Source organism: Nonomuraea sp. NPDC059023 (genome assembly GCF_042740095.1).
Lineage (GTDB): Bacteria > Actinomycetota > Actinomycetes > Streptosporangiales > Streptosporangiaceae > Nonomuraea.
In genome coordinates this window covers 1-56,455 of the sequence record NZ_JBHYIO010000001.1, presented here as the reverse complement: position 1 = coordinate 56,455, position 56,455 = coordinate 1, and the positions used below count along the sequence as shown (strand labels likewise).

51 protein-coding genes and 2 pseudogenes (1 of these 53 cut by a window edge) are annotated in these 56,455 nt (G+C 69.0%); 23 read left to right on the top strand and 30 right to left on the bottom strand.

Annotated elements, in window-relative coordinates; all coding sequences use genetic code 11:
- A protein-coding gene (locus ACFWYW_RS00265; RefSeq protein ID WP_379620092.1) for an RNA polymerase sigma-70 factor crosses the window boundary here: on the top strand, positions 1-803 show its 3' portion. Its footprint begins 76 nt before the window's first position; 803 of the gene's 879 nt are visible here — the last part of the coding sequence; its start codon lies off the left edge, out of view; it ends in the stop codon at positions 801-803.
- A gap of 102 nt (positions 804-905) precedes the next feature.
- A complete protein-coding gene (locus tag ACFWYW_RS00260; protein ID WP_379620090.1) occupies positions 906-2,228 on the top strand; it encodes an FAD-binding oxidoreductase in 1,323 nt (440 codons plus the stop codon).
- A 3-nt stretch (positions 2,229-2,231) separates the two neighbouring features.
- Here ACFWYW_RS00260 and ACFWYW_RS00255 read toward each other — a convergent pair whose 3' ends face one another.
- Positions 2,232-2,777, bottom strand: coding sequence for a YciI family protein (locus ACFWYW_RS00255; RefSeq protein WP_379620088.1), 546 nt, complete (start codon positions 2,775-2,777; stop codon positions 2,232-2,234).
- A gap of 89 nt (positions 2,778-2,866) precedes the next feature.
- Here ACFWYW_RS00255 and ACFWYW_RS00250 point away from each other — a divergent pair, with 89 nt between their 5' ends.
- The 3 genes from ACFWYW_RS00250 to ACFWYW_RS00240 are packed head-to-tail and all read left to right on the top strand — an operon-like array spanning position 2,867 to position 6,029.
- Positions 2,867-3,943 (top strand): TetR/AcrR family transcriptional regulator, encoded by a 1,077-nt coding sequence (locus ACFWYW_RS00250; RefSeq protein ID WP_379620086.1) that lies wholly within the window; start codon positions 2,867-2,869, stop codon positions 3,941-3,943.
- A complete protein-coding gene (locus ACFWYW_RS00245) occupies positions 3,940-4,539 on the top strand; it encodes a transcriptional regulator (RefSeq protein ID WP_379620084.1) in 600 nt (199 codons plus the stop codon). Before ACFWYW_RS00250 ends, ACFWYW_RS00245 begins: the two co-directional genes overlap by 4 nt.
- Positions 4,536-6,029 carry a pyruvate, phosphate dikinase gene (locus tag ACFWYW_RS00240; RefSeq protein ID WP_379620082.1) on the top strand — a complete coding sequence of 498 codons (1,494 nt, stop codon included), beginning with the start codon at positions 4,536-4,538 and terminating at the stop codon, positions 6,027-6,029. The genes ACFWYW_RS00245 and ACFWYW_RS00240 overlap by 4 nt, the downstream gene beginning before the upstream one ends.
- A gap of 3 nt (positions 6,030-6,032) precedes the next feature.
- Here ACFWYW_RS00240 and ACFWYW_RS00235 read toward each other — a convergent pair whose 3' ends face one another.
- Genes ACFWYW_RS00235 through ACFWYW_RS00225 form a run of 3 tightly spaced genes read right to left on the bottom strand, consistent with a single transcriptional unit; the run spans position 6,033 to position 9,358 of the window.
- Positions 6,033-6,620 (bottom strand): histidine phosphatase family protein, encoded by a 588-nt coding sequence (locus ACFWYW_RS00235; protein WP_379620080.1) that lies wholly within the window; start codon positions 6,618-6,620, stop codon positions 6,033-6,035.
- A gap of 48 nt (positions 6,621-6,668) precedes the next feature.
- Positions 6,669-7,796: a MalY/PatB family protein gene (locus ACFWYW_RS00230; protein WP_379620078.1), complete on the bottom strand. Its 1,128-nt coding sequence runs from the start codon at positions 7,794-7,796 to the stop codon at positions 6,669-6,671.
- Complete coding sequence (locus ACFWYW_RS00225) at positions 7,793-9,358, bottom strand: APC family permease (RefSeq protein ID WP_379620076.1); 1,566 nt, start codon at positions 9,356-9,358, stop codon at positions 7,793-7,795. Before ACFWYW_RS00225 ends, ACFWYW_RS00230 begins: the two co-directional genes overlap by 4 nt.
- A 74-nt stretch (positions 9,359-9,432) precedes the next feature.
- On the opposite strand from ACFWYW_RS00225, the gene ACFWYW_RS00220 reads away from it, so the two are divergent.
- Positions 9,433-10,353 (top strand): LysR family transcriptional regulator, encoded by a 921-nt coding sequence (locus tag ACFWYW_RS00220; RefSeq protein WP_379620074.1) that lies wholly within the window; start codon positions 9,433-9,435, stop codon positions 10,351-10,353.
- A gap of 9 nt (positions 10,354-10,362) precedes the next feature.
- Here the strand turns inward: ACFWYW_RS00220 and ACFWYW_RS00215 are convergent, their stop codons facing one another.
- The 3 genes from ACFWYW_RS00215 to ACFWYW_RS00205 form a co-directional block, all read right to left on the bottom strand.
- Complete coding sequence (locus ACFWYW_RS00215) at positions 10,363-11,358, bottom strand: CU044_5270 family protein (protein ID WP_379620072.1); 996 nt, start codon at positions 11,356-11,358, stop codon at positions 10,363-10,365.
- Complete coding sequence (locus ACFWYW_RS00210) at positions 11,355-11,939, bottom strand: RNA polymerase sigma factor (protein ID WP_379620070.1); 585 nt, start codon at positions 11,937-11,939, stop codon at positions 11,355-11,357. Before ACFWYW_RS00210 ends, ACFWYW_RS00215 begins: the two co-directional genes overlap by 4 nt.
- Before the next feature lie 80 nt (positions 11,940-12,019).
- The gene (locus tag ACFWYW_RS00205; protein ID WP_379620068.1) at positions 12,020-13,225 is read right to left on the bottom strand and encodes a cytochrome P450; all 1,206 of its coding nucleotides are present in this window, start codon (positions 13,223-13,225) and stop codon (positions 12,020-12,022) included.
- Between the two features lie 198 nt (positions 13,226-13,423).
- Here ACFWYW_RS00205 and ACFWYW_RS00200 point away from each other — a divergent pair, with 198 nt between their 5' ends.
- Complete coding sequence (locus ACFWYW_RS00200; protein ID WP_379620066.1) at positions 13,424-14,107, top strand: helix-turn-helix domain-containing protein; 684 nt, start codon at positions 13,424-13,426, stop codon at positions 14,105-14,107.
- 7 nt (positions 14,108-14,114) lie between these two features.
- Here ACFWYW_RS00200 and ACFWYW_RS00195 read toward each other — a convergent pair whose 3' ends face one another.
- The 3 genes from ACFWYW_RS00195 to ACFWYW_RS00185 form a co-directional block, all read right to left on the bottom strand.
- On the bottom strand, positions 14,115-15,077 hold the full coding sequence (locus ACFWYW_RS00195; protein ID WP_379620064.1) for a cupin-like domain-containing protein: 963 nt from the start codon (positions 15,075-15,077) through the stop codon (positions 14,115-14,117).
- 111 nt (positions 15,078-15,188) lie between these two features.
- A complete protein-coding gene (locus ACFWYW_RS00190; protein ID WP_379620062.1) occupies positions 15,189-15,845 on the bottom strand; it encodes a response regulator in 657 nt (218 codons plus the stop codon).
- Positions 15,846-15,853: 8 nt separating this feature from the next.
- A complete protein-coding gene (locus ACFWYW_RS00185; protein ID WP_379620060.1) occupies positions 15,854-17,038 on the bottom strand; it encodes a sensor histidine kinase in 1,185 nt (394 codons plus the stop codon).
- Between the two features lie 208 nt (positions 17,039-17,246).
- Here ACFWYW_RS00185 and ACFWYW_RS00180 point away from each other — a divergent pair, with 208 nt between their 5' ends.
- The 3 genes from ACFWYW_RS00180 to ACFWYW_RS00170 are packed head-to-tail and all read left to right on the top strand — an operon-like array spanning position 17,247 to position 21,776.
- Complete coding sequence (locus ACFWYW_RS00180) at positions 17,247-19,442, top strand: MMPL family transporter (protein WP_379620058.1); 2,196 nt, start codon at positions 17,247-17,249, stop codon at positions 19,440-19,442.
- The gene (locus tag ACFWYW_RS00175) at positions 19,439-20,563 is read left to right on the top strand and encodes a serine hydrolase domain-containing protein (protein WP_379620056.1); all 1,125 of its coding nucleotides are present in this window, start codon (positions 19,439-19,441) and stop codon (positions 20,561-20,563) included. Before ACFWYW_RS00180 ends, ACFWYW_RS00175 begins: the two co-directional genes overlap by 4 nt.
- A gap of 22 nt (positions 20,564-20,585) precedes the next feature.
- Positions 20,586-21,776 carry a winged helix DNA-binding domain-containing protein gene (locus tag ACFWYW_RS00170; RefSeq protein WP_379620054.1) on the top strand — a complete coding sequence of 397 codons (1,191 nt, stop codon included), beginning with the start codon at positions 20,586-20,588 and terminating at the stop codon, positions 21,774-21,776.
- On the opposite strand, the gene ACFWYW_RS00165 is transcribed toward ACFWYW_RS00170, so the two are convergent.
- The 3 genes from ACFWYW_RS00165 to ACFWYW_RS00155 form a co-directional block, all read right to left on the bottom strand.
- A complete protein-coding gene (locus ACFWYW_RS00165) occupies positions 21,770-22,261 on the bottom strand; it encodes a GNAT family N-acetyltransferase (protein ID WP_379620052.1) in 492 nt (163 codons plus the stop codon). The two genes, ACFWYW_RS00170 and ACFWYW_RS00165, sit on opposite strands and share 7 nt — an antisense overlap.
- Positions 22,262-22,414: 153 nt before the next feature.
- Positions 22,415-22,828, bottom strand: a complete 414-nt coding sequence (locus ACFWYW_RS00160) for a hypothetical protein (RefSeq protein ID WP_379620050.1) — start codon at positions 22,826-22,828, stop codon at positions 22,415-22,417.
- Positions 22,829-22,953: 125 nt separating this feature from the next.
- Complete coding sequence (locus tag ACFWYW_RS00155) at positions 22,954-24,180, bottom strand: serine hydrolase domain-containing protein (RefSeq protein ID WP_379620048.1); 1,227 nt, start codon at positions 24,178-24,180, stop codon at positions 22,954-22,956.
- Between the two features lie 112 nt (positions 24,181-24,292).
- On the opposite strand from ACFWYW_RS00155, the gene ACFWYW_RS00150 reads away from it, so the two are divergent.
- From ACFWYW_RS00150 to ACFWYW_RS00130, 5 genes are all read left to right on the top strand, one after another.
- Positions 24,293-24,679 (top strand): PadR family transcriptional regulator, encoded by a 387-nt coding sequence (locus tag ACFWYW_RS00150; RefSeq protein ID WP_379620046.1) that lies wholly within the window; start codon positions 24,293-24,295, stop codon positions 24,677-24,679.
- A complete protein-coding gene (locus ACFWYW_RS00145) occupies positions 24,676-25,386 on the top strand; it encodes an RDD family protein (RefSeq protein ID WP_379620044.1) in 711 nt (236 codons plus the stop codon). The genes ACFWYW_RS00150 and ACFWYW_RS00145 overlap by 4 nt, the downstream gene beginning before the upstream one ends.
- A gap of 199 nt (positions 25,387-25,585) precedes the next feature.
- On the top strand, positions 25,586-26,374 hold the full coding sequence (locus ACFWYW_RS00140; RefSeq protein WP_379620042.1) for a class I SAM-dependent methyltransferase: 789 nt from the start codon (positions 25,586-25,588) through the stop codon (positions 26,372-26,374).
- 77 nt (positions 26,375-26,451) lie between these two features.
- Positions 26,452-26,895 carry a hypothetical protein gene (locus ACFWYW_RS00135; protein WP_379620040.1) on the top strand — a complete coding sequence of 148 codons (444 nt, stop codon included), beginning with the start codon at positions 26,452-26,454 and terminating at the stop codon, positions 26,893-26,895.
- Between the two features lie 13 nt (positions 26,896-26,908).
- Positions 26,909-27,946, top strand: a complete 1,038-nt coding sequence (locus tag ACFWYW_RS00130) for a hypothetical protein (RefSeq protein ID WP_379620038.1) — start codon at positions 26,909-26,911, stop codon at positions 27,944-27,946.
- Here ACFWYW_RS00130 and ACFWYW_RS00125 read toward each other — a convergent pair.
- The 4 genes from ACFWYW_RS00125 to ACFWYW_RS00110 form a co-directional block, all read right to left on the bottom strand.
- Positions 27,895-30,198 carry a sensor histidine kinase gene (locus ACFWYW_RS00125; RefSeq protein ID WP_379620036.1) on the bottom strand — a complete coding sequence of 768 codons (2,304 nt, stop codon included), beginning with the start codon at positions 30,196-30,198 and terminating at the stop codon, positions 27,895-27,897. The two genes, ACFWYW_RS00130 and ACFWYW_RS00125, sit on opposite strands and share 52 nt — an antisense overlap.
- A 48-nt stretch (positions 30,199-30,246) precedes the next feature.
- Positions 30,247-31,671, bottom strand: a complete 1,425-nt coding sequence (locus tag ACFWYW_RS00120; protein WP_379620034.1) for an aldehyde dehydrogenase — start codon at positions 31,669-31,671, stop codon at positions 30,247-30,249.
- Between the two features lie 441 nt (positions 31,672-32,112).
- Entirely contained in the window at positions 32,113-32,508 is a 396-nt protein-coding gene (locus tag ACFWYW_RS00115) for a hypothetical protein (protein WP_379620032.1), read from the bottom strand.
- Between the two features lie 383 nt (positions 32,509-32,891).
- Positions 32,892-33,668, bottom strand: coding sequence for a transposase family protein (locus ACFWYW_RS00110; RefSeq protein WP_379620257.1), 777 nt, complete (start codon positions 33,666-33,668; stop codon positions 32,892-32,894).
- A 1,140-nt stretch (positions 33,669-34,808) separates the two neighbouring features.
- On the opposite strand from ACFWYW_RS00110, the gene ACFWYW_RS00105 reads away from it, so the two are divergent.
- The 6 genes and pseudogenes from ACFWYW_RS00105 to ACFWYW_RS00080 all read left to right on the top strand — a co-directional run bounded on the left by ACFWYW_RS00105 (position 34,809) and on the right by ACFWYW_RS00080 (position 41,600).
- Positions 34,809-35,597 (top strand): hypothetical protein, encoded by a 789-nt coding sequence (locus ACFWYW_RS00105; RefSeq protein ID WP_379620030.1) that lies wholly within the window; start codon positions 34,809-34,811, stop codon positions 35,595-35,597.
- Between the two features lie 51 nt (positions 35,598-35,648).
- Positions 35,649-36,617: a hypothetical protein gene (locus tag ACFWYW_RS00100; protein ID WP_379620028.1), complete on the top strand. Its 969-nt coding sequence runs from the start codon at positions 35,649-35,651 to the stop codon at positions 36,615-36,617.
- A 1,688-nt stretch (positions 36,618-38,305) separates the two neighbouring features.
- A pseudogene (locus ACFWYW_RS00095) lies at positions 38,306-39,810 on the top strand (ISL3 family transposase).
- Between the two features lie 152 nt (positions 39,811-39,962).
- Positions 39,963-40,463, top strand: a complete 501-nt coding sequence (locus tag ACFWYW_RS00090) for a nuclear transport factor 2 family protein (RefSeq protein WP_379627137.1) — start codon at positions 39,963-39,965, stop codon at positions 40,461-40,463.
- Positions 40,464-40,596: 133 nt separating this feature from the next.
- Complete coding sequence (locus tag ACFWYW_RS00085) at positions 40,597-41,097, top strand: hypothetical protein (protein ID WP_379640882.1); 501 nt, start codon at positions 40,597-40,599, stop codon at positions 41,095-41,097.
- 197 nt (positions 41,098-41,294) lie between these two features.
- Positions 41,295-41,600, top strand: coding sequence for a hypothetical protein (locus ACFWYW_RS00080; protein ID WP_379627141.1), 306 nt, complete (start codon positions 41,295-41,297; stop codon positions 41,598-41,600).
- Positions 41,601-42,065: 465 nt separating this feature from the next.
- Here ACFWYW_RS00080 and ACFWYW_RS00075 read toward each other — a convergent pair whose 3' ends face one another.
- The 3 genes from ACFWYW_RS00075 to ACFWYW_RS00065 all read right to left on the bottom strand — a co-directional run bounded on the left by ACFWYW_RS00075 (position 42,066) and on the right by ACFWYW_RS00065 (position 44,127).
- Positions 42,066-43,103 (bottom strand): aldo/keto reductase, encoded by a 1,038-nt coding sequence (locus ACFWYW_RS00075; RefSeq protein WP_379627143.1) that lies wholly within the window; start codon positions 43,101-43,103, stop codon positions 42,066-42,068.
- Between the two features lie 84 nt (positions 43,104-43,187).
- Positions 43,188-43,649 carry a VOC family protein gene (locus tag ACFWYW_RS00070; RefSeq protein ID WP_379627145.1) on the bottom strand — a complete coding sequence of 154 codons (462 nt, stop codon included), beginning with the start codon at positions 43,647-43,649 and terminating at the stop codon, positions 43,188-43,190.
- A 61-nt stretch (positions 43,650-43,710) separates the two neighbouring features.
- On the bottom strand, positions 43,711-44,127 hold the full coding sequence (locus tag ACFWYW_RS00065; protein WP_379627147.1) for a DUF1761 domain-containing protein: 417 nt from the start codon (positions 44,125-44,127) through the stop codon (positions 43,711-43,713).
- A 121-nt stretch (positions 44,128-44,248) separates the two neighbouring features.
- Between ACFWYW_RS00065 and ACFWYW_RS00060 the strand changes: the two genes are divergently transcribed.
- On the top strand, positions 44,249-45,244 hold the full coding sequence (locus ACFWYW_RS00060; protein WP_379627149.1) for a helix-turn-helix transcriptional regulator: 996 nt from the start codon (positions 44,249-44,251) through the stop codon (positions 45,242-45,244).
- Positions 45,245-45,504: 260 nt separating this feature from the next.
- Here the strand turns inward: ACFWYW_RS00060 and ACFWYW_RS00055 are convergent, their stop codons facing one another.
- The 9 genes and pseudogenes from ACFWYW_RS00055 to ACFWYW_RS00015 form a co-directional block, all read right to left on the bottom strand.
- Positions 45,505-46,320 (bottom strand): hypothetical protein, encoded by an 816-nt coding sequence (locus ACFWYW_RS00055; RefSeq protein WP_379627151.1) that lies wholly within the window; start codon positions 46,318-46,320, stop codon positions 45,505-45,507.
- 572 nt (positions 46,321-46,892) lie between these two features.
- Positions 46,893-47,101: pseudogene (locus tag ACFWYW_RS00050) on the bottom strand (ArsR/SmtB family transcription factor); the annotation flags it as partial.
- Between the two features lie 137 nt (positions 47,102-47,238).
- Positions 47,239-48,570 carry an FAD-dependent monooxygenase gene (locus ACFWYW_RS00045; RefSeq protein ID WP_379627153.1) on the bottom strand — a complete coding sequence of 444 codons (1,332 nt, stop codon included), beginning with the start codon at positions 48,568-48,570 and terminating at the stop codon, positions 47,239-47,241.
- Positions 48,571-48,572: 2 nt separating this feature from the next.
- On the bottom strand, positions 48,573-49,052 hold the full coding sequence (locus ACFWYW_RS00040; protein ID WP_379627155.1) for a TetR/AcrR family transcriptional regulator: 480 nt from the start codon (positions 49,050-49,052) through the stop codon (positions 48,573-48,575).
- A 350-nt stretch (positions 49,053-49,402) separates the two neighbouring features.
- On the bottom strand, positions 49,403-49,531 hold the full coding sequence (locus ACFWYW_RS00035) for a hypothetical protein (protein ID WP_379627157.1): 129 nt from the start codon (positions 49,529-49,531) through the stop codon (positions 49,403-49,405).
- 290 nt (positions 49,532-49,821) lie between these two features.
- On the bottom strand, positions 49,822-50,898 hold the full coding sequence (locus ACFWYW_RS00030) for an integrase core domain-containing protein (RefSeq protein WP_379627159.1): 1,077 nt from the start codon (positions 50,896-50,898) through the stop codon (positions 49,822-49,824).
- 130 nt (positions 50,899-51,028) lie between these two features.
- The gene (locus ACFWYW_RS00025; protein WP_379627161.1) at positions 51,029-52,696 is read right to left on the bottom strand and encodes a CocE/NonD family hydrolase; all 1,668 of its coding nucleotides are present in this window, start codon (positions 52,694-52,696) and stop codon (positions 51,029-51,031) included.
- A gap of 52 nt (positions 52,697-52,748) precedes the next feature.
- Positions 52,749-54,077: a M14 family zinc carboxypeptidase gene (locus ACFWYW_RS00020; RefSeq protein ID WP_379627163.1), complete on the bottom strand. Its 1,329-nt coding sequence runs from the start codon at positions 54,075-54,077 to the stop codon at positions 52,749-52,751.
- A gap of 67 nt (positions 54,078-54,144) precedes the next feature.
- A complete protein-coding gene (locus tag ACFWYW_RS00015) occupies positions 54,145-54,369 on the bottom strand; it encodes an FAD-dependent oxidoreductase (protein WP_379627165.1) in 225 nt (74 codons plus the stop codon).
- A gap of 290 nt (positions 54,370-54,659) precedes the next feature.
- On the opposite strand from ACFWYW_RS00015, the gene ACFWYW_RS00010 reads away from it, so the two are divergent.
- Complete coding sequence (locus ACFWYW_RS00010; RefSeq protein ID WP_379627167.1) at positions 54,660-55,352, top strand: GntR family transcriptional regulator; 693 nt, start codon at positions 54,660-54,662, stop codon at positions 55,350-55,352.
- 144 nt (positions 55,353-55,496) lie between these two features.
- Here the strand turns inward: ACFWYW_RS00010 and ACFWYW_RS00005 are convergent, their stop codons facing one another.
- The gene (locus ACFWYW_RS00005; protein WP_379627169.1) at positions 55,497-56,306 is read right to left on the bottom strand and encodes an alpha/beta fold hydrolase; all 810 of its coding nucleotides are present in this window, start codon (positions 56,304-56,306) and stop codon (positions 55,497-55,499) included.
- Positions 56,307-56,455 lie beyond the last annotated feature (149 nt).

Genomic DNA, 56,455 nt, shown 5'->3' with positions numbered 1-56,455 from the left:
CCGCCGCCGACGCCGAGGACGTGCTGCAGGAGACCTGGCTCAAGTGGGCGGGGGTCGACCTTGAGGAGGTCCGGGACCGGCGGGCGTACCTGGTGCGGATCACCACGCGGCAGGCGCTCACCCGGCTGCGCGCGCTCGGCCGGCGCAAGGAGTCCTACGTCGGGCAGTGGCTGCCGGAGCCGCTGCTGACCGCGCCCGACGTGGCCGAGGACGTCGAGCTGGCCGACAGCGTGTCGATGGCGATGCTGCTGGTACTGGAGACGCTCACGCCGACCGAGCGCGCGGTGTTCGTGCTGCGCGAGGTGTTCGACCTGGACTACGACGAGATCGCCGAGGCCGTCGACAAGACGCAGGTGGCGGTCCGCCAGATCGCCCACCGGGCGCGGGCCCACGTGGCGGCCCGCCGGCCGCGGGGACGGGTTTCCCCGGCCGAGACCCAGGACGCGCTCAAGGCGTTCCAGCGGGCGGTCGCGACCGGCGATCTGCAGCGCCTGCTCGACATCCTCGCGCCGGACGTCGTGCTGCTGGGCGACGGCGGCGGAGTCGTCCAGGCCGTGCTCGAACCGGTCGTGGGCGCCGAGAACGTGGCTTCCCTGCTCGCCGGGGCGAGCCGGTTCGGCGATGTCGCGGCGTTGCGGCCGTCGCAGGTCAACGGCCACCCGGCGCTCATCTTCCGGCTCAACGGCGAGATCGACACCGTCCTCGCGCTCCGCATCGACGACGGCCTCATCACCGGCCTGTACGCCGTGCGCAACCCGGAGAAGCTCTCCCACCTGGACCAGGAGACCACCCTGCGCCGCTAAGCCCGTATGGCCTATGTCACACGGCCATGCCGTCACAGAACCCGAAGTAGCGGCATCTTTTGGTCATACAGTGCCTAACCCACCCAAAACCTGGAGAAAGTCATGAGTTCAGTGCTGGATTTCGGCGGCGACATCATCGAGCCGGGCGCACCGGAGTACGAATCGGCGAGCCGCTCGCTGCTGGCCGCGGGCAGTCCGGCGTACGTGCTGCGGCCCAAGAGCGTCGCGGACGTACAGGCGGGTGTGCGGTTCGCCGCCGCGCAGGGCCTGTCCCTGTCCGTACGCGGCGGCGGCCACAGCTTCGCGGGCTTCGGCACCAACGACGGCGGCGTCGTGATCGACCTCAGCCTGCTGGCGAACGTGGAGATCATCGACCCGGCCCGCCACCTCGTGCGGATCGGCGGCGGCACCACCTGGGGCCAGGCCGCGGCCGCGCTGGCCCCGCACCACCTGGCGATCTCGTCGGGCGACACCAAGAGCGTCGGCGTCGGCGGGCTGACGCTGACCGGCGGCATCGGCTGGAAGGTCAGGAAGTACGGCCTGGCCCTGGACAACCTGGTCGCCGCCGAGCTGGTCACCGCCGGCGGCGAGATCGTCCGGGCCAGCGAGCGGGAGAACCCGGAGCTGTTCTGGGCGCTGCGCGGCGGCGGCGGCAACTTCGGGATCGTGACCGCTTTCGAGTTCGCGGCGCACCGGACGACGGAGGTGTTCTTCGGCGCGATCACCTTCCCCGCCGCGGAGACCGCCGCCGTGCTGCAGGGCTGGGCGGACCATGTCCGTGACGCGCCCGAGGAGCTCACCTCCCTCGTGATGGTCGCCAATCCGGGCGCCGGGGGCCACGAGGCGCCGGTCGAGGTCTTCGTCGCCTTCGACGGCGACGACCCGGACCTCGCCGCGGCGGCGATCGACCCGATCCGGCGGCTCGGCACGGTGATCGGCGACACCGTCGCGCTGATGCCGTACGCGGACGTCCTGGTGGACGGCGGGACCCCGCCGCCCGGCATCCAGCTCGTCACCCGCAGCGCGTTCGTCGGGAAGGAGTCGGTGCCCGCGGCCCTGCGGATCCTCGCCGAGGTCGGGACGTCGCAGGGCTCGCCGCTCATCGTCGTGCGAAGCGTCGGCGGCGCGGTGGCGCGCGTGGCCGGCGACGCCACCGCCTACGCGCACCGCCGGGCGGAGCTGATGGTCGTGATGGTCACCGGCGGTCCCAAGCCGGTCCTCGACGCCGGCCGTCCCGCCTGGGAGGCGATCTGGGAGCGGCTCGCACCGCACGTCAACGGCGCGTACGCCAACTTCCTCGCCTCCGCCGCCGAGGAGGACGTGGCCGCGATCTACCCGAAGGAGACGTACGAGCGGCTGGCGGCGGTCAAGCGGGACTACGACCCGGGCAACCTGTTCGCGGGCAACCACAACGTGCGCCCGTAACCGCTACCGCCGGCCGCCGAACTCCCAGTCGTGGACCTCGATGTCGGTGTAGCGATCCTGGGTCAGTACGGCGCGTGCCGCATCCGGGTCCGATGCCCGGATCAGCAGCGCCGTACCCACCCAGGCGCCGCCGTCGTCGGACAGCAGCGGCCCGTACGCGATCAGCTCGTCCCGGCCCGAGGGGTCCAGGTCGGCGGGCTCCCCGGAGCCGAGACCCAGCACCAGGTACCGGTTGCCGCCCTCCCGGCCGCCGGGGAAGTCCCACATGGTGCGCCCCAGCACGTTGCGCCATCGGCGCACCATCACGTCCCGGTACACGCCGGCCTGGTAGTTGGGCTCGTCGAAGGCGAACGCCCGCACGGCCGCGGCGTCGGGCAGGTCGACGATGTGGACGCTGCCGCTGGCCGTCTCGGTGCCGCGGACGAAGGTCGGGCCACGGGCGATCAGTTCCTTCGCGTACCCGTCCATGTAGGACCAGTGCGCTTCCAGCAGTTCGTCGCGCAGCGCGTCAGAGTCTGACCGATCCCGGTGATAGCAGAAGAACTCCATGCCGACAGTACCTATCACACCAAATTCAGATGGCGACATCATCCGGATTTTGTGAGTATCCTGACTGCATCACGAAAGAGGGAGCGGTGATGGTACGGCTGACGCGGGTCCAGCAGCAGGCGCGTACGCGGGCTTCGGTGCTGGCGGCGGCGAGGCAGGAGTTCATCGAGCAGGGCTACGTCCTGGCCAACGTCGACCGGATCGCCGAGCGGGCGGAGCTGACCCGGGGCGCGGTGTACTCGAACTTCCCCAGCAAACGAGCCCTGTATCTGGCCGTGCTCGTCGAGATGGTGGACAAGACCGAGACGGCGGAGCCCGCCGGACCGCCGGGGTCGCCCGCCGAGGCGCTGGGCACGTTCGCCAGGACCTGGCTGGAACGGCTGCCGCTGGTCGACGACACCGCGTCGGGCGGGCGGCTGCAACTGCGCTCGCTGGCGGGCATCGTCGAGGACGAGCAGGGCCGTACCGTGCTGGCGCAGGTCGCCCAGCTGGAGGCGTTGCTGCTGGCCATGGGGCTGGAGACCTGCTCCTCTCACCGGCAGGTACGGCTGGCCGAGCTCGTGCTGACGTTGCTGGGCGGCGCCGGCTTCCTGGCCGAGATGGCCCCGGGCTTCGGCGACCCCTTCGACCGGGCGCGGGCCTGCGAGCATCTGGCCGGGCTCGACCTGAACGACACCTGGGCGCCGCCGCATCTGTCCTTCGTGACGCCGGCCGTACCGTGTCAGGACGTCTGGATCCCGCCCGCGGGCCTGCCGGATCTGATCACCGGTGAGCGCGTCGACCTCGGCGCCGACGGTGTGGTGGCGGTGCTGGGGGCGCACCGCGTGTCCGCGGCCGAGGAGGCCGTCCGGGCTGCGGGGCCGGGCGAGCGGGTCACGGTGGTCGTCGTCCCCGGCGACCTCGCCGAGACCGGCGCTCTCGTGCGGCTCAGGATCAGCGACCTCGCCGGTTGCCTGCGGCGCGTCTTCCCGTCCGACGCCTGGGCGCGCCTGCGGGTGGTCGTCGACGACGGAACGGTCGCGGCCGCCGCCGGCCTGACCGAGGCCGGCCATGAGACCGAAGCCGCCGTCCGCGTCCGGGACGGCATGATCGTCGCCCGCGCCGGTGGGCGGGGCGCCGCCCACGCGGCCGCGGACCACCCCAAGTCGCGAAAGGCCACGACATGACCCGCACCGACCTGCTGGTGCTGCACACCCTGCGCTGCGGCGGACATTCCGGGCTCGCCCGGGTGTCAGCGGCCACCGGCCTGGACGAGTCCGCGGTCGAGTCCGAGCTGATCGACCTCGCGGTCGCCGGTCTCGTCACGCACCAGATGGGCGCGTGGGGCCTGACGGAGGCCGGCCGGGCCACCGACGCCGAGTGGATCACCGAGGAACTGGAGTCCGGCGGCGCCCGCCCCGCTGTCACCGCCGCCTTCGAGCGCTTTCTGGTGCTCAATCCGGAGCTGCTCGACCTCTGTACGGCCTGGCAGATGCGCCCCGTCGACGGCGTCCTGACCGTCAACGACCACCGCGACCGGTCCTACGACGATCGCGTCCTGGACCGGTTCTCCGACCTGGACCAGCGCGCCGCGGCCGTCTGCGCCGAGCTGTCCGCTGCGCTGCCGCGCTTCGGCCGCTACCGCGTGCGGCTCAGGGAGACCCTCGGCCGGGCCAGGGCGGGCGAGCTGGAGTACCTCGCCGACCACACCACGTCGTACCACACCGTCTGGGCCGAACTGCACGAGGACCTGCTCGCGACGCTCGGGATCACCCGGTGGTGAGGTGGGTCAGGCCGCTGTCCGCGCGGTCCGAGGAGAGCGCGCAGGCCGTGGGGGCCAAGGCGAGCGGTCTCGTGGTGCTGCACCGGCTGGGCCTGCCGGTGCCCGCCGGGTTCGTCGTCACCACCGAGGCCTGCCGGGCCTATCTTCGCGAAGGCCGCCTTCCTGACGGGCTGGCCGGGGAGCTCAAGCTCGCCATGACCGGGCTGGAGGCCGTGACGGGGCGCCGCTTCGGCGGAGCGCGGGCGCCGCTGGCCGTGTCGGTGCGCTCCGGGGCGAGCGTGTCGATGCCCGGCATGATGACCACGATCCTGAACCTCGGCCTCACGACCGAGGCCACGGCGGGCCTGGCGGCCGAGACCGGCGACGCCCGGTTCGCGCGGGACTCACGGGAGCGGTTCCTGTCCGGCTTCGCCGCCGCGCGGGACGTCCCCGACGACGCGGCGCGGCAGCTGGAGCTGGCGGTCGAGACCGTCTTCTCCTCGTGGGAGACGCCGCGCGCACGCACATACCGTGAACTGCACGACATCCCCCACGATCTCGGGACGGCCGTGATCGTCCAGGCGATGGTGTACGGCAACCGCGACGCCCGCAGCGGCACCGGAGTCGCCTTCAGCCGCGACCCCAACACCGGGGAGAACGTCCCGTTCGGCGATGTCCTGTTCGGGCACCAGGGCGAGGACGTCGTCTCCGGCCGGTCGCTGACCCGGCCGCTGCGCGAGCTCGCCGACCGCGAACCGGCCGTCTGGGCGGCGCTGGCCGAGGCTCTGCGCCGGGTGGAGGGGCACTATCGCGACGCGTGCTACGTCGAGTTCACCTTCCAGGCCGGTGAGCTCTGGTTGTTGCAGGTCCGGCCGGGCCGGTTCGTGGGCGGCGCCGCCGTTCGGGTCGCGACGGAGCTGGCCGACGCGCGGCTGATCACGCGCCGCGAGGCTCTGCTGCGGGTCTCGCCCCAGCATCTCCGGCACGTACGCACCCCGCGCATCGCCGCACCGGCGCAGGCCGACATCCTGGCCCGGGGCGTGGGAGCCTGCCCCGGAGTCGCGGCCGGCAAGGTGGCGACCACGACCGACGCGGCGGTACGCATGGCCGCCGACGGCCCGGTCATCCTGGTCCGTCCGGAGACGTCCCCGAACGACATGCGCGGCCTGGCCGCCGCCGCGGGCATCGTCACCGCGCGCGGCGGTCCGGCCAGCCATGCCGCGGTCGTCGCGCGGGCGATGGGCAAGCCCGCCGTCGTCGGCATCGCCGACCTGGTCGTCGACGGCCACTCACTGACCGCCGGTGGGCGCACCGTGGACGAAGGCGCGCTGGTCACCATCGACGGGACCAGCGGCGAGGTGGCCCTCGGCAGCCCGCGCATCGCCACGGACACGGCCGACGCCCACCTGCGGCGGCTGCTGGCGTGGGCGGACGACGTCTCAGGCGAGCGTTCCGAGCGCGATGAGGCCCAGCGCCTCATCGCCGCCCACACCGCTCTGCGTGACCCCTAGATCTCAGGGGCGGACGCCGGGCCCGAACCCCGTCCAGCGAAGGTCGTCCGGGAGGTGGCCCATGTCGTTGTACAACAGCACCGACGGGCCCACGCCGTCGCGATACTCGATCGCGGTGAGCGCCGTGTTCCCGCAGGTCAGGCCCAGCCACCGCACGGGCGGCGCGCCGAGGGCGTCCCGCACCAGCCAGGCCACCTGGTAGGCGTGGGTGACCAGGACCTCATGGGTCTCGGCCGCGGTGGGGCGGGCGAACCGGCCGGTCAGGGCGTCGGCGAGCCGCGCGCCCTCGGCCGCCTCCTTGGCGTCGTATCCGTCGAAGAACCCCCTCCACGCGGGCGGCATCTCGGCCGGGACGTGGGGGACGTGGTCCACCAGTTCCGCCGCCTCCCCCACCGCGACCCCCGGCAGGCGCGCACCGATGATCTCCGCCGAGCTCACCGCCCTGGACAGGGGCGAATGCCAGACGGCGTCGATGGGCAGGCGGGCCAGCCGGTCGGCCAGCAGTTCCGTCTGCCGCCTGCCGACGTCGGTCAGGGCGCCGAAGGGGTCGGCCGCGCCGTGCCGTACCGCGTAGATGTGCCGCGTCGCCATCTCGGATCCCTTCTCGGATGTTCATAAAATCCCGATGTTATAGGCATCCTAAAGCAGGCAGGCGATGATGCGGGCGAGGGCGTCGGCGAGTACGTCGGGCGGGGTGGCGAAGTTGAGGCGGACGAAACCGTTCCCCGCCGATCCGTGGTCGGCGCCGGAGGCGGTGGCGACGCCGGTCCGCCGCAGCAGGTGGTCGGCGGGGTCGGCGAGGCCGAATCGGCGCAGGTCGATCCAGGCGAGGTAGCCCGCCTGCGGCTGGACGTATCCGACGTCGAGAGCGGCGAGCGCGTCGGTGACCAGCTTGCGGTTGCCGTCCAGGAACCGGACGGCCTCGCGCAGCCACGGCCGCCCTTCGCGGAACGCGGCGACGGTGGCCGTCATGCCGAGCGGGCTCATGCCGCCGACCGCCGCCCTCGGCAGCCCGGCCCAGACGCGCGCGTCGGCCGGATCGCCGAAAACGATCAGCCCGCAGCGCAGGCCGGGGAAGTTCCACGCCTTGGTGGCGCTGATCAGGGTGATGGCGTTGTCGTCGAGCGAGCCGTACGGGATGAAACCGGGTTCATAGCGCAACGGCGCGTGGATCTCGTCGCTGATCACCTTCGCGCCGTACCGCGCGGCGAGCGCGGCCAGCGCGCGCAACGGCCCGCCGTCGAGGACGCGGCCGGTCGGGTTGCCGGGGTGGCAGAGCAGCACGCTGCCCGCGCCCGCGCGCAGGGCCCGCTCGATGCCGTCGAGGTCGAGCTCGTAGCCGCGCTCTCCGACGGACATCGGCACCTGTACGGCCGCGCGCCCGGCGACCCGGATGGCGTCGAAGAACCGGCCGTAGACCGGCGTCGGCACGACCACCGGCGAATCCGCCCTGGTCAGATGCGTGATCGACATGATGATGCCGCGCATCAGCTCCGGCAGCAGCCGTACCCGGCCGGGAGCGGCGGTGAGCCCGTGCTCCTCGGCGAGCCACTCACTGGCCGCCTGGGGGACGTCGCTCAGCTCGTCGGCGAGCGGGTAGCCGAAGGCCTGCCGCCGCACGTCGTCCTGGACCGCGGCGAGGATGGGCGCGGCGACGGGCAGGTCCATCTCCGCGACGGTGAGATCGATGACGTCCCGGTCGTACTGCGACCAGCGCTTGTTCCGTCGCGCGCGGGATCGCTCAAGGTCCCAGTCGAGGTCGGTCACGCCATGCTCCTAGCGTCTTGCGGGGTCAGGGATCGCTGGTGGCGCAGGCCCGATCGGTGCGCGAGCCACCAGATTCCCGCGCTGAGCACCCCCACGAGCACCGAGTCGTACGGCGCGGCGACGACGCCGGCCCCGCCGAAGGAGCCGAGCGCGGACAGGAGGCCGAGCATGACCAGGAAGCCCACCAGCCAGCCGCCCACCGCTCGCAGCTTGGCGGTCCGCACCAGGTAGATGAGGAACCCGATCAGCAGCAACGGCACCGCCACCCGGATCTTCTCCCAGGTCGACCAGTAGAGGATGAGCCCGGACAGCACGAACGAGGCGAAGCCCACCGGGATCGCCCACCTGCGCAGCCAGCCCTTCTCCAGCGGAGTCGACGCGGCCAGGACGGTCACCGCGACCGAGACGGCCGCGTAGCTGAGCCCGTAGTAGAAGCTGAGCGAACTGGCGATGGACTTCCAGTTCCCGAACGTGAGCACGATGACCGAGCCGATGCCGACGTTGAGCAGCAGCGCGCGCCGGGGGATGCCGAACCGCGCGTCCACCTTGGCCAGGGCGGCGGGCAGCAGCCCGTTCTGCGCGGCGCCGTAGGTGTAGCGGCCCTTGACGCCGATGCCGATCAGCAGGCTGCCCGAGGGCGAGAAGATCGCGTCGGCGAGCAGGACGGTGGCGAACCACGACAGGCCGAGCAGGGTCGCGAGCGAGGCGAGCGGCGAGTTGAGGTTGATCCCGTGCCAGCCGCTGCCGAGCAGGCCGTTGGGCAGCGAGAAGATCATCACGGCCTGCAGGCCCATGTAGAGCACGATCGTCCCGAAGAGCACGATCAGCGTGGCCCTCGGCACGGTACGGCGCGGGTCCTTCGCCTCGCCGGACATGACCGCGGCGGCGTTGATGCCGGTGAAGGAGTAGACCAGGCCGCCGCCGACCACGGCGGTGAGCGCCGCGGAGACGCCGTAGGGCGCGACCCCGCCGCCAGTCGCCACGTTGGTGGTGTCGAAGCCGCTGGCCAGTAAGAGGATCACGGTCAGCGCGGGGATCACCACTTTGATGGTGGCGACGACGTTGTTGACCCGGGCTAGCATTTTGATGCCGAACAGGTTGAGCGCGCAGAAGAACACGAGCAGCCCGGCGGCGATCAGCCGTCCCGGCCAGCTCAGCGACTCGCCGGACATCACCCACGGCAGCCACTTGGCGGCGTACTGCACGACCGCCGTCGACTCGCTCGGCCCGGCGCTGACGGCCTGCAGGAACACCGCCCAGCCGACCACGGCGCCGACCAGCGGGCCCGAGGCCAGTTGCGGCCACCGGACGTTGCCGCCGGACATCGGATGGCGGAAGGCGAGGTCGATGAAGGCCAGCGACACGAGCGCGGTGGCGACCGAGGCGATCGTCCAGGACAGGAAGGCAGCGGGTCCGGCCGCCTTGGCCGCCGTGTACGGCGCGAGCAGCCAGCCGGAACCGATGACGCTGGAGAAGGTGATCAGGGCGAGGGACGTGGTTCCGAGGCCGCGCCGCAGGCGCAGATCCTCGTCCGGCGAAACGGCCGACAGCGTCTCAGACATGTCCTGAACTATTGACGATGACCCAATTGCATAGGTAGACCGGAAATGTCGAGGTCCAGGGTTAGTCTGTGCCTATGTCCCTCCCCGGCTTCGACGGCACAGGACACAAGGTCGAGACGATGGATCTCGTCGTGTTCACCACGGTGGTCCGCACCGGAAGCCTCGGCGCCGCCGCCACCGAACTCCGGCTGTCGATGCCGTCGGTCAGCGTCCGGATCGCCGCCCTGGAACGTAAGCTCGGCGCCCCGCTGCTCGTGCGCGGCGCCCGTGGAAGCACGACCACCCCGGCCGGCGAGCGCCTGAACGACTACGCCCAGCGCTGCCTCGACCTCCTCGACGAGGCCGCCATCGCGGTGACGGCACACGAGACCCAGCGGCTCGTGCTCGCCGCGCCCGCGAGCCTCGGCGACCTCGTCTTCCCCGCCGCGCTCGGGGCGGTCGCCGGCAAGCCGATCACCGTGCACTGCCGGGTCGCGCACAGCGGCGAGGTCGTCGGCCGCCTGGCCGACGGCAGCGTGCACGCCGGATTCGTGATGCCGAAGGTGCCGCTGCGCGCGCTGCGGTCCGAGCCGATCTGCCGCTCCCCGCTGGTCGCGGTCTGCCGGCCCGGCCACCCCCTCGCCGGTCGCCGGCGCCTGCGGATCGACGACCTCGCCAGGACCGGCGTCATCGTCTACCGCTGGGGCCGCGACGCCCAGGAACTCGCCGCCTCACTCGAACATCCCGAGCGCGGCCTCGACGCCCCCATCCACACGACCGGGCTGCCGTCGGCCGCGCTCCGGATGGCGCTCGACGCGGGGTTCGTCGCGGTGGTGCCCCGGTTCGTCGCGGCGCGATCGGTGCGCGACGGTGGCACGGCGCTCCTGCCGCTGGGGTTCGGCGGGTGGCGGGTCGACGTGCAGTTCGTGTACGCCTCGGCCACGGCCGACCGGCTGGGTGTGCGGACCCTGCTGGACCACCTGCCCGCCATCCGGGCCACGTTCGACCAGGACTGACCTCGGTCGTCAGCAGGCCCTCGCCTCCGGGGCAGATGGCATCGTGTCGACGATCTTGGCCTCCAGCATCGCGACGGCGCCGCGCAGCACCTCCGCGCCGTCCGGCCCCTCGGACAGGTTTCGCCAGCCGAGGAAACGATAGGTGGCGGGCTCGAAGATCAATTCGGTGCGTCCCCGGCCGTCCGGTCCCTTGTACTCGATCGAGGCGCCGATGCCCTGGCGTCCGGCCGGATCGGTGAGGTCGGTGCGCATGGTGGCGGTCGGCAGCTTGGACATCGCACCGAACACCGCCTCGCGCATGCCGACGCCCGGGAAGGGATTCTGGGCCAGGGTGACCAGGCGGAAGGCCACGGTGACCTCGACTCGTGGGCCGACCTGGTCCTGGCTGGGCCTGGGCCGTTCGTTCCTGACGGAGGCCTCGGCGTCCGCGCGTATCTGGGCGAGGAGTTTGTCGGGGTCGGTGGGCAGGTTCTCCTCCGGGAGCACGTCAGCCGCGCAGCGCCCGGTCTCGTGGTCGACCGTGCCCGGAGTCGCCATCAGGGTGGGGACCTGGCCCTTGTGGATGCTCCGCCTGCCGTAGGTGGAGCGGATCAGCGCGTTCCCGGGGTCGGTGGCGGAGACCCAGGCCTCACGGGTGACCTCCTGGGTGTGCTCGCCCGTGCCCTCGGTCTCGCTCAGCGTGAGCATCCAGTTCTGCTCCAGGCGCTTGACGTAGACGAACTGGCCGGTCTGCGGCGCGGGCTGCCGGGCGGCCACGCTGGCCGCGTGCTGGAGCAGTTCCGCCGCGTTGGCCGGGGTGGCGCCGCCGTTGGGGCCGACCATGAAGGCGACCGCGGCGACGGCCGCCGCCAGCCCGAACGTGCCCGCCCTGAGCGCGTGCTTGGCGTAGCCGATACGGGGCTTACGCCCCGCCGTGAGCAGGTCCCTCGCCCTGGCGGTGGCCGTCGCGGAGGGGCCGGGCAGCGCGTCGTACGACGACTTGATCTCCTGCAGGTCCTGCGTCATGCCAACTCCTCGATGCCGACGTACGAGCGGAGCTTTCTGCGTGCCCGGTTGAGCCGCGAGCCGACGGTGCCCCGCGGGATGCCGAGCGCCTCGGCGATCTCCTCGTAGCTGAGCTGGGCACCGGCGACCAGCAGAAGCACGGTCCGGTCACCGGGCGAGAGCGCCGCCAGCCCGGCGGCCAGGCTCGGCCGCATGACGGCGGCCGACACCCGCTGGACCACATGCTCGTCGTGGTTCACCACGTCGGTGACCTCGGCGCTCCTGGCCAGGGCGCGATACCTGCGCGCCTCGGCCCTGCGATGGCCGGCGATCAGGTTGGAGGCGATGCCGTACAGCCAGGCTCGTGCGTCGGGGTGGGAGAGGTCGTAGCGCGTGCGCCTGTGGAAGGCCCGCAGGAACGTCTCCGCGGCGAGGTCGTCGGCCGCCGATTCGCCGAGACGGAACCGCACGTAGCGGTGGATGGCCTGGTGATAGCGATCGAACAGCGCGCCGAACCGCTCGGGGCGGCTCAGCGACGCCTCGATGAGCTGTGCGTCGGTCTCGGTGGTTGGCGGAGCCGACGACGGAAGGGGTGGTGGCATGCCTGCCTTTCGGACAATCTCCGTGGACACGCCTACTTCGCCGTACCCCCGTTTCGTATTCACGCCTTGGCGCGCCGGGGTCAGTCCCAGGCGACCGGGAGGCTCTTGACCCCGAAGACGTCGGCGGTCTCCGGCCGCACGACAACCTCTTCGGCCGGTATGGCCAGCCGCAACGTCGGGAACCGCTTGACCAGCGCGGCGAAGGCCACCCGCATCTCGATCCTGGCCAGCTGCTGCCCCAGGCACTGATGGATGCCGTGCCCGAAGGCCAGATGCCCGCCATCCTGCCGGCGCAGATCCAGAACGTGCGGATCGGAGAACCGCTCCGGGTCACGGTTGGCGGTGTTGTACGACAGGATCACCATGGAACCTGCCGCGACCCTCTGGCCGCCCAGCTCGACGTCCTCCAGCGCCGTCCGCATGAACGTCTTGCCCACGGTCAGATACCGCAGCAGCTCCTCCACGGCCTTCTCGGTGAGAGAAGGGTCCGCCCGCAGCGCGGCGAGCTGCGCCGGGTTCCGCAGCAGCGCGAACGTACCCAGCGCGAGCATGTTCGCGGTGGTGTCCAGCCCCGCCGCCAGCAGGATCAGGCTGACCCCCCGGAGTTCCTCATCGGTCAGATCGCCCTCGATGAGGTCGCTGAGCACATCGTCGGTCGGGTCGGCCCGCTTGGCGGCGACCAGCTCGGCCAGATACGTCCGCACCGAGGCGTAGGCCGCGATCAGCTCCTCGTCAGGGGTCTCCCCGTCCATGAACTTCTCGACGTCCCCTTGGAAGGAGTCTCGATCCGCGTACGGCACGCCGAGCAGCTCGCAGATCATGATGGCCGGGATCGGCTTCGCGAACGCGGTCACCAGATCGGTGGGCGGCCCGGCCTTCTCCATCGCGTCCAGGTGCTCGGCGGTGACCTGCTCGATCCGCTCGGTGAGCTGCCGCATCCGCCGTACCGTGAACTTGCCCGCCAGCGGCTTGCGGTACCGGCTGTGCTGCGGATCGTCCATCAGCAGAAACTCACCCGGCAGCGCCGGAGGCACCTCGATCTCACCGAAGTCGATCAGCGGATGATGGCGCATGAACTCCTTGCGCGAGCTGAACCGCGAGTCGGCGAGGACGGATCGGAGCAGGTCGTAGCCGGTGACCACCCAGCCCTCGTGCCCGTCGGGGAAGACGAACCGGCTGATGGGGCCGTGCTCGCGCGCCTCGACCAGTTCCTTCGGCGGATCGAAGGGACAGCCGGCCTGACGCGCCGTCGGCATCGCCGGAAGGGTGTAGACAGATTCACCCATGACCCGCCCCCATTTCGCGATAGTACGTGTTTGACATGACTCGAAAGCTACGTTGCATTCGGACAATCTGTCAATCCACCCGCGACCATATACCCAGACAAATACTGATATTTCAGTGCAATGACGCTGCACCCAAACGCAATGAACGTTGCAATGGCTGGAGGCGAAAGCAATACTGGCGGCATGCCAGGAGGACGGTTGACCCAGCAGGACCGCGAGCGCATCGCGGCCGGACTCGCCGACGGGCTCTCCTACGCCCAGATCGCCCAACGGCTGAGCCGCCCGACCTCGACGATCAGCCGGGAGGTCGCACGCAACGGCGGCCCCGCCGGCTACCGGGCCCAGCAGGCGCACCAGGCGTCGGTTCAGCGCGCCAGGCGCGGCACACCGGCGCCCCCGCGCGCGACCGGAACGCCGGCCGGCGCGTTGGAACAGGAGATCGGCGAACAGGAGATCATCGAGATGGCGGTCAGGACGGGGCTGCCGCGGATGACCGCGCGCGTGCACCTCGACCTGGCGCTGTCCGAGAACGGCAGGCGCACCGCGGCCGAGCTGTCCCGCAGGTTGCGGATCAGCCCGGCCTCGGTCTCCGTGGCCGTGAACTCCCTGGTCGACAGCGGGTTCGTCCGGCGCGAGCGCGATCCGCAGCGCCGGCGCGACATCTACGTGCTCGACGACGACGCCTGGTACCACGCGGTCGTGACCAGCGGGCGGCAGACCCTGGAGACCATGCGCGCCACGATGGCCCTGGCCGAGGCGCACGGGCTCGACAGCACCGTGGGGCGGCGGCTGGCCAGGACGGGCGCGTTCCTGGAACAGGTCAGCAAGGACACGATCGAGTCGGCCAACCGCTGGCGTGGTCTCCTGGAGCTCGGCGAGTGACGATCGGTCACTCTTCGCCGACGGCGGCCCGCTTTTCCGGCCCCGACTTGTGGTAATCCTCCGGCTCGAAACGGCCGTATCGAATCAGGTTGTAGAGGCATTCGCCGGTGGAGGGCGGAGTGAAGAAGAAGTTCTTTTGATAGTGCTTGCCGAGCACGCCGTATCGGACCATGTCGACGGCGGTCCGCGCGATGTAGCGGGGGCCCAGGCGCAGCAGAATGCCGAGAAACGCGCTCGCGGACATCATCGGGCCGAACCAGTGGTTGATGGAGATCGAGGGGGACTCCGAGCGCAGGTAGTGCCACCAGCCCCGGGGGATGTAGAGCAGGTCGCCGGGGCCGACCGTGGTGGTGTAGACCCTGGCGCGGGCGAGGCGGGGAAACTGCCGCGAGTCGTAGTGCTCGGGGTCCACCGGGCTGTTGACGATGTTGTCGACGAAGGGGTGGACGAGGTGCGTCTGCCGTACCGACACGAGAACGACCCGCTTGTGGCCGCGGATCTGGGTGAAGACGTTGTCGTTGGCGTCGCTGTGCAGCCCTGAGCAGGTGCCGCCCGAGCCGACCCACAGTCTCGTGTCGGTGGAGTGGGTGCTCGGCGGGGTGAGCGAGGTGAAGTCGAAGGCCGAGCCGTACCCGGGGATCAGCTCGTCGGGACGGCAGTAGCCCAGGTAGCAGGCCGCCTTCAGGTCGGGACGCTCGGCGTGGTCGAGGAAGTCGGCGAAGGGCATCTCGCGCTCGTACGACTCCTGTCCGCCGGGGAGCAGGCCTCCTGACTTCGGCAGCTCGTCCAGGACGGTGACAGGGGTGTCACCCCCGAGGGCCCGCAGGCTGTCGAACGTCCAGCCGGCCGCCGTCCAGCCGTCGATGAGACCGTTGACCTTGATGGGGTGCCGTGCTTTTATCGCCGCGTGCAGGGTGTCGGGCCGCGTGTCCTTGACGGATGGAATCGGCCTCGTCCTCAGCTGCGCCATTCTTTACACCTTTTCTGTCGCACGGTGAGATGGACAGTTCGGCCCCTAGTCTGCGGAGCCCATAATTAAGGGTCAAGTGGCGCTTCTATTGATAAATAGGGTCTGGAGACTTTATGGCTTGTGTTCCTTACCCGCGGTCACCAAGCCCGATTCGTAGGCCACGATGACCGCCTGCGCGCGGTCGCGGACGGAGAGCTTGTCGAAGATGCTGGTGATGTAGTTCTTGACGGTCGAGAGGCTGATGTCGAGGACCCGGGAGATCTCGGTGTTGTCGAGGCCGGTGGCCATCAGGCGCCACACCTCGACCTCGCGGGGCGTGAGCTCGCCCAGGCCCTTGGTGGCCGGCCGCGTACCGTGGGGCGCCCGTACGTAGGTGGCGATCAGCCGGGTGAGCAGGCGGGGCGCGACGGCGGCCTCGCCGGCGTGGACGGTGCGGATCGCCGCGCTCAGCTCCTCCGGGGAGCTGTCCTTGGGCAGGAACCCGTAGGCTCCGGCGCGCAGGGCGCCCACGAGGTACTCGTCCATGTCGAAGGTGCTGAGGGCCAGGACCCGGCTGCCGGGGACGGTGGCGGCGAGTTCCTTGGTCGCGGCCACCCCGTCCAGGACGGGCATCCGGATGTCCATCACGACGACGTCGGGGCGCAGCCGCCGGGCGAGGGTGACGGCCTGCGCGCCGTCCTCGGCCTCGCCCACCACCTCGAACGACGGGTCCGGGGAGAGGATGAGCGACAGGCCGCGCCGTACCAGCAACTGATCGTCCACGATCATGACCCTGATCATCGGCGTGCCCCCTCGTGCTGGACGGCCGCCTCGTCGGACTCGTCCGTGGTCAGCGGCAGGCGGGCCACCACGGCGAACCCGCCGTCCGCCTGCGGGCCCGCGCTGAGGGCGCCGCCGTGCAGGGCGACGCGCTCACGCATGCCGATCAGGCCGTAACCCCCGGCCGGCGCGCCCTCCAGCGGCGGTGCTCCCCCGCCGTCGTCCCGCACCTCGACGGTGACCTGGTCCCGGGCATAGGTCAGCCGGACGGACGCGCGGGCGGGCCCCGCGTGCTTGCGGGCGTTGGTGAGGGCCTCCTGGGTGATCCTGAACACCGTGAGGCCGACGGTCGGCGGCAACGGGCGCCGCGGCCCGTGGACGCTGAGCTCGGTCGGCAGCCCGGCCAGGCATGACTCCTCCACCAGGCGGCCCAGGTCGTCGGCGCCCGGCTGGGGCTGCGCCGGCGTGGCCTCCGGTTCGTCGCCGTCGCGCAGTACGGCGAGGAGCTGACGCATCTCGCGCAGCGCCAGCCGCCCTGAGGCCTCCAGGGTGACCAGCGCGTCCCGGACCACCTCCGGTTCGCCGAGGTTGGCGCGGGCCCCGCCGGACATCAGCTGCATCGTCGTGATGTGGTGGGCCACGATGTCGTGCAGCTCCCGGGCGATGCGGCGGCGTTCGTCGGCCACCGCGCGGTCGGCGAGGAGCCTGCGGTTGGCCGCCACCTCCGCCTGCCAGCGGTTGACCGCCATGGCGGTGCCGACGACGATCAAGGTGGTGAGGGGCGGGATGACGGCGTCCTGCCAGGACGGAAAGTGGCCGGCGCTCTGGCTCACCAGCGTCAGCGCCACCGTCGCGACGGCCGCGACCGCCGTCACCCGGCCGGGGCGGGCCCTGGCGACCGAGTACAGGGCGACCACCAGGACGGCGCCGAAGTGCCTGGGCAGCGGCACGATCAGGGTGGCCGCCGAGTCGAGTACCAGGATGGCGGTGAGCGCCGCCACCGGGTGGCGGCGCCGGGCGAGCAGCGGCAGGGCCGCCAGGGCGACGAAGAGAAACCCGGCCACGCTCACCGCGTGCCGGCCGTCGGGGGCGTTGAAGAACGCGTAGCTGAGCAGGTTCATCACGCAGGCGCCGCCGGCCACGAGCGCGTCGTTACGCGTCCACGGCGGCTCGGCGTCGTCTGCCTGCCGGCTCCTGAGCATGTGTTCCCCCTGTGTCCCGTCCCGGACCAGGGTTACACAGCGACGGCGATGACCAGGACCACGCTCCTGGTCACGGGCGGAGGGAAGGACCCAGGGCCCCGATCAGGATCATCCGCTGCCACGAGGTTCCGCGCCCCCGTGGCTGATGGTCTGGATGCAGGCCGGGAGCCCCCGGCAGACATCCGCATTCCGTCCGCCGGAGGACATCGTGATCCGCGCCCTGACCGGGTACTCCACCAGACATCCATGGAAGGTCATCGCCCTCTGGGCGGTGCTGGGTGTCGCGCTGAGCGCCCTGACTCCGACGCTGTTCGACCGCGTCACGCGAAACCAGGCCGGAGACTTCCTGCCCAGCGGTTACGACTCGGCCGCCGCGCTGCGCATCGCCAAGGAGCGGTTCGGGGTGAACCCCGACGCCACCACGGTGACGGTGCTGGTCGCCCGGTCCGACGGCAAGGCGCTCACCGACGCCGACCGGCAGCGGGTCGAGGCCGAGGCGGCGAAGCTGGCCAAGCGCCGGGTGATCATGCCCAGGGAGGACGACGGCCCGCAGCAGTTCCTGATCCCCGACCGCTCACAGACGCCGCGGATCGCCCCGGCGATGACCGCGCCCGGCGGGAGCTTCCAGCTGCTCTCCGTCGAGCTGGTCGGCAATCGCTCGGACAAGGGCGTCCAGGGCGTCTACCGGACCTTCCGGGACGCCGCCAGGACGCAGTTCGCCGAGGCGGGCATGCGTACCGGGTTCACCGGGGCGCTCGCCGACACCGTCGACACCGTCGACTCGCGCGAGATCGTCACCACGGTCGGCAGCGGCATCATCATGGGGCTGATCATCCTGCTCAACGTGCTGGTGTTCCGCAGCGTGCTGGCGGCCCTGCTGCCGCTGCTCGCGGTCGCCCTGATCGGCTTCGTGGCGGCGGGGGCGGTCGCAGGGGCCGCGATGCTCACCGGGCTCAAGCTCGACGCGAGCACCCCCGGCCTGATCAACGTGGTCCTGCTCGGCATCGGCATCGACTACCTGCTGTTCCTGTTGTTCCGCTTCCGCGAGCACCTGCGGGCCAGGCCGGAGCAACCCGCCCGCGAGGTGGCCGCGCAGGTCTCCGCCCGGGTGGGCGCCGCGATCACCTCGGCGGCGCTGACCATCGTGGCCGCGTTCGCCACGCTGGGCCTGGCGACCTTCGGGCAGTTCCGCTCGATGGGCCCCGCGATCGCCGTCGCGGTCCTGGTGATGATGATCGGCAGCCTCACCCTGCTGCCGGCCCTGCTCGCCGCCGCCGGGCGCAAGATGTTCTGGCCCTCCCGTACGGCCCTGCGCGCAGGACCGGGAGAAGGCCGGGCCGCCCGCCTGGGCGCGCTGGTCACGCGACGGCCGCTGGTGATGCTGGCCGCCTCCGTCGCCCTGCTGGCCGCGCCGGCCGCCGGACTGATCGGCATCCACATGGACTACGGCCAAGCCGGTTCCGCCGCCCAGACCCCCGCCGCGGCCACCGCCGCCGAGATCTCCCGCACGCTGCCCGCCGGCGTGTCCGACCCGACGAGCGTCTACGTCGCCTCCACGGACGGCCGCGCCCTCACCACCGGTCGGCTCGACGGCCTGTCCCGCGCGCTCTCCGAGGTCAGGGGCGTGGGCCGGCCCGCGCCGACCGTCCTGAACAAGGACCACAGCGCCGCCAGGATCGACCTCTACCCGACCGCCGACCCGCGGAGCCGGCAGGCCCGCGACCTGGCTTCCGGACCGATCCGGGCCGCGGTCGCCGAGCACACGCCCGCCGGGACGACGGCGCACGTGGGCGGCACCCCGGCCATCGTCGCCGACATCTCGACCGCCGTCGACCACGACCTCACGATCGTCTTCCCGGTCGCCGCCGCGCTGATCGCGCTGATCCTCCTGCTGCTCCTGCGCAGCCTGCTCGCGCCGTTGATCCTGATGCTCTCCGTCGGGCTCGGCTTCGCCGCCACCCTCGGCGCCGCGACCCTGCTGTTCCAGCACGTCCTGGGCGAGCCGGGCGTCAGCTTCACGCTGCCGCTTGTGCTGTTCCTGTTCGTCGTGGCCCTGGGGACCGACTACAACATCCTGATCGCCGACCGCATTCGCGAGGAGATGCGGCGATCCGGTACGGCTCGCGCCGCCGTGGCCCGCGCCGTACGGCACACCACCCCGGCCATCGCGACGGCCGGCCTGGTCCTGGCCGCCTCCTTCGCCAGTCTCGTCACGTCACCGGGCAACGAGCAGATCGCGTTCGCGATGACGCTCGGCATCATGCTCTCCGCGCTCGTCGTGTCGCTGGTGCTGGTCCCCGCCCTGGCCGCGCTCCTCGGCCGGGCGGTCTGGTGGCCGCTTCTTACCGAATCCCGGGCCGGCAACCGGTCGGCCCGAAACCATCTGCCGGGAGGCAACCGATGATGATGATGAAGAGTGCGATGCTGGCGCTGGCGGCCTTGGTCGCTTCGGCGGCGGGTCAGGCCGACGCGACCCCCCGATACGACCGGACGGCCTTGCGGGCCGATCTGGACACGATCCGCGACGCCGGGACGCTGGGCGTGCAGGCCCGGGTGGTCTCCCCCCGCGGCGACCTGGCCGCGGCCAGCGGTACGGCGGTGCGCGGCCGTAAGGTGCCGGTCCCCGTCGACGGGCATTTCCGGATGGGCAGCAACACCAAGACCTTCGTCGCCACCGTGATCCTGCAACTGGAGGCGGAGGGCCGCCTGTCCCTCGGCGACCACGTCGAACGATGGCTTCCCGGGCTGGTGCGCGGCAACGGCAACGACGGGCGCAAGATCACCGTCAGGCACCTGCTCCAGCACACCAGCGGCTTGCACGACTCCGTGGGCGACATCGAGATGAAGATGCGCACCGAGCGGGGCTACCGCGCGTACCGGTTCCTGCGCATGAGCCCGAAGAAGCTGGTGGCGCTCAGCGTCGACCGGCGCCCGCTCTTCGCCCCCGGCGCCCGCTGGAGCTACTCCAACATCAACTACCTGCTGGCCGGGATGATCATCGAGAGGGCCACCGGGAACTCCTGGCGCGAGGAGGTGACGCGCCGGATCATCACCCCGCTGGGGCTGCGGCACACCACCCTGCCCGGCGACTCCCCGAGCCTGCCCAAGCCGCACGCGGAGAGCTACACCGACGACGCCAAGACCGCCCGACCGTTCCGCGCCACCCGGCTCAGCCTCGGCTGGGCCGGCCCGGCGGGCGAGGCCGTCACCACCACCGCCGACCTGAGCAGGTTCTGGCGCGGGCTGCTCGGCGGCCGGCTGCTGTCGCCCGGGCAGTTGAAGAAGATGACCACCACGGTCCCGGTCGGCGCGCCGGGCAGGGAGTTCGGTCTGGGCATGGCCAAGCAGAAGCTGAGCTGCGGGATCTCGGTCTGGTCGCACCCCGGCGGCACGCCCGGGTTCATCACCGACAACGCCGTCACCGAGGACGGCAGCACCAGCGTGGTCGTCTCCCGCACCAGCTACCCGGGCACACCGGAGCAGGGCAAGGCCACCGCCCGCCTGATCGACAACGCGCTCTGCTGAGTCGCCGCGATAGTGTGCGCCCGTGGCTGACAAGGTCTCGAAGGGCGACGTCATCGCGTTTCGCCTCAACGCCCACCACCTCACCGTACGGCTGGGCGAAGACGGGCTGCTCGACGCGGCCGGCCGGTGCGGGATCCAGAACAGCCCGCCCGGTTCGGCGCTGCCGGCCCTGCACGCCAGGGTGGAGAACCTCACGCCGGAACGGGTGGAGCAGGCGGTCGCCGAGGACAAGAGCCTGCTGCAGAGCTGGTGCATGCGCGGCTCGCCGTTCTACTTCCCGACCGCGGACGCGCCGGTGTTCACCACCGGCGTGCTGCCGCCGGGCGAGGAGGGGCGGCTGCATCTCATTCCCGGCGTGGAGCAGGCGCTGGACGAGCTCGGCATGAGCCTGACCGAGGCGGTCGAGCTGACCGGCGCCGAGATCGACGCCGTGCTGTCCGGGCGCCGGCTCGCGATCAACGAGCTGGGCGCGGAACTCGCCGTCCGGATCGCCGCCGAACTGCCGGAGCGGCAACGCGGCATCTGGGAAGGGAAGGGCCCCTACGCCCCGGGCCAGCCGCTCGGTGAAGGTGTCGTGCACTTTTGCATCCGTATCCTCACGTTGCTGCGCACGGTCTGCTTCGCGCCGCGCGACGGGAACAAGGCACCGTTCGTCCTGGTCGAGGAGTGGCTCGGCCGGACGATCCCCGACATCGGCCCCGAGGTCGCGCGGGCCGAACTGCTCCGCCGCTACCTGCGCTGCCACGGACCGTCGACCCGCGCGGACTTCGCCGCGTGGGCAGGAATCAAGGCCGGTGACACCGGCCCCTGGTGGAGCCTGGTCGAGGACGAGCTGACCCAGGTGGGGTTCAACGGCAGGTCGTGGATCCTCGCCGAGGACCTCGACGCGCTGCGGTCGGCGCCGCAGCCTCAGGGGGTACGCCTGCTCCCGCCGCACGATCCGTACACCCAGATGCGTGACCGGGAGACGATCGTCGACCGGAAGTACCACCGGGAGGTGTGGAAGACCGTCGGCGAACCGGGCACGGTCCTCGCCGACGGCCAGATCACCGGCATCTGGCGGCCACGCAAGAGCGGCAGGAAGCTGACCGTCACCGTTAGAACGTTCGGCTCGCTGCGGGCGCGGGACAAGAAGGCGATCCAGGATGAGGCCGAGCGGGTCGCGCCGTTGCGGGGCGCGGCGTCGGTGAACGTCGAGTTCGAGACCTACTGACGGCCGGCCGCCCTGATGTCCGGCCAGGAGTAGACGACCTCGCCGGATGACGCCTCGCCCGCTTCCACTCCGCCGAGGGAGGCGTAGAAGCGGCGGGCGCGTTCGTTGCCGGCCCGTACGCGGATCGCCAGCGAGCCGAACCCGGCACCGGCCAGATCGGCGGCCGAGGCCAGGAGCAGGGCGCGGCCGTGGCCCTGTCGCTCGTGCCCGGGGCGGACCGCGAGGGCGTAGATCTCGGCGTCGCATCCGAGCTCGGGATCCGCAGGGCCGCCCATGATCAGGCCGACGACCGTCCCGTCCGGCAGTTCGGCGACCCTGGTGTGATGCGGCCGAGGCCGTTCGGCCGCCTCCGTGCGGAGGTTCCGGAGCCAGTTGGCGGCCGATTGCCGGGGGGTGACGTCGAAGTCGGGAAATGTGGCGAACGCGGCGCAGGTGACCTCGGCCATGGCATCAGCGTCGGGCGGGAGCGCGTACCGGATCGGCATGAGCGGAGGCTATCGCGGGCTCATGTCCAGCGGCGGATCGCGTCGATGGTCGTCTCCGGCGAGGTGTTGAAACAGAACCGGATCCCGGGCGCCATGGTGAACGTGGCGCCCCGCCGTCCTCCTGGACGGCGGGGCTGCTTCGTTCCGCGCGGACTACCTGACCGCCCCCAGCCGGTACTCGGCGCCACCACCACAGCAGAGCCTGTAGTCCTTGGTGACGTCGCCCTGCAGGGTGACCTGGCCGAGCTGGTCGTTGGGATCGAGGTCGTCCACCTCGATCAGCCGGATCACCGCGTTGGACGGGACGCACTTGTCGACCTCGACCCGCTGACCCGCGGCCATCGACACGTAGCGGCCGGCCGGCCAGATCTTCCCGCCGTTACTCGTGAGGTACACCTCGTCGCGGCCGTTCTCGCTGATCGTGAGAGCCCGGATACCGTCGAGGAACACACCGCCCCCGCAGGTGAGTTTCTCCCGCGCCGAAACCTCGGCGGCGGCCGAGGTCCCGGTGAACGCGAGGACCCCGACGCCGATGGCCACGGTCGCGAGCTTGAACAGCCTTCGCATGCTGGCTCCTTCTGCCGGTTGCTGAAGCCGCAAGCGAACCGCGCGCCGTCTTCATCCGGACGTCGATCCGATGTCACCGCATGTCAGAAGGTCGAGGTTGGTCACACCGCAGGCAGTGATCTTGGTCAGCCGCAGATCGCCGCCTTGACCAGGTTGTCCAACGTCTTCGGTACCTGGGCCGCGTCGAAGGCGGTGTCCCCCCAGTTGATGGAGGCGGTCAGGGTCTTCTTGCCGTCGGACGAGCTGATCATCAGCGCGCTGTAGCCCCCGGGAGGGCTGCCGTTGTGGTTGACGACGGTGCCGCCGCAGTCCGGGCCCAGCTCCTGCACGTACAAGCCGAGGCCGTAGCTGCCGAAGATTCCGGCGCTCTTCGGGTGCGGCTTGCGCATCTCGGCCATCAGCTCCGGCGGCAGGAGCTTGCCGCCCATCAGCGCGGAGGAGAACGTGTGGAGGTCCTCGGTGGTCGAGATCAGGTCGCCGGCGGCGGGGAGCAGGGAGACGTTCTGGCGGGTGACGTCGGCCACCTTCCACTGGCCGTCGGCGTCCTGGTAGCGGTAGTAGCCGCGGGCGTGCGGCCCGGGAAGCCGCGTCCGGTCCTCGCCCACCATGGTGTGCCGCATCTTGAGCGGCCGCAGGATCCGCCGCTTCATCTCCGTCATGTAGGAGTGGCCGGTGACCTTCTCGATCAGCAGTTGTGCGACCGTGTAGTTGGTGTTGGAGTAGCTCCAGTCCTCCCCCGGCTCGAACCTCGGCTCCTTGGACAGCGCCAGCCGTACCAGCTCATGCGGCTTGTAGCTCTTGAACCGGTTTTCCACCCACTCCCGGCCCGTGGCCGGGATGCCCGGCTTGAACGTGCCGTCGGGGTAGTACTCGCCGGTGTAGTTGAACAGGCCGCTGCTGTGCTGCAGGATCATCCGCACGGTGATCCGCCGGTCCATCCCGAGCTTGGGCAGATAGGTGGCCACCGGCGTGTCCAGCCCGACCTTTCCCTCGGCCACCAGTTGCAGCACCATGGTCGCGGTGAAGGGCTTGACGACGCTGCCCGCATAGAACGACCCGTCCGTCGACGGCTTCTCCGCGCTGCCCAGCTCGCGCACCCCGGCGTTGCCGACCCACTCGCCCCGCGGGTCGTTCATCCGCATCTGCACACCGGCGAACCCGATGTCGACCAGCGCCTGCATCGCTTTCTGCAGCTCCGGGCGATCCTGCCCGGCGGCGGTGGCCTCCGTTGTGGCCACCCCGGCCAGCAGCGTGGCCGCCAGCGCCGTGACCGCCATCCGTGAGAAGACCCGCACGGTCTTCTTCCTGTACGCCTTCCGCGGACCCGAGGCCGCGATCCCTGTGTCGCTCATGGCAGCCACGATCACCGAACGTCCTGACACCGGACCGCCATCGCCCTGACACGCCCGGCTCAGTTCAACCCGATACCTTGCCACATAAGGTATCGGGTCGTACCGTCGTCTTATGGCTGAGGATTCCGAGGCGCCGCCGGGATCGGCCGCCCTCGCTCGTTTGCGTCGCGAGCTCGCCCGCGGCACGACCGAGCTGGCCGTGCTGTCCGTTCTCGGCGTTCGCCGCCGATACGGCTATGAGCTGCTGAAGGTGCTGCGGGAAACGGCCGAGGGGGTCCTGGAGGTCAAGGAGGGCACGCTTTATCCGCTGTTGCACAGGCTGGAGGATTCCGGCCACATTCTGGCGACCTGGGAAGCCGAGGGGCGGGCCAGGCCGCGCAAGTACTACGTCATCACTCCGGAGGGTCGCACGTACCTCGCCATGCTGCGCGCCGAGTGGAGCGGCCTGGTCGGCGGGATGCGACAGCTCCTCGACACGCTTGGTGAGGTGCGGGAATGAGCAACGAGCAAGAGATCATCGACGATTACGCGCAACGGGTCGGACGCCACCTGACGGGACCGGCCCGGGACAAGGCCAAGGCGGAGCTCGGCGCGCACCTGTCCGACGCGGCCGAGGCGGGAGAGCTGGACCATGCCCTGGAGCGGCTCGGCACCCCGAGGGAGGCGGCGGCCACCTTCGCCGACTTACGATCCGCGCCGCCCGCTCCCCTGAACGCGCGGCTGGCCGCGATCGTGATCGACAACCTGCCGCTCGCCGGCGTCACGCTCGCGCTGCTGGTGAAGGGGATCGTCCGCATCAACGACCTGGGGAACGGCTTCGCGCTGGCGTTCCCGCCGTTCCTGTACTTCAAGATCGGCGACGGGTGCGTGGCCGTGGGCCCCGTACTCTGCGACGCCGACCCCTACGGCTACGCCGGGCTCCTCTACACCCTGGGCGTCCCGCTCGCCCTGCTCTGGTCGATCGCCGGCCTGGGCCTGGCGGAGGCCTGGACCGGCACCACCCCCGGCAAGCGCCTGCTGAAACTGCGCGTCGTGACCGAGACCGGGCTGCGCGTCCACCCGGCCAGGGGCGTCGCCCGGCGCCTCAGCCTGATCCTGGGACCGGCCGCCTGGCTGGACTGGCTGCCCTTCGTGTGGGGGGACCGGCGCCGGTTGCTCGACCTCCTGACCGGCACCAAGGTCGTACGGGTGACGTCACCGTCCTAGTTCCGTGGCGAGCTCCAGAGTGGTGCGCTCTTCAGGAGGAGGGCTTGCTCGACGGGCGTGACCGTGTCGCGTACACCAGCATGGGCGCGGTCACCGTCGCGCCGGGAGAAGCCCAGCGGTGATCGGCCAGGTGCTCCAGCACTCTCGCTGTATAGTTATTTCAGCCACAACTGAAACGACTAGCAACAAGGAGGACTGGATGGATCCGATCCAGGAGACCCTGTTCCTCACGCTGTACGCCCGCGGCTGTGACAGCAGGCTGCCGAACTCGATCCTCAACGACAAGGCGTCCGCCGATCTGGTCCAACGACTGGACTACGACTTCACCAGGTTCAAGGCCTCCCCCAGCGTCGTATCGGGAACGGCGCTGCGGGCCAAGAAGATCGACGACAGGGTCCGGGCGTTCTGCGCGCGACACCCCGGCGGCATCGTGCTCGACCTGGGGTGCGGCCTGGACACCCGCATGCTGCGCTGTACCCCTCCACCGGGCGTGGACTGGTACGACGTCGACCACGCCGAGGTCATCGATCTGCGTACCGGGCTGCTTCCCGGCGGGCATCCCATCGCCGCGGACCTCACCACGGAGGGCTGGCTGGACGCGATCCCGGCCGACCGCCCGGCGATGATCGTGGCGGAGGGGGTCCTGCCCTTCATGCCCGGCGACACGTTCCGGCGGCTCGTCCGCCGGCTCACCCGGCACGTCGCTTCCGGTGGGCTGGTCCTGAACGCGTACACCCGGTTCGCCGGCTGGTCCATGCGCTTCCACCCGGCCATGAAGGCACTCGGCATCAGAGGCGGCGAGGGCTTCGATGATCCCCGGGAGCCCGAACGCTGGAACGCGGGCCTCCGGCTGGTCGAAGAGATCTTCCTGACCCGAGCGCCCGAGGTCGCCTCCTTCCCCCAGCCACTCCGCGCCCTCACCCGGTTGACCGCCCTGAGCGACGGCCTGTCCCGGCAGGGTGCCCGAATCCTCCATTACCGGTTCTGAGCGCCATACCCGGAACATACCGAGCATCCCTAGAGTCCTTCCCGATCTACTCACCGTGAGAGAGGGAACACTCGCAGATGCGAAGCACCTACAGGCGGTTCGCCGCCATGGCCGTGATCCCCGTGGCCGCCGCCGGGATCATGGTCGCCGCGCACCCGGCCGCGGCGGCCGCTCCCAAGTACCTCAGCAGCAGCTGCTCAGATGACGGCTACCGCCTCGGCATCGGCGTGCACTACTACAACACCTCGACGCAACACGTCGTCACCAAGGTCTCGTGGCACGTGGGCGGGAACGCCGGGAACACGAACTACCTCGCCTTCCGCGTGTACGTCGACAAGAACAACGCGCCGGACCCGGACATCACCAACGGCTACAACCTCACGGTGAAGAAGGGGTTCGGGGACAAGATCGTGAGCGGTCGCACCTCGCTCGGCAGCAAGATGTACCTCGGCTTCGGCATGCAGTTCCACAAGGCGAGCGCCGTCGACCCCTACTGCGACGGTCAGACCAGCCGGGTCTAGGCGGGCGAAATCCTTGAAATCGCGCCTGCCGGTGGTGGCCATGGTCATGATCATGGCCACCGCCTGTTCGGCGAACGGACCGGAAACGCCTGCCGCGGACACCTCGCGGCTCCCTCCGGTCGTTCTCGCCGCCTCCGGCACGGGGGCACTCCTCTACGACCCGAACACCGAGGTGTTTTCCGGGTACGCGCGTGACGGCCGCCGCGTGTGGACGGAGTCGCGTACCGGCGTCGAAGCCCGCTGCGGCGTCCAGTGCCCGGACGCGATCTTCTCCGGCGGCCACGTGCCACCGTGGTCACGCGCCGGCGCGAAGGTGGAGAAGGTCGCGGTCTCGGCGGCGGACCGTCACCGGGTCGTCAGCCTGCGTTCGGACGCCGACGCGGTGGTCGTGGAAGCCTCGGGCAAGGGCGGGCGGCTGGTCGTTTCCCGTACCGACGGCTCCGTGAAGACGCACGCGATCGCCAGTGCCGATGACGCGGTCTGGGTGGAGAGCCCCGACCGGTCGGCGGCGTTGCTGCTTTTCTCCGATCCCGAGCTGGCGGGCGCGACCATGCTCCGTTTCACCCGGGACCCCGGTGGCTGGCGGGCGGCGGGCAGCGGGTGGCCCGCCAACGGTTACTGGGGCGGTTGCGTGGGTGCGCGGGGCGGCCCGGTGTTCCTGACCGGAGCCAAGGGGGGCATGCTGAGCGGGCTGGGGCCGGTGCCCTTGCGCAGCGACCTTCCTCAGGTGGGCGAGTGTGTGGCCGGGAAGGACGGCGGTGCGCTGATCTCCCGCTGGATGGATGGCCGGGGCCAACCGCACACCTCGATCCGGGGAGTCGACGCGCTCGGACGGCAGATCTGGTCCCGTGACCTTCAAGCCGAGGCGGGCGTCACCGCCGACCCCACCAGCGCGGCGATCGCGGTGGTGAGCGACGGCCGGCTGGAACTGCTCGACCGCGACGGGAAGGTCAGCGGGCAACGCGCCGGCGTCACGGCGGCGAGGTTCACCGAGACCGGTCAGCTGGTCACCGTGACCGCGAAGGGCGAGGTGAGCTGGTCAGCGCCCTGATCGGCAGGCTGCCACTGGGCCTCCATCCAGACCGTGTCGTCGCTGGTCAACGCTTCGACGCGGACCCCCGGAGCGGCTGGAGCCGTAACGCCGAGCTCGCCGCAGTCGGCGACCACGCTGACCGACACCAGCGCGGCGCTGCCCACCACCGTGACGCGGGCCCGGGAGGCCGCGCCGGCGAGAACGACGAGGACCGCTTCGGTGAGATCCCGCCTGACCGCCACGGGCGGCGTCGGCCACTGGCCGCGTGAGTCCAGCTCCACCACGACGCCCTTGCGGTCGGCCACGTCGACGCAGTGGCGCAACTCGTGCAGCAGGGGGTTGGCGGCCTCGTCGGACTCGGCGAACAACCTGCGCATGCGGGCCGCCTCGATGGCGCAGCTCCGCTGGACCGCCGGGCTCTCGGGGCTGAGTGAGCCGTCGGCGAGCCCCTCCAGCAGCGGCACCGTGGTGGCCGACAACTCGGCGAAGCGTTCCTGCCTGCGGTTGTGGGTCTCGGCGGCTACGGCTTCCGCGACGCGTACCCGCTCGATCTCTCTGCGCGCGGCCACCGCCGCCGTGCCGAGGCTGCGCAGTACGGTCGCCACCACCGCCACGCACAACGGGAAGCCGATCACCGTGACGGACCCGGTCGCGAACCGGGCCAGCGACTCAGGCGTGGCACCCTCGAACACGAGCAGGTGGAACAGCGCGATGAGCTCGTGGCCCAGCAGGAACAGCGCCGCGGCGCGCAGGGGACGCTCCAGCACCACGACGAGGCCCGCCCAGGTGGCCGCGGCGAACATCCAGTCCTCGCCGGTCGACGTGCGACCGTCCGGCAGGCTCACGTACGACAGCATGGACGCGGCGAGCACGGCGGCGATGACCGGGCCGCGCCACCGGTCCCACGAGCGCCCGCGGACGACCAGCACGGCCTCCGCGATCAGCACGACCCCGAGCACCGCGAAGGCCCCGAACTGCGCGAGCGGCGTGTCATAGGTGTGAACGCTGCTCACGAGAGTGGGCAGCGCGATCCCGAAGACGCCGATCATGGCGACGACCAGCGTCGCCACCCGCAGACCGCGCCCCAGCCTCGCCCGCGCCGACTCCTCGACGACATCCTTCACAACGGTGTCACCGACGGGGGCCGCACCCACGTCCCGCCATTCGAGCAGAACCTGAGTCCCCTCGCCCGCGGCGGAGGTGATCGTGGCCGTGCCGCCGACGCGCTCCATCCTGCCGCGGATGGACTCGCGCACGCCGCGCCGGGTCCCGGGCACGTCCCGCGCCGAGAACCCCTTCCCCCGGTCGGCGACGTCGAGGCGCAGCGCCCGCGCGTCGCCGCTGAGCCGGACGGTCACGTGCTTGGTGCCCGAGTGACGGCGCACGTTGGTGAAAGCCTCGCCCGCCGCGTCGGTGATCGCCCTGGCGACATGGAACGGCAGGCGGAGCCGCCCGGGGCCGTCGAAGTCCACGGTCAGCTGTGTGGCCGCGAGATCGGTACGCAGCAGCTCGACCAGGTCGGCTTCCTCCGGCGCCCGCCCGCTGACCGAGCGCAGCCTGCCCAGGTCGCGCCGCGCCTGCGGGCCCAGCCAGGCGGCGTCCGAACGCACCTGGCCCAAGCCCACCATCAGCAGCGTCGTCGCCGCCGTGTCGTGCAGCGAGTTGACCTGCTCGCGTTCCTCGGCGCGCACGGCCGCGGCCAGCAGCGCCTCCCCGCGCGCCCGCAGGGCCTCGGCCGCCATCAGGTCGGCCTGTTTCGCCGCGCGGCTGACGAGGATCCAGGCCGCTCTGGCCTGCACGGCGGCCGACAGCGCCCACAACGTCCCCGTGGCCAGGCTCGCGTCCACCTCCAACGCCCCCGCCGCCACGAGCAGCCCCACCGCCCCGCCCCCGGCGGCGACCGCGGCCACCCCGCCCGCCACCGGCGAGGTGTGCCACTGGTAGGTCGCGCAGGCGAAGGTGACCAGCAGGCGTAACCACCCCGTGTTCTTGTCCGCCACGGCGTCGGTCCAGAAGACGCTGCCGAACAGCCCCAGCAGGACGGCCACGTCAACGGCGACCAGCGCGTTCCCCCGCCCCGCCCGCAGCCACCACGCGAACCCGCAGGTCCAGACCGCCGCGACGCCGACCACGACCAAGGTGCTCGCGAGCTGCTCGGCCGGGGCCCGGAACGGGGCGATGGCGCAGATCGGCACGAGCGTCGCCAGGCGCACCGCGGCGGCGTACCTGCGGCCGAAACGCACCAGCAGCGCCGCGGCCTCCCCTGCCAACCGCCCGCCTCTCGATCACCTACACCCTTGCCGCCCCGCAGCCTAACGTCAGCGGCCGATGGTCTTGTACTCGATGTACTGGTTCAGGCCAGCGAGCCCGAACTCGCGACCGATGCCGCTCGCCTTGAAACCGCCGAACGATCCATCCCAGGCGGGCATGGCGCCGTTGACGAGCACGAGGCCGGTGCGGATGCGGCGGGCGACGTCGACGGCGCGGCCGGGGTCGGCGGACCAGACGCCGCCGCCAAGCCCGTAGTCGGAGTCGTTGGCGATGCGGACGGCGTCGTCCTCGTCGTCGAAGGGGATCACGACCAGGACGGGACCGAAGATCTCCTCGCGGGCGATACGCATGGAGTTGTCGACGTCCGCGAACAGGGTGGGCTTGACGTAGTGGCCGCCCTCCAGCCCTTCGGGCACCCCGGGGCCGCCGGTGACCAGGCGGGCGCCCTCGGCGACGCCGATCTCGATGTAGGAGATCACCCGCTGCCGCTGGTCAGCGTGGACCATGGGGCCGATGAACGTGGCCGGATCGGACGGATCGTCGACGATCAGCGACTCCATCATGGTCCTGATCGCCTCGACGACCTCGTCGTACCGGCTCCTCGGAGCGAGGATGCGGGTGTGGGCCTGGCAGTTCTCGGCGTTGTTGCTCAGCGAGTGGAATTTCAGGCCCTCCACGACGGCGCCGAGGTCGGCGTCTTCGAGGATGACCACGGCTGACTTGCCGCCCAGCTCCAGGCTGACCCGCTTCAACCGCTCACCCGCGATCGAGGCGATACGCCGGCCGGCGCCGGTCGATCCGGTGAAGGCGATCTTGTCGACGCCGGGATGGGCGACCAGGTATTCACTGGTCTCGCGACCGGCGGGCAGGACCGAGACCACGCCCTCGGGGAAGCCGGCCTCGGCGAAGATCTCCGCGAGTGCCAGGGCGTCGATCGCGGTCTCCGGGGCGGCCTTGAGGATGACGGCGCAGCCGGCGAGCAAGGCGGGCACCATCTTGACCAGGGCGGACTGGTGCGGAGCGTTCCAGGGAATGACGGCGGCCACGACGCCCACCGCCTCCCTGCGCAACAGAGAACCGGAGGGCAGCTCCTCCTCCCACGGCAGACTCTCCGCGGCCCGCAGGTAGGCGCCGGTCTGCTCCGGCAGGCCGTAGACGTTGAGGCCGGTCGTCATCGAGATCGGCGTGCCGTTCTCCGACGTGATCAGCGCGGCCATCTCGGCGGCGCGGGCCGCGTAGAGCTCCTGGAAGCGCGCCACCGTCTTCTGGCGCTCCCCGGGATCGGTTCGTGGCCAGGGCCCGCGGTCGAACGCGTCCCGGGCCGCGGCCACCGCGGCGTCCACGTCCGCGGTGCCGGCGTGCGGAGTCTGGCCCACCAGCGACCCGTCGTGCGGAGAGCGGACCTCGATGATCTCCGAAGTGGCGGGTGCGGTCCAGTGACCGCCGATGAAGAGCTCGTAGTAGAAGGTCATGTCGTATCTCATTTCGTGGGTGCTTTGTCACCGCCCTGTCAAGCTTTTGGATATCGGCATGCCGGAGTAGCGGGAGGGGAGGTGCGTGAATTGGATAGAACACGCGCACGATCGGACAGACAGCCCATCTCTCCAGGTCGACACCGCCGGCCCTTCCGCGCATGCACGGTGTTCGTTCCCGGCCTGGGCACACAACGCGTCGTGCAGCCCCCAGGACCAAGACTCACTCGCCACCCGCCCCCGCCCCGGGCTACCGCCGCGACAACGCCATCGGGCGCACCTCGCCGCATCGCGTCCGGAGGCGCTCCTACCAGCTCCACGGCCTGGCCGGGGGCGGCCGTACCGGAGTAGCCCGGATCCCCTTCTTCGTCGGCGGGTATCGCCCTGGTGACGTGCGCGCCGGCGCGATGGCGCCCGATCAGGCGGGGTCAACCACGTCCTCTAGTCCCAGTCGTATTGGCACTTGGGCAGGCCGTGCCTGCTGGGGTTGGCGTCGAAGCCGTCAGAGGTGAACACGTAGCCGGCGGGCACCCAGCCCCACTTGCCCTTCCTGTCGCCCTGGGTCTTGTACCAGGTGGTGTTGCCGCCCTTGTGGTACTGGCCTTCCGACCAGCAGGTGAACCAGCTGTTCGTGGTCCACAGGTTGTCGATGAGGTTGCTGGCGGGGATGGTGGTGGACGGCTTGTCGTACAGCGGGGCGTTGCCCTCGTTGCCGCACCACAGCACGCCCTTGCCGTTGACACCGCAGCCAGCGGCCTGGGCTCCTGTCGCGGGAATGGTCACTACGGCCGCGACCACGGCCGCGGCGCCGAGGATGGACTTCCAGTGCAGGTTCATGCCCGACAGTCCATCCCGCCTCCCCGACCGGAGCCACCTCTAAGGTTTCAGGGTCGCACCCCGCGACCACCTTCGCCACGGCGTCACGAGCACGCCAGAGGGTAGTGGTCAGCTGACCTCGCTGGTCTCCGTCGCACGCTCGTCCGAAGTCTGGAGCCTTCCTCGGTAGCGCACGGCCAGGCACAGCGCCCAAAGGCTCCAGGCAAGGTAGCCGACAAAGTTGGCCAGGCCGGCGCCGGCAAACCCGAGAGGCACCAGCACCCCCACCGCGATCGCCGCAGCGGAGGCGAAGCCCAGCGCGGCGAACCAGCGCGGTCAAGGCGGAGGTGAACATGTACGCCGATACCGGTCCCAGATAGCCGTGCAATGAACCTATTTCATCCTCAGGCGGGCTGAGTCGCTCGGTGGTTCTGCAGGACGGCGATGGCTTTGGCCAGATGGCCGGCCTTATGCGGGCAGCAGCGGAGCTTCCGCAGGATGCGCCAGGCCTTGAGCTGGGCGTTCGCGCGTTCTCCGGGTCCGCGCAGCTTGGCGTGGGAGCGGTTGGTCCGCTTCTGGGAGTCGGGCTTGTTCTTGCCCTTGTACGGTGTGATGACGACGGTGGTCTCGGCGCCTTGGTAGCCCTTGTCGGCCAGGGTGAGGATCCCCGCCTTCTCCAACTCTCGCAGGATGCCCCAGACGCGGGCGGCGGTCAGGTCGTGAGTCTTGCCCGGCAGCGCTCCGGAGGTCCATAGGATGGTCCCGTCCGGACCGGCGATGACCTGGATGTTCATGCCGTGCACGCGATGTTTGCCAGAGAAGAAAGGCCGGTCGGCACGCACCCGGTCGGTGTGGATGAGAGTGCCATCGAGGATCACATGGGTCAGCCCGTCCCGAGCCGCTTTCCGTAACGCCTGCGCGAGCTTGGGTGAGCGAGCCGATAGCAGCATCACGGTCTCCTCCACATACCGCCACGCGGTGGTGGCCGACACCCCGAAGCCCGCGCTGATCTCGGCGAATGTCTCGTCCTTGCGCAGATAGACCAGCACCAGCAGGGCCTGCTGGCCGGGGTTGAGGCGCCGCCAGCGCGATCCCATCGCCTTGCGATGCCGCCGGATGATCCCGGCGACGTAGTTCAGCGTTGAGCGCGACAAATCGACCGCAGCGCGATAGAACAGCACCCAGAGTCTCTGGTTGTGGCGGGTCTTGATTGTGGTGATCAACCCGTCTACCAGGGGCTCTTCTACGTCAGGGAGCTCGTCGCGGGCTTCGGGGGTTGGAGGGATGTCGTCGCCTCGCCAGATGCATCCTTCGATCGTGGCGAGGTCGTCGTAGTCGTAGACCGCTTGGCGGCCGACGCGGCCGAGGAGTCGCGCTGAGTAGCGGCGTGCCCATTGCCGGATGGTGATCGGGGAGCGGTCGAGGCGCTCGGCGGCTTGGCGCGCGGTCGCTGGGTGCACGTCTCACCTCCGCAAGGCTCGCGTTAGAGGACGTACTGGACGATTCCGGACGCGCGATCAATGCAAGATTGACGCGGCACGATCAACGCTGACAGACGATCTCGCTTGGTCGCATAGGGCGTTAGGCACGTAGGCGATCTTGTTGCAAGGGCTCTCAGCGCTTCGCGCGTATTCGTGCAGCTCAGGACCGCCAGCGCGGGTGAGGGCATAGAACGCCCGCCGACACGGAGTGTTCACATCCTCACCCTCGCGCGCAACGTAAGCGGAGTCGCTATCGCTTCTGCATCCTGACGCGCCGCTTCCGCGGCAGCACGCCCGACTCAACGCTGTCAGGTTTGTCGGGTGACATTGAATCTGGCCATTGATCATTAAGCAGCTTGGCCAGATTTGATTGGCACAGCTCGCCCGCTGGCCATCAGCCTGGCCACTTTGGATGGCACGTGGCCAAGCACGGCACCTCACAAGGTCAGCAGCCCTATGGCCGCAGCGGCCTGGCGTACCGCTTGCGCAGAATCTCGATCGGGAGCCTGGCAGCCGCTAGCGTCGACAGCGAGCGCGAGATTTGCGGCTTTCGTGTCACTTTGGGTGCGAGTCTCCGCAGTAGTCAGGGGAAAGCCTTTTAATCTAGAAAGATTCATGCCGTATGTGGTCCCATACTCTCCGCATATCTATATTTCGTCTACATTCAGAGGTGTCTAATGTTGACTTGTCGCGCAAAGATGGAAAACTAAAATGGCAAGCCCAGCGGCTCGCGACCGCCGTTCTCAGCTTCGGAGCTCCCGCAGAAGTCGAGCACTTCTGTTCAACGTAATTAGCACGGTACCCCGGAAGGTATCCACCGAGACGTTCAAGAGGAGCGGCATGGCATGGATCCTGATCGCTTCCGGATGTGCCTTTCTGGCATCCGGAATTGTATTACTGAAATTACGTAACAAGAGGTCGAGCAGCTCTGCCGGACGAATCGCGACCGCAGTATGCCTGTTGCTGGCAGTGATGTGGGCAGCACCGGCTAGCGCCGATCACAACGAAGTCACTGATGCCTACAACTACTGGTCGCCAATCCCCTCGAACGATGTCCAGGTCTTCCTCTCTTCTCCCCGGCACCCGGACAGCCGCGACCGCGGTGAGTGCGGCTGGGAGGAGAACATCAACGGGCGGAACTGGAACCGCTACGCAGCTGCCGATGGGTCAAGCAACAACCTATCTCTCTGGGGAAACACGTACGAGGTGGCCGTGAGCCCCAACGCTCGCGACGATAAGTACGAGGAGAGCGTCGACAGGTCCAACCGATGGGGCGCGGACGTCCACATCGTCACACACAGCAACGCCATTGGCGGCTGCCCCAACTCCACTCAATACTTGCTGGTCATGTTCCCGTCGGGCAGCCCCAAGAGCACCGCCTTGACGAACGAGCTCATCGAGGACCTCAATCCAGTAGTACCTGGCGGCAGCAACAAGTGGGACTGTGATGGACTTGCCGAGTGCCACGCGCAAGCGCCGCACCGCGTCTACGTGGAGCTGTTCTTCCACACGAACCAGCAAGCGGTGAACTGGTATCAAAGGGGTGGTCTCGGCCACGGAGTAGCGTGGACTGAAGCCTGGCGATACCGCCTGGCAATCGACAATGTTCTGGACTATCCCCGGCCATGATGAGGACTCGTCCAAGCGCACAGTACGCAAGTCCTACTCGGGAGAATCACGATGGACGGATCAGGAAACCAGTTACGTCGCGCCGCAGTCGCCGTTCTGATAGCCGGCCTGGGAGTCCTGGCGACTGGCATCACCTTGCTGGCGCTTCCCAGCTTCGCCACTGACCGCTCGGAAAGTCCGCTCGACAGCTTCCCGGGCTTCGGAAAATCACCCGAGGCGGAGCTTCGCGACGACACCATCGCCTACTGGGAAGCTTACCAACAAGAGGCGATCATCGCCGCGTGCATGAGCCGCGCGGGATTCACCTACTGGCGTGATACCTCCTTCCCGGAGGCAGAGACAGTGAAGATCGCCAGCGGCCTCAATGCTCCGCAGCCACGAACGGTGACGAAGGAACAGCAAGTGCCGGCGACAGAGCGAAACAGCACCTACGAGGAGCAGCTCGCCCCTCAAGAGCGAGATCGATACACCCGTTCTCGCTACGGAGAGAGCGCAGCGGAGATATCCGACTACAGGCGCACCGGGGCCTTTCCCAAAGGACGAGGTCCAGACTTCGCTGCCCGGGGATGCGTCGGCCAGGCCAAGGCAGCCGTGCCGAGTATCTGGGACACAAAACGTCAGCTCGAAGACGAACGTCAGGTTATGCGGAAGGAGATCTCAGCCTCGGCGCTCAACGCGGTGAAGAGCGACTACGCCGCCTGCGCTCAGCGCGTCGGAGGCATCACGGCGCAAAGCCCGGCCGAGGTTGATGCACATGCCATTCAGGGCGCGGCACAACAGCAGACCGGAGCACGAGTCTTTGGAGCCTGCAACGAGATATGGGCCCGTGGGTATCGTGCCGCTGAGCCGGTCGCTGCTCAACGGTTCATCGACAGAAACGCGGCCGTGCTCACCTCCGCGCAGCAGCGCTACGATGGCGTCATCGCCAAAATATCCCAGGACCGAACATTCCTTCAGTTCCTGGGAGAACAGGCAGCTATCATCCGGGCCTCAGGCGCCGATCGACGGCCAGGAGACTGAGATCATCCGACCGCGTGAGGGTGGAGAGACCGGTGACAAAAGCTTGGCTGATCAGCGTGCTGGTCCTGGGTGCCGCCTGCTCGGCAGGCCCACCGCCCTCCGCCCAGCCAAGCCAGGTACCGAACACCTCCGCAGAAACACGCCCCCCGGGCTCACCGTCCACTGCCCAGCCAAGCCGGGCATCAGGCACTCCCACTGAGACCCAACCAACAGGCCCGCCACCGCTCAATGCCTTGGAACGCAAGGTTGTTGCCGCGTTGGCGGGTCTGAATATACGAGCTCAACGCGCCCAACTTCCCGCAAGGAACGCCGATATCTATGCCGAACTGGGTAGCGGTGCCGTGCTGAAAGTTAGCGCATATCCTGCCGACATCCGGCTACCGGGCGTCCGAGCGGGAAATATGCGTCGCATCCACGGAATCGCTGTCCGCAGGATGAAGTACTCCACAGGTAACACATTCGACCGGTTCACCTGCGGGCAAACCATCTACACCGTGAGCGGAACCGTACCGGCCAGATTCAAAAGCACAGATGCGTTCCTGACGCGCTTGCTTCCCTTGCTGGGCTGCCCGGCGTAGCCGTCGCAGTCTCTCAAAGCATCGGACGAGCTCATCTTGATGTTTACAGGCCTTGGGGCACTCTTCGGAGAACAGCCGGCCACTTCTGCACGACAGCAGCGTCGCATGGCCGCGCCGACACATCACGGTTGAACTCGAACGGCCAGAACAGTCCGCAGCTCACCCGGCTTCCTCGGCGACCAGACCACGCTGCTCCGCCCCCGACACGTGATTTCCGCACGCCCCGCAAATGAATTAGCCCACCGCCCGATCCCAATGAAGATTCCGGTCCCCGCACCGGCAGCGCGCCGGCGTCCACCCCGGCGGCTCATCACCCACCATCGACCGCAGGCGCCGCTCCCAACCGAGCACGCCCGTCACCAGCTCGCGCGGCCCCGCCGGCGCCGCAGCAAGCACCGGCTCCAGATGGTCGACCAAACCACGCCACCGACCGCGACCGCGCCAGCGCACCCCGCGCACCTTCTGGCCGCGGCGCTGCACCCAGCACGGTCCGCGCCTGATCCTCGAACCACAGCAGATCCCCGAGCAGCTCATCCAGCAGCATCGCGTCCGGCGACATCTCCAGCTTCGGCCTCGACCCCGACACCCTCGACCACTTCGACGGCGGTCGGAACCCATCTGACCTCGCCGAGATCACCGAAGCCAGCGCATCCAGCTCCAGCAGCGCCCGCCGCGCCGTCGCCCGACACCGACCGCACACCAGCGGCTCGCCCGGCCGCCACCGAACCTCCGGCATCACCGGCTCCTCGGGCGGCTCCCTCTCGGCATCGTCCCGCACCCAGCGATCCACCGCGTTCGCATGCGCATCCCGCGCCGACAAGAACCCCGACCACAGCTCGCGAGCCCCGTCGTTGCACGGTCCCAGGCACACCTGATCCGACATCACACACCACCTCCCGAGAAGACCCGCAACAGTACAAGATCAACTCCTTTCGTCGTCAACCAAGGCAACTCCCGCCCACCGGCTCCGTCGGTGGCATGCATCAGGGCATGCGAAAGCGCCGCCAACGGGACTGTACGGTTTTCGGCTCTGGCCCGTAATCGGTGGTGGCGCCAAGTGATCACCTGCCAGTCTGAGCCGTGCTGAAGATCGACGATCTTACGGGTGTGGTGTTTGCAGGGCTGTCTGCCCTGGTCATTCAGGGTGTCAATGACGAGGGCCGTCTCATCCGGGTTTTGGCCCGCACTCGCGACGAGCCAGTACCGTGCCCGATGTGCGGGACGTTGACCGGCCGGGTGCATGGCTACAGCAGCCGGACGGTCACCGATGTCCCGGTAGACGGACGGCAGGTGGTGGTGTCAGTACACGTACGGCGTCTGCTCTGCCCGGCGTGGGGATGCCCTCGGCAGACCTTCCGTGAACAGGTGCCCGGGCTGCTGGAGCGCTACCAGCGTCGAACGAGCAGACTCACCGGGGAACTGGGCGCGGTGGTCAAGGAACTGGCCGGCCGGGCGGGTGCACGACTGTCAGTGGTCCTGGCCGTCACGATCTCGAGGTCCACGGCACTGCGCCTGCTCATGCGAGTGCCGCTGCCACCGCTGCGGATCCCGCGCGTGCTGGGGGTCGATGACCTCGCGCTCCAACGCCGCCACCGTTACGCCACCATCCTCACCGACGCCGAGACCGGCGAGCGGATCGATGTCCTGCCCGGCCGCGGTACCGACGTCCTGGAGACATGGCTGTGCTCCCACCCGGGGGTAGAGATCGTCTGCCGCGACGGCTCAGGCGCCTACGGCGAGGCGATTCGACGCGCCCTGCCGGACGCGGTGCAGGTCGGCGACCGGTGGCACCGTGGGCGAACCCCTGCGACAAGACCCTCGCTGAAGTTCGCTCCCACAGCACCTGCTGGGCCACCGTCAACCCGCCCCGGCCCGCCGACATGCGTGAACAGACCACCCGCGAGCGCCGGCAGCAGATCCACGACCTACTGAACAAGGGCGCCGGCCTCCTGGAGTGCACCCGCCGCCTGAACCCGTCCCTGAACACCGTCAAGCGCTACGCCCGCACCCGCGAGCCCGAGGCCCTGCGCCGTGCCCCCCGCTACTGGCCCACCCTCGTCGACCCCTACCGCGACCACCTGCGAGAACGGCGCGCCGCCGACCCGGCCATCCCGGTTCGGCAACTGTTCCGCGAGATCAAAGAGCTGGGCTACACCGGCAGCCTCAACCTGCTCTACCGCTACATCACCCAAGGCCGAGCCGAAGGACAACGGCCTGTCACCACCCCGCGCCGCCTGGCACGCCTCCTGCTCACCCACCCCGACCGGCTCCGCGATAGCGACACCCAACTACGGCAGGAACTCACGGCCGTCTGCCCCGAACTGACCGCACTCGCCCACCATATCCGCAGCTTCGCCGAACTCCTCACCCCGGCCGAGGGCAACGACGCCAAGCTCACCACCTGGATCACCACCCTGCGAGCCGCTGACCTGCCCCACCTGCACGGCTTCGCCAACGGCCTCGAACTCGACCGCGACGCCGTGAACGCCGCCCTCACCCTCCCGCATCGCAACGGCCGAACCGAAAGCGTCAACACCCGCACGAAAAGGATCATGCGCCAGATGCACGGCCGGGCCGGGTTCGACCTTCTTCGCCACCGCATCCTGCCGAAGTGAAGATCACTCGGCGCCACCACCGATTACGGGCCAGAGCCGTTCTTCTTCTTTGTACAGTCCCTGGTGCGAGGAGTCTTGTGGGGCCCAGGTGAGTTGAGCGAGAGGTCCGATTCACGCCAGCGGGAATCCGGGACACTAGAGATGCTCGGGTCATGAGCACGGTAAAGACGTCAGAGACCCAGGTCGGCGGGGAGCAGTCAGGCCGACAGCGAGCTGATGATGCGTGGACGGTCATGGAGAGGTTCTACGCGGCCGAGGCCGCGTACGTGGCCACGGGCGGTTTCGGTAAGGCCAGCTACGAACCCGTTGCTGCTTTGCTGGACCCGGAGGTGGTGCTGTACCAGGCTCCAGGACTGCCGTTCACCGGAACCGGGGTCTGGCGTGGACATGAGGAGATGGAGCGATTTCTGGCCGTTTTCAGTGAGGTCTGGGAGGCGATGGAGTTCCTGGAACAACAACATTGGGGGGACACCAACACCGTCATCGTACGGAATCGGGTCCGCTTCCGGGCCCGCGCCACCGGCAAGCAGGTCGACACCTTGATCATGCAACTGGTCACCGTGCGGGATGGACGCATGCTGGAATGCCGCCCGTTCTATTGGGATCCCCAAGCCATCGCTGAGGCTTGTCGGCTCGACGGCGATGACACGTGACCACGGACAGGCGAACCATCGGGGTTGGGTGTGGATCCTTCTCAGGGATTGGCTGAGCTGGTGTGTTGCGGATGAGTAGCGTCCACTCCGGGTGAGGTGTAGCGGAGCGCGTCTGCCATGCCATAGTCGGTAGGTGAATCACCGCTCCCGCTCCTGGATCCGGCGACGGCTGCGTTCGCTGGCGTGGCTCGAGTTGCTTAACATCCCGTTGCAGGCGGTGATCTGGTTCGGCGTGGTCGGGTTTCCGGTGACAGCGGCGAACAGCGTGGGCTTCGCGCTGTTCACGCTTGTCCTGTTGGAGGGAGCGGGTTACTGGTTCGCCAAGCTTCGTCGGCTGGCCACCCGCTGCGGATCCCTCCCTGGAGCCAGAGCCTTTGCGGTCGCCCGCAGGACCAACGTCGCTGTCTTGAGCATCGGATTGCTCTTCATCGTCTGGACCGTGGTGACCGATCCGGGAGCGGGCAGCTGGCCAGGTCTGGCGTTCGGGTTGTTCGCGGCGCTGGAGCATGTGAACTATTTCCACGTCCAGCTCATGTACGACACCGCCGAGGATTTCCGCTACCTGCGCTCACGCGGCCTGCGTCGCGCCCACCTGGCCCGCGATCTCGCCCTCCATGCGAGATCGCGGCCGTGACCGCTCCGACTGGTGCGGCTTGAACTCCTACGTCTATGTCGAGGTGGCCGCCGCCGGCCGGGGTGCCTGGCTGAGGTAGTTCTTGAGGGGCGAGAATCCCGCTCACGGGGTTGGTTGAGCTGGCGTGTTGCGGGTTCGGCGGGATGAGCGTGTAGTCGTCTTCGACGGTCTGTAGTTGTCCGGCTCGGAGGGCTGCGATGGGGTCTCTGCTGGATGAGCTTGGTCGGCGGGAGGAAGCGGCTCGGGTACGGGCGGAGGAGTTGCGGGAGCAGATCGCGGAGCTGAACCAGCGGTTGGCGGCGGCCGAGGCGGTGGTCGCCCGGTTGGTGACCGCGCGGGAGGTGGTTGGGGAGATCCTGGCCGAGGCGGGACAGCCGATCGGAGGGGAGACCGCGGGCCTTGTCATGGACGGTAACGACGCCGAGGTGGCTGGGGTGGCACCGGCGAACTCGCCGGGGGCCGCGTCGGCGGGCGCTCGGGTGGGTCACCGATCGGGGTGTTGACGGTGCCGCCGTGGCGGGTGGGGATGGATGGTTCGGCGTTGCCGCAGGCGTGATCGATGCGGGCCGGCCGTTGCGGGCCGGGCATCTGGCCGCCGCGCTGGGGTTGGGAGAACGGTCAGGGAAGATCGAGGTGCTGCGGGGCAAGCTCAAGAGGATGGTAGCCCGTGGGTGGCTGACCGAGGACACTCCGGGCATGTTCGAGGTGAGCGGGCAGGTCGTCGAGTCGCAGACCGGTGTGGGCGGGGGTGGTTCGGGTGGGTATGGGTGTTTCGGTCCGGGTTCTTGTCGTGAGGGCTCTTCTCTCTCAGATTCGGTAGTGCCACCGATCGGAACCGGCAGAAAGAAGAGCTCGGTGGAACCGTACGACACCGCGTCGAGAGCTTCCGCAGAGGCTGGAGCACGCGCCACCCAAAAGCCCCGCACTCAGGGACTTTGCGCTCCTACCAGTGGTCGTGTACAGGTACGTCAGGCGGCGGCGCGGTCGCCGGTGCGGCGGCGGCGCAGGTCGGCTTGCTCGAGTGCGGGTGGTACGTAGGCGATGTCGAGCGTGCCCGGGTTCACCCCGGGCGGGACCACCTTGTCGATCTGGTCGAGGGTGTCGTCGTCGAGGGTGGTGCTAGCGCCGGCGAGCAGGTCGCCGAGCTGCGCCATGGTGCGGGGGCCGATGATCGCCGAGGTGACCGCGGGATGGCTGATGACGAAGGCCAGGGCCAGATGGGTGAGCGACAGACCGGCCTGCTTGGCGATCGGGACGAGTTCTTCGACGGCATCGTGGTTGCGCTTGTCGGTCATGTGCTTCGGCACCCAGTGCATGCGGGCGCTCGAGACTTGTTCGTTGCCGTCCTTGCGGTAGCAGCCGGTGAGCAGACCCGAGGCCAGCGGGCTCCAGACCAGCGTGCCCAGCCCGTAACGCTCGCAGACCGGGAGGACGTCGCGCTCGATACCGCGGTTCAGGATCGAGTACGGCGGCTGTTCGGTGCGGAAGCGGGCCAGCCCGCGCCGTTCGGAAGCCCATTGGGCCTCGACGATCTCCGCGGCCGGCAGGCTGGAATGGCCGATCGCGCGTACCTTACCCGCCTGCATCAGGTCGGTCAGGGCGGCGAGGGTTTCCTCGATATCGGTGCCGGGCTCGGGGTGGTGGGCCTGGTAGAGGTCGATGTGGTCGACGCCGAGACGCCGCAGCGAGTTCTCGACCGCGGTGACGATCCAGCGGCGGGAGCTGCCGCGATGGTTGGGGTCGGTGCCCATGGGGCCGTTGAACTTGGTGGCGAGCACCACGTCGTCGCGTCGGCCGCGCAGCGCCTTGCCCACGATCCGTTCGGTTTCGCCGTCACCGCCGTAGACGTCGGCGGTGTCGATGAAGTTGATGCCGGCGTCGAGGGCCCGGTGGATGATGGCGACGCAGTCGTCGGGGTCGGGGTTGCCGAACGGGCCGAACATCATGGTGCCGAGGCAGTAGGGACTGACCTTGATGCCGGTACGGCCCAGGGGGCGAGTGCGCATGATCTGTTCCTTCGAAAAGCGGAGAGCCGGGTGGTCCGAGACGGCCTGCGAAGGCCGCCTCGGACCGGATGAGTGCGTTGGTGGTCAGCCGGCGTACGGGGCGGCGACGTCGAGGATCCAGGTGACGCCGAAGCGGTCGGTCAACATCCCGAAGCCCGGGGCCCACTGCGACGGGCCGTACTTCTCGATGATGTCGGCGCCGTCGGTGAGCTTGTCCCACAGCGCGCCGACTTCCTCGGTGGTTTCGCCGCGGACGGACACGAAGAACCGCTCTCCGGTCAGCGTCATGCCGTGCTCGCGAGTGGTGGCGGCGGGCGCGGCGGCGGCCGGTGCCTGGCTGGGCACGTCGTAAGCCATGATGCTGAAGCCGTTGTCGGCCGTGACCTGGCCGAAGACGATCTTGTCGGCGTCTGGCAGTTCCTTCGGCATGCCGAAGTCGCCGTACGCGATGGTGGTGAGGTGGCCGCCGAAAACGGTCTGGTAGAACTCCAGCGCTGCGCGAGCGTCGCCGCGGAAGTTCAGGTGGGTGGTGGTGGAGATGGCCATGCTGGTGACTCCTTATTGATGTTCCGGGCGCGGTACGCCCGGTATGGACTGGTAAGTCTCGTTAGAGAGCCAGGGAAGGGGGTGTCGGACGGCCGAATCGGGGAGTCCCCACGGTGCTGCCGGAGATCGCCGCGTAGAGCAGCGGTCGCGGGAAGTTGGGGTTGATGGCAATGGTGACGATGTTGGCCGTGAGGTAGCCGAGGCCGACGATGAGGCCGAACAGCAGCGCATCGCCGTAGGTGTCGATCTTCAACGCAGCCATCAGGATCGCGCTCGTGAGGGTGATGACCAGGCTGGTCAGTGGCGGCCCGGCGAGAAAAAGCGGCGAGCTCGGCGCCTTGGCGCCGACCTCGCGGCCGAGGGAGCGGTTGTACGCCTCGGGGAACAGGCCGGCGAACCAGACGCCGCCGAGCAGGGTCAAGGCGATGAAGCCGAGCAGGATCCCGAACCAGTTCAGATTGCCCAGAACATCAAACATGGTGCTGACTCCGTCAGTGTTAAAGGGGGGCCGTCCGGGTCGCGTGGCTGACCGGCTCGATACGAAGGTTCGCAGGGGTAGGTGACAGGATGTGGCACTTACTTCGGGCAGAATGAGGTTCATGCAGAAAACTTCTGCCCGACTGCTGGCTCTGCTGTCGCTGCTGCAGACGCGCCGGGACTGGCCCGGCACGGTACTGGCCGATCGCCTGGACATCAGCCTGCGCACCGTGCGCCGCGATGTCGACCGGCTCCGCGAGCTCGGCTACCCCATCGCCGCCGTAAAAGGCCCCGACGGCGGCTACCGGCTCAGCGCCGGCACCGAACTACCCCCGCTGCTGTTCGACGACGAACAGGCCGTCGCCCTCACCATCGCCTTGCAGATCGTCGCCACCAACCCCGGCAACGGCCTCGCCGAACCCGCCGAGCGGGCACTGAACACCATCCGGCAGATCATGCCCTCCCGACTCCGGCACCGCATCGACGCACTGCGCGTCACCACCGTTGAACGACCCATCACCCGGCCGGCCACCCCGGTCGACGGCGACGTGCTCCTGACTATCAGCGCCGCCGTCCACGCCCGCGAGACCTTGCGCTTCGACTACGGTGCCGAGCCCACGGCCAGACCCCCGCGCCGCGTCGAACCCCACCACGTCATCACCTGGGACGGGCGCTGGTACCTCATCGCCTGGGACCTTGACCGCGACGACTGGCGCACCTTTCGCGCCGACCGGATCACCCCGCGCACCCCCAACGGGCCCCGGTTCACTCCACGCGCACTGCCCGGAGGAGACGCCGCCACCTTCATCACCAGCACGTTCCGCGGCTCTGGCGACGCCTCGGGCAACTGGCCCTGCCAAGGCACAGTGATCCTCGACCTGCCCGTCGCCACCGTGGCCCTCTACACCCGCGAGGGACTCGTCGAGGAGACCAGCCCCGACCGCTGCCGGCTCACCCTCGGATCCTGGTCCTGGCCCAGCCTCGCCGCCGCCATCGCCCGCTACGACGCCGACATCGAAGTCATCGGCCCCGACGAACTCACCGACGCCTTCGAACACCTCGCCCGCCGATTCACCAGAACCGCAACCGGCCACGGCATCGCATCACCAACATTGTGAGTTGCCATGACCCGAAGCCCGGCTGCCGGGATGTCGGCGCTCGGCGCGGGAAAGAGACGACCGCCACAGCAGCTGCCACATGTCGATGCGACACATAGTGCATAGCACCGGTCACAGCGGATCCAACCTCGACCCACCATGATGTCCGTTGCCGCCGGTGCCCTTACTGATCGCAGCCGGAGTGCTGGCTCCGCCCCCTATGAACTTCTCGCAGGCTGGCGCCTGCGCGTGTCCCGGCAGTCGGCGCGGCACACTGAGAGTCAGTTGTTTAGCTCCGGCACTAGCGCCACGATTTTTACGGTGCGAATTTCAGGACGCACTAGAAGCTCGAGCACTTCACGGCTGCCCGTCCTCGTGTCCATGAAGCCGTAGACACGCCCAACGGCTGCCGCTCTCTTCATGGCGTGCAGATCCAGTCCGACCTTCGCAAGATTAATGCTGTCATTTTCCGTGAACTGATGCACCCATTTGCGAAAATCTGCGACTACCGAGCGAGCGCCACAATTGTTATCCCATTTGCTGAGAGCTGAGCATCCGTTCCATCCCGGCCACCAATAGAGTGGTTTTCCGGACCTCTGGATACCAGACAGGAAGAAGCGCTTCATTTCACTGTTGCTGTAAGCGACCACTGACCGGTTCAGTTCTTCTTCGGACAGCGGTTTGGCCAACTCGGCGAGTACGATCACTTGCTGATGGGCGGGAAGGCTTCTCGCTCGCTCTTCAACCGCACGTTTACCTGCGGCGTCATCGCCGGCGCCTCCATTGAAGTCTGCGATATATGGGTGAAGCGGCGAGGCTGGTAGGGCGGGAAAGGTGACATCGCCGAGAATGTTTTGTGTCACCTCAACGACAGCGCTGGGCTTCTCCGAGGCTGCGGCGTTGACATGCGTATCTAGCTCTAGAGCCGTCACCGCTTCAAGCAGGCCGCGTGTGGTGTAGTCATTGCCCCGGTGATATATCCGATACTCGGGATTCGCCACCTGCAGGGCGTTACCCCAGACATAGGGAAGGTTTTTGACTACACCTAGCTGAGGTTTCGTCGTCAGCCAGATGGTTGCGCCCAGCAGTGCCGCCAATAAGATGGCGATGCACTTGTGGCTAGTTTTGGTAAAAATCGCTGCCTCCCTTAGTGTAACCATACCTACATGCCCCAGCGGGTCATGAAGACCCTGCCCGCCGGGCCATCGGCGTGGGCAGCCTCCCCTCACCGTCGGTCAGCGTCGCCGCTCACGAACTGGGTCATGCGGTTGATGACATCGACGCCAAAGCGTCGCAGGAGACGTTCTGGCCAGCGTTGCACGCCCTGCGCGCTGCGCAACTGGCTCCCCCTTAGTGCTCTCCGCGCACGGGCGTGGGGACGAGACGATCCAGGAACGCGGCGACCGCGTGGAGATCGGATCACCCCCACTGGCGTGGCGACGAGCAACGCGGCTGGAGGCGAGCGGGCGCCACCGACGGCCCGTGCACTCTGGGGTTGGGTTCGACGACGTCGGGTAACAGCGCGTCGCCCCGCGGTGAAGTAACGAGGGGACGACGAAGGGTGTCAATCCCCAGAAAGCGTGGAGACGGTTCTATGCCACAGCGGTCCTCAGCAGGGCCGATGAGGCTGTCCTCTTCTCGATCATGTGGCGTTCGAATGTGATGGGCGGATCAGCCCGGCCGTACGCAAGATCTTCAGGGGTGGGAGATCGTCGGTGCGGTCAGGTCGAAGGCGCCGGTCAGGTCGCACACGCACGCCTCGCCGCCCTCATGCGAGCCGATCATCGACAGCAGGCACAGCCGTACCGGGTCGACCACGGCCTTGAGCAGGACCGCCAGGTCGGCCGCGTCGCTCTCAGTCAGTGGCTCGCGGGCGATCGGAGCGCAGCAATGGATCGTCACGGCGGCTATCTCGGCAACTCCCTGATTAGACAGCTATCTAAACTATAGGCGATGGTAGGCGACCAGCGCGAACGCGCTCAGCGTGCAGGCCAGGGCCACCAGCACCATGACCGTCAGAGAGGACGATGCTCTTCGGGTTCGGCCCAGCGCTCGCTGAAGATTCGGCGCTTCAACGGTGGTACGGCCTGGCAGACGCGGAAGAACGTCCGGGCGAAGACGCGCTGGGTCCTGCTGGCCGAGATGCCCATCTTGGCGTTGGCCAGGGCCTTCTTGGTGGCGGCGAAGCCGTACTCGCACATCTGCCGCTCGTAGGCCGCGATGGTCTCCAACAGCGGTTGCTCACCGCGGGCGGCCGCAGACAGGCGGGTGGTGAGCAGCTGGGCGTCACGCATCGCGGTGTTGCCGCCCTCGCCTCCTGTCGGCAGCATGCTGTGGATCGCGTCTCCCAGCAGCGTGACGGTGGAGCTCGGCCACGGTTTGACCGGCGTGGAGGTCTTGAAGTCGAACAGCTCGATGTCCCCCGGACGCGATTCGCCAACCATGCGCAGCAGGCCGGGATGCCAGCCGCCGATCATCCGCTCGACCATCGCGCGCAGCCCGCCACCGTCCAGTGCGGCGGCTCCTGCCGGGTAGGCGTCGCGGTGGGCGACCATGGCCCACAGGACGTAGTCGGAGTCGGACGCGTCACGCAGGAACGTCTCCGGGTCGAGGCCGATCTCGCGAAGCTGCTCGCCGAGCGACTCCAGCGCCTGATCGGCGCGCATCCTGCGGTTGAAGACGGCGGTGAACATCGCGTGCCTGGGTGGGCCGAAGATGATGTTCATCCCGGCAGGGACGCGCTCAGGCAGCCACTGCCTGGACTCCGGCGTGAGGTAGAACTTCCCGCCGACCGCCACCGCGCCGCTGTCCACGCGCTCGGCCTGAGGGAGCCGCTGTCGCCGTACGCGAGAGTTGGCGCCGTCGGCGCCGACCAGCACGTCGCCCTCGGCGGTGCTCCCGTCCGAGAAGCGGGCCAGGACCCGGCCGTCGTCCTTGACGTCGTAGCCGACGAACTGCTTGCCGAACTGTACGGCGTCGCCGAGCCCCGCCAGTAACAGGCGGCGAAGGGTGATGCGGCTGACCGCGTGGTGACCCTCTTCGGGAGCGGTACGACCTCCGGTGACCAGGTCGGCCTCGATCAGCGCCAGCGAGTCGAGGTGGTAGGTGAGGAAGGCCATGCCCTCGCCGGGGTCGCCCGCGGTGGCGACGAAGGCGTTCCAGACGGCGGGCGGCAGGCAGGCGTGCAGTGCCATGCTGCCCACGGTGTTGACGTGGATGCGATACCCCTGGGTGCGGTCGGTGGGGCTGTGGTCGCGTTCGTAGACCGCGACGCTCACCCCCTCGCGCATCAGGCCGTTGGCCAGGCACAGGCCGCCGATGCCGCCGCCGATGACGATCACGTGCATGATCAGGTCCCTTCGAGGAGGTTTTCGAGTCGGGAGAGCACGTCCTGCGGGTCGTCGGGGATCAGGGTCAGACCCTTGACGACGGCGATGATGAGCGCCGCGTGTTCCGGTGCGGTGCGGGTGGCCAGCGCGTGCCGCCAGCCCGTCTCACCGCGGTCGACGATGGCCCTGATCTCCGGCTCGCGCAGCGCCCGCAGGTCGATCTCGCGCAGCACGACGAACAGCTCAGGCTGCTCTCGCATCGCCTGCCCGAGCAGGTTCAGGTGCTCGGCGAGGGTGGAGCCCGGCAGCCTCAGGCGGCCCGTGGCGTACTCCACGACCGCCGCGATCAGGTCCTTCTTGGTCGGGAAGTGGTGGTGGAGCGTCGAGTGGTCGATGCCGACCTCGGCGGCGACCGCGCGCAGGCGCAGCCCCTCGAAGCCGGTGGCGGAGATGCAGCGGAACGCCGCCTCGACCAGTTCCTGCCTGCGTTCCTCCGCCATACTCCACCTCTCTACCAACCAGTTGGTGGAGAGCCAATCATGGATGTACGACGAGGGTCAATCGACAGCCCGCGCGACAGCGTGATCGCCTTCGACCTGGTCGACGGTCTCATCGCAGCGCTGGGTCACTGATGCCGCTCCGGCCTCCGGTCTCGGCGGGGCGGGAAGCTCGCGGCGCAATGCCGCCTCGGCCTGGACCTCCGTCGCCATCTCGCCCTCGTATGGGCGATCATCGAGCTGCCTGTGACCAGATCAGGCGCAGGGGGTGGCCGTCTTGACTTCGTTTTTGCCACTGGCCTGGGCCGGGACGTCGTGGTGACGGCGAGCTCTGAAGCCGGTGGACGGGGCGATCAACGATGCGGGGCGCTGTCCCGATCGAACAGGTCCCTGGCCGACACCCGCAGCGCATCTGCGATCTGGAAGACCTTATCGAGATGCGGGCTGAACATGCTCTTGCGGAAGTCCAGTTCACGGTTCACCCCCACGCCCGTGGGGGTGAACCGTCTCGCGCTGAGGGCGAGTATCGAGACGTTCCCTCGTCCCCACGCCCGTGGGGGTGATCCGTGTAGGACCAGCTAAACCTGCTGCCTGCGTGCTCGTCTCCACGCCGTGGGGGCGATTTAGCACGCGCGCTGGTCAGAGTCGCAGGTGTCAGCCTCGTTCTCATGCCGGATGACTTCCCCCGCAACGCCTACCGGGTAGGCCGCCGTGCTCGGCCCGTGCTCGTCCGTCCCGGCACTGCGCCTGCCGAAATCTACGTCCGTGCAGTTCAAGCGGCGTGTGAGTATTCGTGGAGGATTCCTCCGAGTCGGTCGTGTCGGCGGATGTTCAGGGCTGTGATGCGCGTCGGGTCGGGTGCGGCGCGGAGTGGGGCGGCCTGGTCGAGGGCTTGATGGGCGCGATGTTCGTTGTAGAAGCGTTCGTACTCGGCCAGGGCGTGGCGTAGGTGGTGTTCGTTCCAGATCAGGCAGCGGTCCAGGAGTTCGCGGCGGCAGGTCTGCACCCACCGCTCCATGATGGAGTTCATCCGCGGCATTCGGATGCCGGTGAGCACGGTCTGGATGCCGATGTCGGCGAGGATCTCGTCCATGAGAGCGGGGAACTTGCCGTCCCGGTCTCGAATCAGGAACCGTGCCCGACAGCCAGAGTCCTCCAGGTCCATGACGAGGTTCCTGATCGTCTGGGTGACCCAGGCCGCGGTTGGGTGGGTGGTGGTGCCGAGCACGCGGATGCGTCTGGTGGCGTGCTCGATGACGGCCAGGATGTACTGGCGCTGCCCGGTAAGGGTGACGGTCTCGATAAAATCGCAGGCCAAGAGCGCGTCGGCTTGCGAGCGCAGGAAGTCGGCCCAGGTGATGGATGCCCGCTCGGGCGCCGGGTCGATGCCTTCCTGCTGGAGGATCTCCCAGACCGTGGATGACGCGACCTTGAGGCCGAGCGTGGCGAGCTCGCCGTGCACCCGCCGATATCCCCATGCCGGGTTCTCCCGGACCAGACGCAGGACGAATGCGCGGATGGAGTGGACCGTGGGCGGGCACCCTCGCCGCTTCGGCCGGCAGGTCCGGGCATGGTGCCGTTTCACGATCTGGCGGTGCCGGCGCAGGATGGTGTCCGAGCGGACAACAAGCCGCAACCTGCGCAGGACCGCACGCGGCAGTGGGGTTAGGAGCGCCGCCAGGAAGAAGCGGTCCTCAGGAGCGAACCTCACCCGCACATCGGCGCCCAACTGCCGCTCCAAGACCATAACCTGGTGACGCAGCGCGAGAATCTCGACATCCTTGTCCCGATCACTCATCGGCAGAAGCCGTAGCGCTGCGAAGGCGTTCGTGACGGTCAGATAGGCCAAACGAAGAAGCACGAACGATCATCATGCCGCACCGGTGCTCCTCCACAGACGGGCGAGGAGCACCTACACACCCCGAGGCTTCGCAAGGCCATGACCTGGCCGGACGGGATTTCGGCAGGCGCAGTGCCCGTCACACCGGATCAAGCCCGGGGATTACCGGCAGGATCAGCCGGGAGGGACGCTCCGGACCGTGCCAGATCTCGTTGTGAGCCACCCGCAGCTCGGTGCCGTGGACGATCGATCCGCCGGTGTTCTGGTTCCGGTCGTACTTCGGGAAGGCACTCGACGAGATCTCCAGCCCTACCCTGTGCCCGACGCTGAACTCGTGCGCGGTGCTCCACATGTCGACCTCGACGCGGTACACCACGCCCGGCCGCAGAGTGAGCTCCGTGGCGAAGCCCTCCCGGTAACGTGCGCGGACGATGCCGTCGCAGAGCCGGCGCCGTACACCGTCGGGCCCGACGTCGACGAGCTTCGCGGTGAAGTCGGTGTCGGGCGCGTCGCTGCCGACGAACAGCTCGGCGCGTACGGGACCGATCACCGTCAGCGGCTCCCCGAGCTCCGGCCCGAGATAGACGAGCACATCGTCGCGATCTTCGACCTCGGCGTAGTCGTCGGGACCGCCGATCTGCATCGACGTCGGCTCGGTGAGGAACGGCACCGGATCGGCGGGGTCGTATCGGTACGTGTCCGTCGGCTCCTCCGACGCAGGGGCGTCGGTGGTCAGTCGCCCGCCGCCGCCACGCGTATTGGCGTCACCCGCGCTGCGCAGGTACAGCGACGTCCACACGGTTTCCGGCAGCGGCCATTCATCGGCGTCACGCCACTCCCCGCGACCCATCAGGAACAACCGTGCGCGCGCCTCCCGGTCGACGCCGTTGTCGATACCCCGCAGGTGGTGGTCCAGGAAACGCAACTCGAGTTCCGTTACTTCGACGTCCTCGGCATGGTCGCCGAAGTCGACGTCGCCGATCTTCCGGCCGCCCGCGCGACCGGCGTCGTGCCCCCAGGGGCCCATCACCAGCCGTTGCGCGCGCCGCGCCTTCTCCGTGGGTGCCTTCGAGACCATGGCCGCGAAGTTCCGCAGCGTTCCCGGTTGGACGTCGTCGTACCACCCGGTGATGTGCAGCGCCGGAACGTCCACTACGGACAGTTTCTGCTGATAGGCGAGCGGGGCCCAGTACTCGGTGTCGCCAGGGGCGTGTCCGATGTCCGCCCGCCAGGCGGCGCTAACGAATCCGGCGGCCTCGTCCATGGTGTACAGCGGAAGGTGGCTGTAGACGGCGTTCCAATCGATTCCGGTCACGTTCTGCAGGGCACGACGATCGACCATCCGGTACCAGCAGACCTCCTGCGGAAGCCGCGTTCCGGTCGGGAAGTCCACGAAAGGATCCGAGGGTGTCGCGTACGCGACGATCGCCCGCAGATGCGGAGGCTTCTCCAGCGCGGTCAGCCATTGGGCGTGGCCGGAGTAGGAACCACCCCAGCTCGCGACGCTGCCATCGCACCAGTCCTGCGCGGCCACCCATTCGATCACGTCATAGCCATCCCGGTCTTCGTTCCGGTACGGCTCGAACACGCCGTCGGAATCGCCGCGGCCGCGGACGTCGTAGATCAGGACCGCGTAGCCCCGCTCCACCATGAGTGCCGCCTGCGCGGGACGCCTCGGGTCGTTCTTGCCGTAAGGCGTGCCGAGAACGATCGCGGGCGCCGGTGCGTCGCCGGCCGGGCCGTACCGGTCGGCCGCGAGGGTGATGCCTTCACGCAGCGGGACCGTCAGGTTGTACAGGTTCTTCACGTGAGCTCCCCGAGTACTCGGACCAGGCTCCCGCCGACGTGGTGAAGGCCGGTCATCTCGCCTCCTTCAGAATCCGCCGCAGGGCGACCAGTCCGGCGCCCACCTGCACGGCGACCACCTCGCGCAGCGGAAAGGGATTCCCCTCCGACACCATGCCCGCGGCGTGGCACGCCTGGTCGAACAACGCATCGGCTTCCCGGACGGTCGCCCGGAGGACCGGCGCCTGGTTGCCGGTGGCGAGTTCGGCCCGGAGCAGCCGTCGCAACTGCCCGAGACCGCGCATCCGGATCATGTACGGGGTTATCGCGCCGACGAAGGCTTCGCCGACCGCGGCGGGACGCTCGTCCATCGCTTCGGCCGCGGCCCGCATCCCCTGCCCCAGCAAGGGAGCGAGCCGGACGAGTGACTCGGCCGAGGCGGCGAGGGGTGACCCGCAGCGCAGCGCCGGGCGGACCGCCGCCATCAGGCCGGCGAGTACGTCCGACGCTTCGGCCATCTCCGTGGCCGCCTGACCGAACACCTCACCCACCGTCCGGCCGGAATCGGCATCATCCGCCGCACACGGGTCGTTCCACATCGGAATCTCGGTGACCAGGGTGGTGGTCCCGTACTGGGCGGCCCAGTGCCCACTGGTCGCGCCGACTTCGGCGATCCCGCCATCGATCAACTCCGCGGGCGGGAGGAGGTAGACCCCCTTACCGGGGCTGTCGAGCCCCGCCACGGCCGCGGAGTCCATCGCCAGAGGAACGGCGGTCTGGCCGGTGAACGCCAGCAGGTCCTCGGCGAGCCCCGGTACGTCATGGTCGAGGACGTAGAAGACGCCACCGAAATCGCAGTTGTGCAGGGAGTACTGGAACACCGGACGCAGGTCTTCCAGGATCCGCATCACCGCCTGGGTTTCCGGCAACGGCCTGTCGTAGTAACCATTCTCGGAGAAATTGGGGAACGTGAAGTCGACGTCGTCCACCGGCGCCGGGCGGTGGAGATGCTCGTGATAGTCCCGAATGGAGCGTGGCCCGGCGAACCACCCTTCGTTCATCCTGGCGGCGTCGGGGTTGGCCCAGGGCAGGAAATGCCACGTCAGGTCGTCGCGCAGTTCGGCGTGCTCGATCACGAGCCGGGCGAGGTGGCTGACCGTCAGAGCGCCATACGGCTCGTTCGCGTGCGGGCCGCCCAGGATGAGGACATTCCGCTCACCGTGCCCGATCGACAGGACGCGGAGTGGATCGCCCAAACGGCTCGTCCCGTAACGGCGCCACCGGCACAGGTCCCCGTTCGCGGCCCCCAGCGTCTCGAGTTCGTCAATCAGGTCGTCGACCGTGGGGATCTCCGTCCAGTCCGGGATCGTGGTGAGGTATTTCGTGAGGTCGTCGGGGATCATGTGTCTCCCTGTGAATGTTGGTGGTCCAGGAGGGCTGAGGGTGGCTGCGCCTCGGGGAGATAGAAGGTCACAGAATGCGGGACGACGTGCCGGCGTTGCCTTGCCACGCGGGCGCCAGAAGCCGCGCGACGATCCGGCCGGTGGCCGGGGCGAGGGTCATTCCGAGCGTTCCGTGGCCGGTCGCCACGACGACGTTGCCCGAGTCACCGCCGAAGCGACGGATCACGGGCAGCCCGCTCGGGGTCATCGGGCGTGCGCCGCGCCACGCGGTGTCCACTTGATTCGAACCCATGCCCCACCTCACTTGGCGTTGCGGGTTAGGTGTAATACCTTACACCTCAAGTGTCAAGCGTTTACGCGACCTTCGGCAGCTCCACGACGAGAAGGGAAATCGGTGACGAGCACTTCAGAAGGGGTCCTGAGCGCGGAGGACGTACGGCACCGGAGCCCATGCCCCGGGCCAGATCCGGGCCGTACCCGCCGTCGGGCCGCTGACCGCGTTGACCGTGTGCGACCTCGTCAGTAAGGCAACGCGATACCTTATACCTCAGACAGACGGCTTCGACGATCAGGGAGTCTTCTATGTCCCGTCCCGGCCCCACGGTCGCACCCGGCACCGGGTTGCGGCGACAAAGTCTTCGCGACGATGCCGGCCAGGTGATCCGCGCCCAGATCGTAGCGGGCGAAATCCGCCCGGGGGCGCTGTACGCGATCGGCCAGCTGGCCGAACAGCTACAGGTGTCGATCACCCCGGTGCGGGAGGCGCTGCTCGACCTGGCCAAGGAAGGCTTGATCGAAATGGTGCGCAACCGGGGCTTCAGGATCCGAGTCATGACCGAAGCCGATCTCGATCAGATCATCCAGATCCGGTTGATGCTCGAGGTCCCGGCCGTCCGTGAGATCGCCGCTCGCGGGCTCGTCGACGACTTCGCTCCCCTGCGCGGCCTGGCCGCGCGTACCGAAGAGGCCGCGATGACGGGGGACTGGGTCGGTTTCCTCGGAACCGACCGGGAACTCCACCTCACCCTGCTCGGCCACCTGGGAAACCCCCGGCTGGTCGACATCGTCGCCCAGCTACGCGACCAAGGCCGCCTGTACGGCCTGGACCACGTCGCGGGCACGCAGGACTTCATCGAGTCCACACGAGAACACGATGCGTTGCTCGACGCCGTCGAGTCCGGAAAGGCGGACGAGGCGGCCGAGCTGATGAGCACGCACCTTAAACATGCGCGGGGGATCTGGGCGGGCATCGCGGAAGCACGCTCGGAGCACTAGGAGTACTTCGTCGGTTCGCGATGGCGACGTTCTGGGCAGGTAGCCTAACCGCGCCCGGTCGCTGTTGGGCTGGTCAAGCGCAGCTCGGTAGGGCGCCGTGACGAGGCCGGCCGGTCTTGAGTTCGCGTTGATGGCTGTCACTGCTCATGTGCTGAGCAGGAAGCCGGTCAGCAGCGGCGCCAGCACCCGCGGTGCGGCGACGTGGGGCTGGCCCGGCATGACGTGATGGCGTCCGTCGGGCATGGCGGTGGCGAGCTGGGCGCCGGTTTCGATCATCCATGGGAAGCTGTCGCCGCCACACAGCAGCAGCGCGGGGATGGCCACGGTGGCGGCCTGTTCTGCTGGGGTGGCGCCGCCTCTGCTGCTCGCGCTGACCACCTCGAACGGGTCGTGCGGCAGGGTGTGGGCGACGGCCTGCACGGCGGGGTCGTGGCTCATCTGCTCGACCATCTGCTGCGGCATCCCGGTGGGCGTCAGGAAGGCCGCGATGGCCTCGGCTTTGCGGTCCTGGGCGAGCAGGGCGCGGATGGATTCGGCCTGTTCGCGTCCGGCCCGCTCTTCGGCGGCCTGCCGTTCGCGCTGGTCTTCGCCGGCGTGTGCGGGGGTGAAGGGCGGCTCGTGCAGGATGAGCTTGGTGATGGGCAGCCCGGCGGTGGCCGCGTGCAGGGCGAGGGCCGCTCCGGAGGAATGGCCGTAGACCGCGGCGCTGCCACCAGCGCCCTCGATGAGGGCGGCGAGGTCCTCGATCTCCCGCTGGACGCTCCAACCGGCGATGCCGCCGCTGTCGCCGCGCCCTCGCCGGTCGTAGGCGATCGCGGGAAGGCGGGGCGCGAGCTCCTCGGCCAGCGCGGTGAGCGAGGTGCGGTCGCACAACGCCGCTGTGATCAGGATGAGCGGCAGGCCGTTGCCGCCGAAGCGCTGGTAGGCGATGGGTGTGCCGTCTGCCGAGATCACCTTGGTCATCATGATCCTCCGGTGTCGATGGGGTTCGGGACATGGGGAGGCACAGATCAGGAGCGCTGTCACTGCGAACGGTCGCCGGCGCCCAACGTTCCGGCCGGCCTGCTGGGCCGGCTCACGCCGTAGGCGGCCAGGAACACCCG

Excerpts from the sequence above, each read along its gene's own strand:
- ACFWYW_RS00115 (WP_379620032.1), bottom strand. The coding sequence starts at position 32,508 with ATGAACCTGCACTGGAAGTCCATCCTCGGCGCCGCGGCCGTGGTCGCG.
- ACFWYW_RS00010 (WP_379627167.1), top strand. The coding sequence starts at position 54,660 with ATGTCCCGTCCCGGCCCCACGGTCGCACCCGGCACCGGGTTGCGGCGA.
- ACFWYW_RS00210 (WP_379620070.1), bottom strand. The coding sequence starts at position 11,939 with ATGCCACCACCCCTTCCGTCGTCGGCTCCGCCAACCACCGAGACCGAC.
- ACFWYW_RS00075 (WP_379627143.1), bottom strand. The coding sequence starts at position 43,103 with ATGCGCACTCGCCCCCTGGGCCGTACCGGCATCAAGGTCAGTCCCTAC.
- ACFWYW_RS00140 (WP_379620042.1), top strand. The coding sequence starts at position 25,586 with ATGGATCCGATCCAGGAGACCCTGTTCCTCACGCTGTACGCCCGCGGC.
- ACFWYW_RS00065 (WP_379627147.1), bottom strand. The coding sequence starts at position 44,127 with ATGTTTGATGTTCTGGGCAATCTGAACTGGTTCGGGATCCTGCTCGGC.
- ACFWYW_RS00015 (WP_379627165.1), bottom strand. The coding sequence starts at position 54,369 with ATGGGTTCGAATCAAGTGGACACCGCGTGGCGCGGCGCACGCCCGATG.
- ACFWYW_RS00250 (WP_379620086.1), top strand. The coding sequence starts at position 2,867 with ATGGTACGGCTGACGCGGGTCCAGCAGCAGGCGCGTACGCGGGCTTCG.
- ACFWYW_RS00155 (WP_379620048.1), bottom strand. The coding sequence starts at position 24,180 with ATGAGCGACACAGGGATCGCGGCCTCGGGTCCGCGGAAGGCGTACAGG.
- ACFWYW_RS00060 (WP_379627149.1), top strand. The coding sequence starts at position 44,249 with ATGCAGAAAACTTCTGCCCGACTGCTGGCTCTGCTGTCGCTGCTGCAG.
- ACFWYW_RS00165 (WP_379620052.1), bottom strand. The coding sequence starts at position 22,261 with ATGCCGATCCGGTACGCGCTCCCGCCCGACGCTGATGCCATGGCCGAG.
- ACFWYW_RS00255 (WP_379620088.1), bottom strand. The coding sequence starts at position 2,777 with ATGGAGTTCTTCTGCTATCACCGGGATCGGTCAGACTCTGACGCGCTG.
- ACFWYW_RS00045 (WP_379627153.1), bottom strand. The coding sequence starts at position 48,570 with ATGCACGTGATCGTCATCGGCGGCGGCATCGGCGGCCTGTGCCTGGCC.
- ACFWYW_RS00100 (WP_379620028.1), top strand. The coding sequence starts at position 35,649 with ATGGACGGATCAGGAAACCAGTTACGTCGCGCCGCAGTCGCCGTTCTG.
- ACFWYW_RS00215 (WP_379620072.1), bottom strand. The coding sequence starts at position 11,358 with ATGACGCAGGACCTGCAGGAGATCAAGTCGTCGTACGACGCGCTGCCC.
- ACFWYW_RS00185 (WP_379620060.1), bottom strand. The coding sequence starts at position 17,038 with ATGCTCAGGAGCCGGCAGGCAGACGACGCCGAGCCGCCGTGGACGCGT.
- ACFWYW_RS00080 (WP_379627141.1), top strand. The coding sequence starts at position 41,295 with ATGGGGTCTCTGCTGGATGAGCTTGGTCGGCGGGAGGAAGCGGCTCGG.
- ACFWYW_RS00175 (WP_379620056.1), top strand. The coding sequence starts at position 19,439 with ATGATGATGATGAAGAGTGCGATGCTGGCGCTGGCGGCCTTGGTCGCT.
- ACFWYW_RS00190 (WP_379620062.1), bottom strand. The coding sequence starts at position 15,845 with ATGATCGTGGACGATCAGTTGCTGGTACGGCGCGGCCTGTCGCTCATC.
- ACFWYW_RS00195 (WP_379620064.1), bottom strand. The coding sequence starts at position 15,077 with ATGGCGCAGCTGAGGACGAGGCCGATTCCATCCGTCAAGGACACGCGG.
- ACFWYW_RS00020 (WP_379627163.1), bottom strand. The coding sequence starts at position 54,077 with ATGATCCCCGACGACCTCACGAAATACCTCACCACGATCCCGGACTGG.
- ACFWYW_RS00160 (WP_379620050.1), bottom strand. The coding sequence starts at position 22,828 with ATGCGAAGGCTGTTCAAGCTCGCGACCGTGGCCATCGGCGTCGGGGTC.
- ACFWYW_RS00070 (WP_379627145.1), bottom strand. The coding sequence starts at position 43,649 with ATGGCCATCTCCACCACCACCCACCTGAACTTCCGCGGCGACGCTCGC.
- ACFWYW_RS00105 (WP_379620030.1), top strand. The coding sequence starts at position 34,809 with ATGGCATGGATCCTGATCGCTTCCGGATGTGCCTTTCTGGCATCCGGA.
- ACFWYW_RS00220 (WP_379620074.1), top strand. The coding sequence starts at position 9,433 with ATGTCCCTCCCCGGCTTCGACGGCACAGGACACAAGGTCGAGACGATG.
- ACFWYW_RS00120 (WP_379620034.1), bottom strand. The coding sequence starts at position 31,671 with ATGACCTTCTACTACGAGCTCTTCATCGGCGGTCACTGGACCGCACCC.
- ACFWYW_RS00260 (WP_379620090.1), top strand. The coding sequence starts at position 906 with ATGAGTTCAGTGCTGGATTTCGGCGGCGACATCATCGAGCCGGGCGCA.
- ACFWYW_RS00205 (WP_379620068.1), bottom strand. The coding sequence starts at position 13,225 with ATGGGTGAATCTGTCTACACCCTTCCGGCGATGCCGACGGCGCGTCAG.
- ACFWYW_RS00150 (WP_379620046.1), top strand. The coding sequence starts at position 24,293 with ATGGCTGAGGATTCCGAGGCGCCGCCGGGATCGGCCGCCCTCGCTCGT.
- ACFWYW_RS00245 (WP_379620084.1), top strand. The coding sequence starts at position 3,940 with ATGACCCGCACCGACCTGCTGGTGCTGCACACCCTGCGCTGCGGCGGA.
- ACFWYW_RS00090 (WP_379627137.1), top strand. The coding sequence starts at position 39,963 with ATGAGCACGGTAAAGACGTCAGAGACCCAGGTCGGCGGGGAGCAGTCA.
- ACFWYW_RS00135 (WP_379620040.1), top strand. The coding sequence starts at position 26,452 with ATGCGAAGCACCTACAGGCGGTTCGCCGCCATGGCCGTGATCCCCGTG.
- ACFWYW_RS00040 (WP_379627155.1), bottom strand. The coding sequence starts at position 49,052 with ATGGCGGAGGAACGCAGGCAGGAACTGGTCGAGGCGGCGTTCCGCTGC.
- ACFWYW_RS00145 (WP_379620044.1), top strand. The coding sequence starts at position 24,676 with ATGAGCAACGAGCAAGAGATCATCGACGATTACGCGCAACGGGTCGGA.
- ACFWYW_RS00235 (WP_379620080.1), bottom strand. The coding sequence starts at position 6,620 with ATGGCGACGCGGCACATCTACGCGGTACGGCACGGCGCGGCCGACCCC.
- ACFWYW_RS00225 (WP_379620076.1), bottom strand. The coding sequence starts at position 9,358 with ATGTCTGAGACGCTGTCGGCCGTTTCGCCGGACGAGGATCTGCGCCTG.